Annotated in this window: 26 protein-coding genes (2 of these 26 cut by a window edge); 12 read left to right on the forward strand and 14 right to left on the reverse strand. The window is 32.7% G+C overall.

The window, feature by feature from the left end:
- A protein-coding gene (locus BLW23_RS11845) for a protein-disulfide reductase DsbD family protein (protein ID WP_093671768.1) crosses the window boundary here: on the forward strand, nt 1-1,708 show its 3' portion. The gene continues 269 nt to the left of window position 1, outside the view; the window shows 1,708 of its 1,977 coding nt (coding positions 270-1,977); its start codon lies off the left edge, out of view; it ends in the stop codon at nt 1,706-1,708.
- Nucleotides 1,709-1,776: 68 nt separating this feature from the next.
- On the opposite strand, the gene BLW23_RS23235 is transcribed toward BLW23_RS11845, so the two are convergent.
- From BLW23_RS23235 to BLW23_RS23245, 7 genes are all read right to left on the reverse strand, one after another.
- Nucleotides 1,777-1,941 carry a hypothetical protein gene (locus BLW23_RS23235; protein WP_176829807.1) on the reverse strand — a complete coding sequence of 55 codons (165 nt, stop codon included), beginning with the start codon at nt 1,939-1,941 and terminating at the stop codon, nt 1,777-1,779.
- 86 nt (nt 1,942-2,027) lie between these two features.
- Entirely contained in the window at nt 2,028-2,210 is a 183-nt protein-coding gene (locus tag BLW23_RS23035; protein ID WP_143032161.1) for a hypothetical protein, read from the reverse strand.
- Between the two features lie 229 nt (nt 2,211-2,439).
- Complete coding sequence (locus tag BLW23_RS11855) at nt 2,440-3,729, reverse strand: HlyD family secretion protein (protein WP_093670099.1); 1,290 nt, start codon at nt 3,727-3,729, stop codon at nt 2,440-2,442.
- A 59-nt stretch (nt 3,730-3,788) separates the two neighbouring features.
- A complete protein-coding gene (locus BLW23_RS11860) occupies nt 3,789-5,975 on the reverse strand; it encodes a peptidase domain-containing ABC transporter (protein ID WP_093670101.1) in 2,187 nt (728 codons plus the stop codon).
- Between the two features lie 29 nt (nt 5,976-6,004).
- Entirely contained in the window at nt 6,005-6,181 is a 177-nt protein-coding gene (locus BLW23_RS23240; protein ID WP_176829808.1) for a hypothetical protein, read from the reverse strand.
- A gap of 109 nt (nt 6,182-6,290) precedes the next feature.
- Nucleotides 6,291-7,868, reverse strand: a complete 1,578-nt coding sequence (locus BLW23_RS11865; protein WP_093670103.1) for a vitamin K epoxide reductase family protein — start codon at nt 7,866-7,868, stop codon at nt 6,291-6,293.
- Nucleotides 7,869-8,331: 463 nt separating this feature from the next.
- Nucleotides 8,332-8,487: a hypothetical protein gene (locus tag BLW23_RS23245; protein ID WP_176829809.1), complete on the reverse strand. Its 156-nt coding sequence runs from the start codon at nt 8,485-8,487 to the stop codon at nt 8,332-8,334.
- Between the two features lie 984 nt (nt 8,488-9,471).
- Between BLW23_RS23245 and BLW23_RS11870 the strand changes: the two genes are divergently transcribed.
- From BLW23_RS11870 to BLW23_RS11890, 5 genes are read left to right on the forward strand one after another with little or no spacing between them, the layout of a single operon-like run.
- A complete protein-coding gene (locus BLW23_RS11870; protein WP_093670106.1) occupies nt 9,472-15,840 on the forward strand; it encodes a non-ribosomal peptide synthetase in 6,369 nt (2,122 codons plus the stop codon).
- Nucleotides 15,841-15,877: 37 nt separating this feature from the next.
- Entirely contained in the window at nt 15,878-22,447 is a 6,570-nt protein-coding gene (locus BLW23_RS11875; RefSeq protein ID WP_093670108.1) for a non-ribosomal peptide synthetase, read from the forward strand.
- 6 nt (nt 22,448-22,453) lie between these two features.
- Complete coding sequence (locus BLW23_RS11880) at nt 22,454-33,118, forward strand: non-ribosomal peptide synthetase (RefSeq protein WP_093670110.1); 10,665 nt, start codon at nt 22,454-22,456, stop codon at nt 33,116-33,118.
- Between the two features lie 44 nt (nt 33,119-33,162).
- Nucleotides 33,163-39,405 (forward strand): non-ribosomal peptide synthetase, encoded by a 6,243-nt coding sequence (locus tag BLW23_RS11885; RefSeq protein ID WP_093670112.1) that lies wholly within the window; start codon nt 33,163-33,165, stop codon nt 39,403-39,405.
- A gap of 27 nt (nt 39,406-39,432) precedes the next feature.
- Nucleotides 39,433-40,323 (forward strand): glycosyltransferase family 17 protein, encoded by an 891-nt coding sequence (locus tag BLW23_RS11890; RefSeq protein WP_093670114.1) that lies wholly within the window; start codon nt 39,433-39,435, stop codon nt 40,321-40,323.
- A 226-nt stretch (nt 40,324-40,549) separates the two neighbouring features.
- On the opposite strand, the gene BLW23_RS11895 is transcribed toward BLW23_RS11890, so the two are convergent.
- From BLW23_RS11895 to nirB, 7 genes are all read right to left on the reverse strand, one after another.
- The gene (locus BLW23_RS11895; RefSeq protein WP_093670116.1) at nt 40,550-41,980 is read right to left on the reverse strand and encodes a rubredoxin; all 1,431 of its coding nucleotides are present in this window, start codon (nt 41,978-41,980) and stop codon (nt 40,550-40,552) included.
- A complete protein-coding gene (locus BLW23_RS11900) occupies nt 41,980-45,501 on the reverse strand; it encodes a nitrate reductase (RefSeq protein ID WP_093670118.1) in 3,522 nt (1,173 codons plus the stop codon). The genes BLW23_RS11895 and BLW23_RS11900 overlap by 1 nt, the downstream gene beginning before the upstream one ends.
- Nucleotides 45,502-45,689: 188 nt before the next feature.
- Nucleotides 45,690-46,337 carry a response regulator transcription factor gene (locus BLW23_RS11905; RefSeq protein ID WP_093670120.1) on the reverse strand — a complete coding sequence of 216 codons (648 nt, stop codon included), beginning with the start codon at nt 46,335-46,337 and terminating at the stop codon, nt 45,690-45,692.
- Nucleotides 46,338-46,468: 131 nt separating this feature from the next.
- Nucleotides 46,469-48,295, reverse strand: coding sequence for a sensor histidine kinase (locus tag BLW23_RS11910; protein ID WP_093670122.1), 1,827 nt, complete (start codon nt 48,293-48,295; stop codon nt 46,469-46,471).
- Nucleotides 48,285-48,872 (reverse strand): DUF4202 domain-containing protein, encoded by a 588-nt coding sequence (locus BLW23_RS11915; protein ID WP_093670124.1) that lies wholly within the window; start codon nt 48,870-48,872, stop codon nt 48,285-48,287. Before BLW23_RS11915 ends, BLW23_RS11910 begins: the two co-directional genes overlap by 11 nt.
- A gap of 19 nt (nt 48,873-48,891) precedes the next feature.
- Nucleotides 48,892-49,269, reverse strand: coding sequence for a nitrite reductase small subunit NirD (gene nirD / locus BLW23_RS11920; RefSeq protein ID WP_093671770.1), 378 nt, complete (start codon nt 49,267-49,269; stop codon nt 48,892-48,894).
- A 13-nt stretch (nt 49,270-49,282) separates the two neighbouring features.
- On the reverse strand, nt 49,283-51,808 hold the full coding sequence (gene nirB / locus BLW23_RS11925) for a nitrite reductase large subunit NirB (RefSeq protein WP_093670126.1): 2,526 nt from the start codon (nt 51,806-51,808) through the stop codon (nt 49,283-49,285).
- A 205-nt stretch (nt 51,809-52,013) separates the two neighbouring features.
- Between nirB and BLW23_RS11930 the strand changes: the two genes are divergently transcribed.
- The 6 genes from BLW23_RS11930 to BLW23_RS11955 all read left to right on the forward strand — a co-directional run.
- Nucleotides 52,014-52,730, forward strand: coding sequence for a Crp/Fnr family transcriptional regulator (locus tag BLW23_RS11930; RefSeq protein WP_093670128.1), 717 nt, complete (start codon nt 52,014-52,016; stop codon nt 52,728-52,730).
- 199 nt (nt 52,731-52,929) lie between these two features.
- Complete coding sequence (locus tag BLW23_RS11935) at nt 52,930-54,318, forward strand: CmpA/NrtA family ABC transporter substrate-binding protein (protein WP_093670130.1); 1,389 nt, start codon at nt 52,930-52,932, stop codon at nt 54,316-54,318.
- Nucleotides 54,319-54,470: 152 nt separating this feature from the next.
- A complete protein-coding gene (locus BLW23_RS11940) occupies nt 54,471-55,580 on the forward strand; it encodes an ABC transporter permease (RefSeq protein ID WP_093670132.1) in 1,110 nt (369 codons plus the stop codon).
- Nucleotides 55,581-55,598: 18 nt separating this feature from the next.
- Entirely contained in the window at nt 55,599-56,435 is an 837-nt protein-coding gene (locus tag BLW23_RS11945) for an ABC transporter ATP-binding protein (RefSeq protein ID WP_176829810.1), read from the forward strand.
- 10 nt (nt 56,436-56,445) lie between these two features.
- Nucleotides 56,446-57,264, forward strand: a complete 819-nt coding sequence (locus BLW23_RS11950) for an ABC transporter ATP-binding protein (protein WP_093670136.1) — start codon at nt 56,446-56,448, stop codon at nt 57,262-57,264.
- Between the two features lie 22 nt (nt 57,265-57,286).
- Nucleotides 57,287-57,671, forward strand: partial view of an alginate export family protein gene (locus BLW23_RS11955; RefSeq protein WP_093670138.1) — the 5' end (the start) only. Its footprint extends 893 nt past the window's final position; the window shows 385 of its 1,278 coding nt (coding positions 1-385); the start codon lies at nt 57,287-57,289; its stop codon lies off the right edge, out of view.

Consider the following 57,671-nt stretch of genomic DNA (forward strand, 5'->3'; position numbering starts at 1 on the left):
TGAATTTAGTGAAATCTGGGGAAAAGATGAAATCTTTTTTATGGACGAGGCGACACTTATACAGCGTATTACTGTACAAGATTCTACCTTAACAAAAATCACTCTTAATCTTGATGCTCAAGTTTGTAAAGAGTACTGTTTACCTTTCGATGAAGATTTTACATTTGGATTTTCGCTTAAAGGAGGAGAAGTAGTTCAAACTACGACTGAGCTGGATGACAGAAGTAAATCATTATCTGAATCTTTAAAATTAGATTTGAAAAATGAGGTAATGTTAAGAAGTGAAGCTTCTGAAGAAACTGACGAAAAAAACAGTAGTCTTTTAAATATATTCTTACTTGGATTTGTTGGAGGTTTATTAGCATTCTTAACTCCTTGTGTATTCCCAATGATTCCTTTAACGGTTTCTTTCTTTACAAAGAAAAATGAGAAAAAAGTTCAAAGCTCTGGAAATGCAATATTATATGGTTTATTTATCGTCCTTATTTACGGGCTTTTAAGCTTACCTTTCCATTTCTTAGACAGCTTGGATCCCGAAATACTAAACAATATATCGACAAATATCTGGTTAAATATTTTCTTTTTTGTTGTTTTGGTATTCTTTGCAGGTTCATTTTTCGGATTATATGAATTAACACTACCAGCATCTTGGACCAATAAAGCGGACAGTGCTTCTGGTATTGGAGGTGTTTTAGGTATATTCTTCATGGCATTAACATTAGCCATTGTATCTTTCTCTTGTACTGGACCAATTTTAGGTTCGTTACTAGCGGGATCTTTGTCTTCTGATGGAGGAGCAATGTTGTTAACCGCCGGAATGGTTGGATTCGGACTTGCCTTAGCTTTACCTTTTGCAGTTTTTGCTAACTTCCCTAAATGGATGGCTAAAATGCCTAGATCGGGTAGCTGGTTAAATACAGTTAAAGTAACTTTAGGTTTCTTAGAATTGGCACTTGCATTTAAGTTCTTATCGAATGCCGATTTAGTTGGACACTGGAATATTCTTAAAAGAGAGGTGTTTATTGGGATTTGGGCCTTATTAGCCTTATTGATGGCACTCTATTTATTTGGATTTATAGGAAAGAAATATGGAAAAGTTTCTATGTTCCGAGTTTTAATAGGTCTTATGATTTTAGGTGTAGCTGGATATTTAGCTCCTGGAGTTTTGCAAAAACCTACTTGGGATCAAAGTAAATTATTAAGTGGATTTGCTCCACCGAAATTCCATAGTATTTATAAACAAGGTGATAATCAATGTCCTTTAAACCTAGATTGTTTTAAAGACATAGATGAAGGTATCGCTTATGCAAAACAAGTTAACAAACCCGTGATTTTAGATTTTACAGGATGGGCATGTGTTAACTGTCGAAAAATGGAGGAGAATATTTGGAGTCAACCAGATGTTTATAAAATTTTAAGTAACGAGTTTGTAATCATCTCATTATACGTTGATGATCACCAAAGAATGCTTCCTAAAGACGAACAATTCGACTATATTAAACCAAATGGTAAATTAAAGAGAATTAGAACTTACGGTGACAAGTGGGCTACATTGCAAACAGCCAACTTTAAGATTGCCTCGCAACCTTTTTATGTTGCTTTAAGTCCGGATTTAGAAGTATTAAATACTCCTGAACAATACACAGACAAAGAGAGCTATGAAAAATGGTTAAATACGAGTGTAGATCGTTTTAAAGAAATAAAATAAGATACAAATCATTTTATATATTAATAAAAAGCCTCCGAATGGAGGCTTTTTTGTTTTTAGTAGTGTAATTAATCTATCGGACCACCATAAGCGCACTCGCTTTCAGAACAGTGATTCCCCCAATCAAGGCACACCTGACTCCAACGAGGCTTACATTGCTTTCTACCTCCGTTAATTGTTACTTGTTCAGTTTTTTTTAGTAGTTTTCCTAAACTAGAAATTTGGTTTTTCATAATGAAAAGTTTTAATATTAGGTTAATTTTCACCCAGATCATTTAAAGACATTCCAGGTCTATGTCTATTTTTTTGTATTTCATTCTTAGCAAGAAGGAAAATGAGGTCGATCTTCAATACATTGATAGCAATCCCAAACGCAGCCACTTGTATTTTCACATCTGTTACTATTTAAACTTTGACACCTCGAACCATTCGCGGCTCCGCATATATTTATTAGATCCTTCTTTGAAAGAACCTTTCCTAAATTTGAAATTTGGTTTTTCATTATTTTTATTTTTATTAATTATCGGTTACATGAAATGTCATATTGAAGACTCTTCAAAAACCAATCAATTAGCTCTTGAAAAGGAACAGCATTATCCTAAGTAACAATAGTTAAACGATACAATTGTTTAATTGTTACCTTCAAAAAGCCAAAAAAATATTAAATATTTCATAAATAAATTTGGCTCTTACAAACTCTGCTCAAGAGAGTTTTAACTAAAAAAACTGTGTTATTTAATAATCTTTTTAAGTTGATAAAAAAACCTTTCAATAAGTCTTAAATCTTCAGTAACGATATCCGCGCTACCTTGCATTTCCTGCTTAAAATCAATCTTCTTATCGTAAGTAGTTACTAATTCTTTAGGCAATAAGACATCAATTAAATATTTACCCTCTGCGTCGGGAACCGGCGAAATAGATTTCACTTTCCCGTTTAATTCTCCAAACTCATCCGAAGGATAGTTAAAAAGTTTTATTTGAACTTTCTGCCCTTTCTTAATTTTACCTGAATTCGCAACCGGTGCCTTTATCTTACCAATAAATGCATCACTTTTACCCGGGATAATGGTAAAAATTAAATCTCCTGACTTTACTGTTTGGTTTTTATTCCAAAATGACAAAAAGGAAACCTCTCCATTAATAGAAGACTTCAAAGCATAGGTCTTTTCCCAGTCTTTAATAGCTTTTTTTAGATACAAAAATGACTGTATAGCCTTCTTTTTTAAACGCACGTCATTTTGCGTCTTTTTTATAGAAGTTCCTTCTAAATTCTTAGCTGAATTACTAATTAGTTCTCGGATCTGAGAAATAGAACTCTCTAAACTCTTATACGCTCGTTTTGCTTGAAGATACTCTATTTCTTTTTGCTCTTTGTCCTTTTCAGAAATAACTCCTTCAAGAAACATTTTTCTACTTCTTTTAATATCTGTATCCTTAAATCTTAGCTCTCTCATATTCAATTCTTTTTGGGATAACAGATTTTGAAGTCTCACTTTCGCTTCAATAACAGACATTCTATTGGCGAAGGTTTCTGACTTAAATGGCGTTAGTTTTTCATTAAGTACATAGTCCGAATAATCATTTTCAAATTGAGCAAAACTAGTTGTGATATCCCCTAAAATTAGCGGTGGCAACTTCTCTATAGGAAATTGGAATACATCTTGATTTGTTGAAACGGTATCTACCACACCTTTTAACAATAAAACATCTTGATATAGAGAACTATTATCTATTACAGCTAATACATCACCACTTTTTACTTTTTCTCCTTCCGTGGTTAAAAAAACCTCAAACTGACCTCCAGTTTTTGCATATATTTTTTCTGGTGGAGACGCGGTAGTAACCATTACCTGAGTAGATATTACATCTGGATATTTCACAAACCACGAAATAAACAATAACATCAATATTAGCAAAAGTAACAAGGTATTTCCCCAACGGATCATCCAGTTAGGCATGTAGGAAAGGATTTCTTGTACTTCTTCGCTCCTTATTTCAATATCAGAATTATTTTCTGGCATAAAACTTTATTCAATTACTTCGTATTATATTTATGATTTCCTTTCTCTCGTTAATAATCTTACTTACCTAAGTTCAATTGATTTTTAACTAAATGGTAATAACTTCCTTTCAATTTAGTAAGCTCTTCGTGATTTCCTTTTTCAATAATTTTACCTTTATCAAGCACTACTATTTGATGAGCATTTTTTACAGTACTTAATCGATGTGCTATCACAACTCCCGTTTTATCAGAAAAAAACTTATTCAAATTTTCCATAATTACCTTTTCATTATTGGCATCTAAAGCGCTTGTCGCTTCATCAAAAAACAAAAATTTCGGGTTTTTATACACGGCTCTCGCAATAAATAATCGTTGTTTTTGCCCTGTACTTAAACCGCTTCCTTCACTTCCAATTTTTGTATTGTACCCCAAAGGTAAACCATTAATATAATCTCTTATATTCGCTACATCAATAGCATGGTTTAATTTTTCTTTGTCTACATAATCTTCGCCAACAGCAATATTTTTGGCAATGGTATCATTAAAAACATAACCTTCTTGCATTACTACACCGCAGTTTCTTCTCCATTCCTGTTGAGAAAGGTTTTTTAAATTAAAATTACCCACAGTAATATCACCTCCATCAGTTTTATAAAAACCTAATAACAATTTCATTAATGTTGTTTTACCACTACCACTTACTCCCACAATTGCCGTGGTTTTATTTGCAGGAATATCAAGTGACAAATTCTTAATAACTGGTTCCAACCCACCTGTATATCGAAAAGTAACATCTTTAAGTTGAATAGAAACGTTTTCAGGAATTACCCTTATCTTTTCTTCAGTATGATTTTCCTCTTCTTCCATATTATGAATTTCACCCAATCTGTCCAATGATATTTGTGCATCTTGAACATCTCTCATAAAGTTAATCAGCTGAACAATTGGACCATTCAGCTGACCAACAATATAACTTATTGCCATCATCATCCCTAAGGTGATTTGTCCATCAATTACCAACTTCGCCGATAAAATTGTAATGAACATGTTCTTTAACTCATTTATGAAATTTGACCCGACACTTTGAGTTTGCTCTAGCGCTAAACTCTTCGTGGCGACTTTAAACAATCGTGCTTGTACATATTCCCAATTCCAACGCATGCGCTTTTCGGCATTATGAAGCTTAATCTCTTGCATTCCATTAATCAACTCAATTACCTTACTTTGTTCTTCACTAACTTGTGAAAACCTTTTGTAATCTAATTCTTTTCTCTTTTTAAAGAAGAAAAGAACCCACCCGAAGTAAAGTACACTCCCTAGCACAAAAACACCAAAGATTTGCATACTATAATACCCAAGGACAATACTAAAAATAATTAGGTTAAAAAATGAAAACAATACCGTTAGAGACGATGTTGTAAGTATTCTTTCAATACGTTTATGATCATTTATTCTTTGCAATAAATCTCCTGTCATCCTTACATCAAAATAAGAAATAGGTAATTTCATTAACTTGATAAAAAAATCAGAAATCAATGAAATGTTTATTCTTGTACTCAAATGCAGTAATATCCAGCTTCGAATAATTTCTAACGAAGCTTTTCCTAAAAACAAAAATAACTGAGCAAACAATATCAGGTATACAAAGTTTAAATCCTGATTTTTTATTCCAACATCAACCACACTTTGTGTTAAAAAAGGTAATATTAATTGTAATAAACTTCCCGCTAATAGACCAATGATAAGCTGAACAATGAATTTTTTATACTTAATTAAGTATTTAAATATAAATGAAAAGCCAAATTTTTGATCTTGATCAAATTCTTCACTGTAAAAAATGGGTGTTGGCTCTACTAACAGAGCAATACCTTCTTCAGTGTTTTCGTCAGCATTATTCCCTATCCAGTTCTGAATGAATTCATCTTTTGAATAAGTAAGTAATCCATGGGCAGGGTCAGAAATATAAACTATGTCTTTCTTAATTTTATAAAGAACCACATAATGGTTTTTGTTCCAATGCAAAATACAAGGTAGTGGAGCTTCTTTTAATTTACTAAAAGCTAGTTTAATACCTAAAGACTTGATTCCTATAGATTCTACAGCCTCACTTAAACCTAATAAACTACTTCCTTCTCGTGTAGTTTCACTTAGGCTACGAAGTTGTTGCGTATTTATGGTTTTACCATAATACTTCGCAATGATCTTAATACAGGTTGGACCGCAATCCTTTGCTTCAGTTTGTTTATAGTTCGGAAATTTTTTCAAAAAAAAATAATCTTATATTACGTTATATATTAGTATGCTCGACAACAAATAGACACTCCGTATACTGGATGCGGATGATGTCCACGGCGACAAGTGTCTTTACTATTAAAATAGCCTGCTCTGCATACAAATCCTCCTCCTCCTTGAATACTTTTTTGAGTTTCTGAAGTCAATACTTCTCCTAAGTTTAATATACTTTTTTTCATAATTAATAAAATTTGGTTAGGTTATAGAGTGAAAATTATAGACACTCACTCCATGTGTCTATTCTTCGCGAAAGAATATTTTAATTGGCCTATTAGCCACAGTATTTTGTTAATTCACAACTTCTGATTGTTCTTCAAGTTCTTCTATAAAGAATACCAAATCTGACCGATCATATTCCTTAGGAAATGCTTTACCATTAATAAGAATTTCAGGTGTAAAATTTATCCCATTTTCTTGACACCAATCTTTTTCTCTTTCTAATTCTTCGACAAATACAGCTTTATCTTCACCCCAGTTCTTAAGCCATACCTTTGCGTTCCCTTCTTCGTAAATCTCCTTCATTGCCACTAAACAGGTTTCTTTTCCTCTTTCATGATAAATATGTATCAGTTTACTAGTAATTTTAACCAATTCACTTTCAACATCGCTAGTATTTACATTAAATCTCACCCTTATCTTAACTGCATTTGGATACTTTTGTAAAATTTCTTCAATATGTTTATGAACTGGTTTACAATGTCCACAAAATGGGTTTGTTATAACGACCAACTCTAAATTAGAGTCTAAATTTCCAAAAACAATTTCTTGACTATCATCTATTGCTGTATTCAAACCAGTCGATTTATTTAACAAGCTTTGGAAAAGCCCAAAATTTCTTTTGAATTTAGTCGACTTTACTTTTTCCTTTCTCAGATCAATCACTTCATTTAATATTGGTCTTAACTGAGTCCATGCTACCAACAATGACAGTGAAATCACTACGAAAAATAAGCTGCTATTTATTTCGAAAACTAACTGAGGTGTTATAAAAAAGGTCACTATAGCCTGTAACCATAAAACCCCTACAATGCTCAAACATAACAAACACCATTTTTTTAAAACTGCGTATTGATAATAGATCGAGTATAACGTAACAGGTATGGCTGCATAGGTAATAAGTAATGCTAGGTTAGGATTCCCTATTTGAATCAAAGTAAAAAGTATCATTGTTCCGAAATAAACAATGCTAAAATCACTTAATTTAAACCCTTTTAATATTTCAGCTCCTTTTGATGTTAGAACTGCATCACAATCTTTTTTATCATCAGTTTCCGAGCAAAAGGCATCTCCAATTGAACTTTGCAACCCAAACTCTTGCCTTAGAATTGCTACACTAACTATAAATCCAACTACAGATAATAGTAAATGAAATACACTGAAGACATTGTTGTAATGTTTAAATATTAAAACGCTGAAAAGACCAAACAAAAGAATATATGCTACATACTTTAATGTTCGATTGTCTGATTTTGAAATAACCTGAACCTCATCCGTTTTCTCCACGGCAACAATGATTCCTGTGAACACCTCCAAAAACTCCTTTATCCTCTGAAGCTTCTTTTTGCCTTCAATATTTACTATTGTTATTATTTCTTTAGACCTTTCTACAACTACAAGTTCCTCTCCGTTTTCAGGTGTTTTTATTTGAGCTAAGAAAATATCGGGTAGTTGTCCTAAAATATCTTCTGTTGCCGGAACCTCAGCTGCTACATTTTCTATATTGAAATGGTCCAGAACTCCAGTTATTGCATGTAAACTTGGATAAGAAGGATGACTTTCTATTTGAAAACTTAACTCATCCTTGTCAAACGATATTTTATTTTTTTTCAGTAGTAGTGAAACTAAAAAATTAAGCGATTTTTTCAATTCGGTATAGTTTATTAAGTGTTAGCTTTTTCTTCAGAATTTCTAAATATAATATCTTCAAATCAAAAAATCGTTATTGTTTTCATAATTTTTGAAACATAATGAATTATTTAATTATGAAATAACCAAGTTTAAAAATCTCTATTTACAAAGTTAGGCCCAAATACTGCTCCAGCACCGTTCTACCTTAAACGGAATTTACTCCTTGAAAACACGTTATTATCTAATAGAACTTTTAATAATTCACTATTCAATTAATCCTATAAATACATTGTTCAAACTTGAAATATTTGAACTTTTCAGTTAGCAATTAGCCATGTTAAACGTTAGTGAAACAATATACACTTACCATAAAACACCTATTACGAGGTGTTTATTTATGTCCGATAGTTTAAACAAAATTTAGAATAATTGCAGGTAATCTAATATAATGAAGAAAAAGAGTAGGTACCCACTCTCCATATTATGATTCATAGCAAGGGTAACAAGCTATAATTCTACCATTTAATACAACTGGGCATTCCTTTCTTCTACAATGAATAAAAGGTTGACCTCCATTAATAGATTTTTGGTCTTTTTTAGAAATTGTAGTTCCAAGTTTTGAAATTGATTTTAACATAATAAAGAATTTAATATTTAATAATAAGGGGAAAAGTTTAGAATCGTTACCCAATAATATAAGTATTTAACATAATAACAGTATAAAATCCTATACCAAAACTAAGTCAATTCGAGAAGATATTTCTCTCATAGAAAGATGAAAGAAAGAAAAGAGCAAGACGAATTTTATGAGCTAAGACGTTCATGGCACAATCTTAGAATTAAAATTTACTATTAATACGATATCTTCTTGTATTTACTGGTATTGTTTTTTAAACAAACTTAATAATAGAACTAACGCAATTGAAACATTCTACTTACTCCTTCTTTCATAAATAGTTTTGCGCTTATTTCTCCAAAATTAATTTAACATATATCCAAAAATTAAAACACTACTAACCAGCTCTTTAACGCGTTAATTGAAATTAATTTAAAATTAGGCATCAAATATATTATCATTTTTTTCTATATTTATCAGCAAAATTACTCAATAAAATTAGAAGAAGGCCATAGTGTGATTGGTAAGGGCGAAGCCGTACTAAAACTTAATATATTACATTTAATCTCAACACTTTACTAAAAAAACTGACATCTAGCATCATAGAATGATTTTCAGTTAGGTTAAAGATTTTTATCTTTTAAAAAAATATTTATCTTTTTTTAACGTAAACTAAATCATTCTAAATTTCATCATAAATTAATACTCTAAAAATTAACTTGGACTCGATTCTGTTTCTTAAAAAGATTGACGTTTAACACCACTAACAATACAATTTTTAAGAAACACAATCAGACAAATTCAGAAAAGAAAATGATCTTGTGATCTACTCTAGCTTTAGTTTATTTTAAATTAGTTAATGCTTAATAAGAGACTCGTACTCTTGTAATATAATAAACTTCCCTCTACCCAAATAACAACTGATCGAAACATATAATTTAGTATTGGTTGTACACACAACTCTTCCTCATATATAAAATACAATTCCGAAAACACCCACATAAAATGAATTCAAAAGAGAAGTTGCATTTAGCACAACTGGAAGTTTATTACGGTCAGTTACTAGATCCTAAAAGCTCCATTTATACCATGGGAGGCTATGTAGTTCTTACCGGTATTCTTGATACAGTGCTTTTTAAAAGTGTTGTAGCAGGCTTGTCTTCAGTATATGACATCTATAACTTCAGGTATGATTTCACAGGAAACGAACCTTTACTATATCTTGGAGAAACCAAAGACGTTTATTTAAATGAGCTTGATTTTTCAAATGAACTCTCCCCAGAAAAAAATGCCAAAGAATGGATACAGAAGGAAATAGACACAGCTTTCGATATAACTCAGGAAAAACTGTACAACTACTCATTAATAAAAATAGCTGAAAATATTCATTGGTGGTGTTGTTATAATCACCATTTATTATACGACGGTTTTGGTTCTTCTTTATTTGTAAGTCATGTAATAGAAGAGTATGACAGAAGATTAAACTCTCCTACTACCATCCCAAATACCTATCCTTTGTATTTTGACATAGCTAAAAAAAGTAATGACTATTTAAACTCCGAACAATACGATTCAGATGCAACATATTGGAGAGAAAAGTTTAGTGACATTCCTAATCCAATAATTAACATTCATAAAAAAAACAGTAGCACTGGAGGATACCGCTTATCAATCCCCATTTCAGAGAGTGACAAAGCATTATATAGTCGTTTGAATGAAAAAACAAAAGCAAATCTTCCTCAATTTACTTTAGCCGCTTTACTCATATATTTCGGAAAAACGACACCGCAATCTATCTTTAGTTTTGGTGTTCCAATTCATAATAGAGTAAGTCGAGAAGAACGTAAAACTCTAGGGATGTTTTCAAGCGTACTTCCTTTTAAAGGAACATACAATCCAGACAAAATTTTATCAGAATTCATCCTTGATCTAAAGAAAGCTCAACGAAATGATTTTAGACATCGACAATATCCAATATCCCACTTAAATAAACACCTGAAATTATTATCCAAAAAACGGCAACAAATTTTTGATATTGTCATAAACTATGAGGGATTTCCTTTTCCAAAATCATTACCATCAGGGTTAAATGTTGTTATAAAAAACTTGTCTACAGTTAGAAGCCTAGAAGACCCATTACTTATACGATGGTGTGATTACAAAGAAAATTCTTCTTTAATATTAACTATTGATTTCCTTAAAGAGTATTTCAAAGAAACGGAGATAGAATTATTATCAGAAAGGTTATTATTCATTTTAAGACAATTTGAAAACAACCTAACAGAACCTATAAATGACATTTCCATTTTACCTGAAAAAGAGAAAAAACATTTACTAGAAATTGGTAAAGGAATTGATACAACCTATCCATCACATGAGAATATCTTAACCCTCTTTACAAAACAGGCTGAGATTAACCCAAAAGCTATTGCTGTAGTTTACAAAGAAACCTCTTTAAGTTACAAAGAATTGGATGAGCGCTCAAATCAACTAGCTAGTTACTTACATAAACAAGGCATTAAATCTGATATAAAGGTAGGTATTTGTTTAAATCGAAGTTTAGAAATGCTTATTGGTATTTTAGGTGTTTTAAAGGCTGGAGGTGCTTATGTTCCTATTGATAAAACACTCCCAAAGGAACGCATTGATTATATGATCGACGATTCAAATATGAGTTTTGTTTTGACAGATAAAAATACTATTCATTTAATTCCTGTTAAAAACAATTTAGAAGCTTTAATGTTAGATAATCATTGGGATATCATCGAAAAAGAACCTCTTGAGAAACCTACCATATCCATCTCCCAAAATAATTTAGCCTATGTTATATATACCTCAGGTAGCACAGGTACTCCAAAGGGAGTGATGATAACACATGCCTCTCTTATAGATTATGTATATGCATTCTCGAATTATTTTAAGATAACTGATTCAGATGTTATCTTAAACCAAGCTTCCATTTCATTTGATACTTCTATCGAAGAAATTTTCCCAATTTTAAGTGCAGGAGGAAAACTTATTATCGCAGAAAATAACAAAGATTTTAATGCTATTGTTTCTTTAAGTAAGAAACATAACATTACCCTACTCAGTACACACCCTTTTTTAATTGATTTTTTAAACACAGAATCCAATTTTGATTCTCTGTCCTTGCGTGCAATTATTAGTGGTGGTGATGTACTAAAGCCATCTTATATCAACAACATTTTCAAAAAGATTCCTATTTACAATTCTTATGGTCCAACCGAAGCCACTGTATGTATTAGTTACTATAAAATAAAAACTCTTTCAGACACTATTCCAATAGGCAAACCTATTGATAATACATCTTTATATGTAGTAGATGATTCTGGTAATTTATGTCCTAAAGGTGTAATCGGAGAGCTATGGGCTAGTGGAAAAGGAATAGCGAAAGGGTATCTGAATAATCAAATCCTTTCAGAAGATAAGTTTATAGCCAATCCATTTAAAAAAGGGAAGCGTATCTATAAAACAGGAGATCTTGTAAAATGGCTACCTGATGGAAATTTAGAATTTATCGGAAGAAAAGATTCTCAAGTAAATATTCGAGGCCATCGCATTGAATTAGGTGAAATTGAGAGTGTTTTATTATCTCTAGGTTCAATAGACCAATGTTGCGTTTTAGTTAAAAATGATGTAAATGACAACAAGCATTTAGTGGGATACATAACCACAAGAAATTCACTAAATAAAAGAGAATTACAAGAAAAACTAAAAACAAGCTTACCTAACTATATGATTCCTAATTTATGGGTAAAGCTAGAAGAAATGCCTCTAACTGTAAATGGTAAATTAGATCGAAAACTACTACCAAATCCTGATTTTTCAGAATTATCAACAAAAACATATATAGCACCAAGAAATGAAATAGAAGAAACCTTAGCAAGCACTTGGCAGGAGTTATTAAGAATAGAAAAAATAGGGATCTACGACAACTTTTTCGAATTAGGAGGACATAGCTTATTAGTTGTTAAACTAATTAACCAACTACAAGAAAATGGTTTTCATATTAATGTGAAAGATATTTTTTCAAATGCCACCATTGCCGGAATTAGTAAAAACTTATCCGTAATTAAAACAACATACCAAGTTCCGACCAATGGTATTACTGAAAACTGTTCTCATATCACACCAATAATGGTTCCTCTTTTAAATTTTGAACAAGAGGACATAAACAAAATAGTAAGTAGTATTCCTGGTGGAGTTTCAAATATTCAAGATATATACCCTTTATCACCATTACAAGAAGGAATTTATTTTCAGTATTTAATAAGTTCTAAAACCGCTGGTGACCCTTATGTAACTCCAATACTACTATCATTTACCAATAAAGAAAAAAGAGCGTCTTTTATAAAAGCTTTACAGTTTGTCATCAATCGTCACGATGTTTTAAGAACCTGTTTTTTAAGTGAGAAATTGCCAAAACCAGTCCAAGTAGTACTCAAAGAAGCGGAAGTACTTGTTGAAGAATTAACTATTGACAACTCAAAAGATGTATTCGCTCAATTACAAATTCTCATTAATTCTGGAAATCAACGACTCGATGTTTCCCAAGCTCCATTAATTAAACTACAACTAGCAGACGACATAGAAAACAATCAATATTATATGGTATTACTAGAACATCATTTAGTAATAGATCATGTAGGGTTGGAAAAAGTGATTTCGGAAATAAAATCATACTTATACAATGAAGAAGCGAAATTACCTAAACCTTATTTGTACAGAAACTTTATTGGACATACACTTCACCAAAAAGCAACGAATAACGGAAAACAATTTTTCAAAAATTTACTTTGTAATATTGACAAATCCACCTATCCCTATCAATTATCTAACATAAGAGGTAATGGACTTAATATTGAAGAATCAAGTATTCTTCTTTCAAAAAGTTTAAGCAGTAAAATTCGTTCCGTTAGCAATCATTTAAAAATTAGTTCAGCCGCTTTATTTCATGCTGCCTATGGCCTTGTTATAGGAAGGCTTAGTAATTCAGACTATGCACTTTTTGGTTCACTATTTTCAGGACGAATGCAAGAAGCATCCGATGGGCTAGGTCTCTATATAAACACCCTGCCCTTCTTTATTGAGTTAAATGGAAGTATCTCAACATACATTCAAAACGTTCATCAACGGTTACATCAATATTTATCATTTGAGCAAACACCTTTATCCGATATCCAAAATTGGAGTGGTATTGCTAATGATGTTCCTATTTTTAGTGCACTACTAAACTTTCGTTATACGTCAAATTCGTCCAATACAAAAAATGGTGGAAAAATACTTGATTCAGGAGTTACTATAGTTGATGCGTACGAACGTACCAATTATCCGTTTACATTAAGCATAGATGATTTTGGAATAGACTTCGGCTTAACCGCAAGAGTAGTTTCAAACATAAATGTTAACCGTGTAATTGGATATATTGAAAATACGTTGGACCAATTAGTTACCTGTTTAAATTCCGAAAAACCAACGTATTTAGTTGACCTAGACATTATACCAAAAGAAGAGACAAATCAAATACTAACAGTATTTAACAACATCCAATTTGACCAACCTCTGAATAAAACATTAATCGATTTAATTTCTGATCAAGTTTACAAAACTCCAAATTCCATTGCCATCGCGCATAATAACATAACATTAACCTATAAGGAATTAGACGAACGTTCAAATCAATTAGCTAGATTCTTACACAACAGAAGCACCTCCTCTGACAATCTTATTGGTATCTGTTTAGAAAGAGGGTTAGACATGATTGTAGGGCTCTTAGGAATTCTAAAATCTGGGGCGGCTTATGTCCCAATAGACCCCGACTATCCCAAAGATCGAATTGACTACATCTTAAATGATGCGAATATTGAATTCATATTAACTTCTGACCATACCAAGAAAATATTAGAAAACAAAAAAGGAATAACCATTGTATCCTTAGAGAGTAATTGGAATGATATTAATACTTACACCACTAATAAGTTAAACAAAATTATACTCCCGAATCAGCTAGCTTATGTAATTTACACCTCTGGAAGTACAGGAAATCCTAAAGGGGTTTTAATTGAACACAGAACTGTTGTAAACTTAATTACTTCTCAGCGCTCTTCTCTTAATATTAACTCAAATGAAGTTATTTTACAATTAGCCAACTTTGTTTTTGATGCCTCTGTTGAACAGATTTTTATTTCCTTGTCAAGCGGAGCCAAGTTAGTCTTATTGAATAAAGATATTATTATTGATTCTTTCAAACTGATGGCGTTAATAAAAAAAGAGCAAATCACTTATTTACATGCAACCCCAAGTTTCTTAAACACTTTTGAAATAAATGATAAAATAGAGCATTTAAAAATAGTTATTTCTGGGGGAGAAGTTTGCCCCTTCGAATTGATGCAAAAATGGAGTAAAAACTACTCATTTTATAACAAATACGGTCCAACAGAAACTACGGTCACGGCGACAATTACATTACCATACAACACCTCCAATAACAACAAAGACATAACCATTGGTACTCCTATAAAAAACACTCAAATTTATATTACTAACAGCAACATGAAATTGGTTCCTATTGAAGTAATAGGAGAAATATGTATCGGTGGGCAAGGTGTTGCTAGAGGATATTTAAACCATCCAGAATTAACCGAAGAAAAATTTATACCGAATCCTTTTAGAGAAGGAGACAGACTCTACAAAACAGGAGATTTAGGAAGATGGCTGCCAGATGGAACTATTGAATTTTTCGGAAGAAAAGATGAGCAAGTAAAAATACGTGGATACCGAATTGAATTGAGAGAAATAGAAAAATCATTATCATCATTAACATCCGTGAATCAATGCTGTGTTTTAGCCAGACAAAACAACGATAGCACAAAGAGTCTAATAGGCTATGTAGTTCCTAATAAAACGTTCAACAAAGAAAAAATTCAACTACAATTAAAAACAATTTTACCCGACTATATGGTTCCTAATTTATGGGTAGAACTGACTGAAATGCCATTAACTTCAAATGGAAAAATAAACAAAAACTTATTACCAGCTCCAAACGGAGCTATCCTTTCAAAAAACAAATATGTATCAGCTCGCAATGACATAGAAAAACGATTGGTAGTTATTTGGCAGAAATTACTTGAAGTTGATACAATAGGAATTCATGACCACTTCTTCGAACTAGGAGGCCATAGTTTATTAGCTACTCGTTTAGTCTCAATGATTCGCAAAGAATTTGAAATTGAAGTCGCTATTCAAAATGTCTTCAAATTTACAACCATAAACGAAATAGCCTGCTACTTAGAACATAAGCAGTACAACTTACAATACAAGAAAAAAGAATACAGTATAAATATCGAAATATAAATCTAACCTAACCAAATATAAATCTAACCTAACCAACATGGATATTACAATTTTCTTTCGCAAACTTTATAAAGAAGGAATAAAACTAGTTTTAAAAGACGGATCATTAAATATTAAAGCCGATGCCGAAATTAATCCTGAGATAATTACTGAAATACGAAATAATAAAGAGTTAATCATTAACTACCTAAAAGCTTATGAAGAAGATACCTCTTCAGAAAGTTTACTAGAAAAAATCACCCCATACAATAAAGAAGAACTTGAACAAATCCCGTTATCATTTGGACAAGAACGATTGTGGTTTTTACAGCAAATGAATGGGAGTAGTGAAGAGTATCATATAAACACCGTGATCCGTTTAGAAGGAGACTTAGATGTAAAAATACTAGAAGAAACTTTAAAAACTATTGTTAGCCGCCATGAAGTTCTCCGCACCGTAATTTACGAAGAAGAAGGTATTGGTTATCAAAAAGTAATACCTGTAAATGACTGGTCCTTGCAAAAAGTTGTTACTTCGGAACAAACGAACCTAGAGAAAGAAGTTCATGACTTTATGAACATTACTTTCGACTTGTCAAAAGATTATATGTTGCGTTGTGGCTTATATGACTTAGGAAAAAACAAGTACGTATTAGCCTGTGTTTTTCACCATATTGCAAGCGACGGATGGTCTTCAGGTATTTTAACAAATGAGTTTATTACAATTTATAGTGCATTAAAATCAGGACAAAAAACTCATTTTCCAGAATTGAGTTTACAGTATTCTGATTATGCTTTATGGCAACGAACTTATTTCGAGAAAGAAATTTTAGAAGATCAATTAACCTATTGGGAAGAAAAACTAAAAGATTCAAGTTCTTTAGTATTGCCATTTGACTACCCTAGACCTTCCATTCAAAGTACCGCAGGAGCCACTTTATTTGTTGATTTAGATGAAAAGCTAACAAGCTCACTTAATGCATTGGCTAAAGAAGAAGGAGTTACATTATTTATGTTACTATTAGCCGCTTTTAAAGTATTGTTATCTCGTTATAGTGGTCAACAAGACATTTCTATTGGTACTCCTATTGCTAATCGTACTCAATCAGATTTGGAAGAAATGATAGGCTTCTTTGTAAACACCTTAGTATTACGAAGTGATTTAAGTGGCAATCCAAGTTTCAAGGAGTTTTTAAGTCAAGTAAAACAAACAACACTAAAGAGCTACGATCATCAATTAGCTCCTTTTGAAAAAGTAGTGGACCGAGTTGTAAAAACCCGTGACACGAGCTCTAGCGCACTATTCCAAGTAATGTTTACGTTACAAAACACGCCTTCAAGTTCAACTGATATAACAATCGAAGATGTAACAATATCTGGATATGAATTTAACGATGACAAGTCAGAGTTTGACCTCACTCTAGACGTGTCCGAAGAAGAAGGTGAAATAACATTAAGCTTAACATATTGTACGGCATTATTTAAGGAAGAAACAGTGAACCGTATGATGGTTCATTATCAAGAATTATTGACGAGCATTGTTAATAATAACAATCTTCCGATTAATGACCTACAAATGTTAACTGAAAAAGAAGAGGTTCAAATATTAAAAGCTTTCAATGCTACAAAAGTTTCTTTTCCTACAAACCAAACAGTTGTTGATTTGTTTGAAGCCCAAGTTGAAAAAACACCAGATTCAATTGCAGCATTATTCGAATCAACATCTTTATCTTATAAAGAATTAAATGAACGATCTAATCAATTAGCACATTATCTAAAAACACAAGGTGTTCAATCAGACACCTTAGTTGGTATTTGTTTGGAACGAAGCAACGATATGATTGTAAGTATTTTAGGTATTCTAAAATCAGGAGGTGCCTATGTTCCTATAGACCCTAATTATCCTACATCCCGTATAGATTACATACTTGAAGATACTGGTATTGAACTACTAATAAGCAGTGGAAACACAAGTGAAACTTCTTCGGATCAACACGAAACTAAGATTATTTCATTAACATATGATTGGAAAGATATTTCAAAATTACCTACTCAAAATCCTCAAACAATCTCATCAACCAGTCATTTAGCTTATGTCATTTATACCTCTGGTAGTACAGGAAAACCTAAAGGAGTTGCGGTAACCCATGGAAATCTATTCTCTACTTTACAGGGTGAATTGAAACTACTAGGTTCAGAACAGAATTTAAGATCATGTTTACTGACCAATTATGTTTTCGATGTCTCTCTACTTGAGTTGTTCCTTCCGCTAATAACAGGTGAACGAATTGTAATACCAAACTCAAAAACAGGGAAAGACATTCCTTCATTACTCCACTTATTAGTATCAGAAAAGGTTACAGTTTTACAAGGAACTCCTAGTTTTTTCAGCATATTCCTTACCGGATTAACCTCTACAATATCAAACTCTCTAAGCTTAGAATTACTCTGTATCGGAGGAGAGTCTTTAACGACTTCACTCGTTTCCGAAATACAAAGCCTCTTACCTAATGTTCAAATAAATAACCATTATGGTCCTACAGAGATCACTATTGACGCTATTGTAGCAACCGACATCAAAGAGTTTACTAATAACAATATCGGTTCACCAATGCCTAATGTGGAGTCCTATATTGTAGACTCTTATGACGGTCTAGTTCCGTTAGGAGTATTTGGAGAACTATACATCGGAGGTAATGGAGTTACTAAAGGTTATATCAACAGAGAAACATTAACTGCAGAAAAATTCATCAACAGCCCGTTTAAGCAAGGAGAAACACTGTATAAAACTGGTGATTTGGCTCGCTGGTTACCAAATGGAACGATTGAATATAAAGGAAGAAAAGACAATCAGGTAAAAGTTCGTGGTTATCGAATTGAGTTAGGAGAAGTAGAAAAATCAATTTCAGCTTTGGAATCTGTAAATCAATGTTGTGTATTGGTTAAAGAAGACCCAAGCGGCAATAGTTTAGTGGCTTACGTAGTGACTGAAGGAGAATTTGACAAAGAATTACTACAAGCTCAATTAAAGGAAATATTGCCAGAATATATGATTCCTATGCTATGGATTGAACTGGAAGAAATGCCATTGACAACAAATGGAAAAATAGATAAAAAGTCACTGCCAGAAATCGATGAATCATTGCTGCTTAGAAGAAAATATGTCGCCCCTAGAAACGAAACCGAAGAAGAATTAGTTACAATTTGGCAAGAGTTATTAGGCCTAGATAAAGTAGGAATTTACGATAACTTCTTTGAACTTGGAGGCCATAGCTTATTAGTTGTTCAACTTATTTCTCGTATTCAAAAATTAGACTTACATATTGAAATAAAAGATGTATTTACTGATGCTACCATTGCAGGAATTAGTCAAAGAGTAACTTCACTTGAAGAAATGTATAAAGTTCCAGAAAATGGAATTACCAAAACCACTGAACGTATTATTCCTTCAATGGTTCCTCTGCTAGATTTCGAACAAGAGGATTTAGACTTATTGGTCTCTCAAGTTGAAGGAGGAGTTTCAAACATTGAAGATATGTATCCTTTGTCTCCATTACAAGAAGGAATTTATTTCCATTATTTAATGAGCGATAAAAAAAGTGGTGATCCTTATGTTTTACCTCATTTATTATCCTTTTCAGATGCAGAAGAACGAAAAACCTTTATTACAGCCTTACAATTCGTAACTAATCGTCATGACGTATTGCGCACTTGTGTTATTGGCACAGGACTTCCTAGAGCCGTACAGGTAGTACTTAGGGAAGTTCCTTTAACGGTAGAGCACCTGACCATAGATAACCCTGAAAACACATTATCTGAACTAGAATCATTAATGGCTCCAGGATGCCAATGGTTAGATGTATCTAAAGCTCCTCTATTAGAGTTAAAATCTGCCGATGATCCTGTAAACAACAACTACTATCTAATTGTCAATCAACACCATTTAGTCATGGACCATGTTGGATTGGAAAAAATCATTTTTGAGGTAGATCAATATTTATCAGGAAATAAAGACATACTTCCTAAGCCAGTTCTATATCGCGAATTTATTGGCCATACCCTACACCTTCAAGAAACAAATGACAGCGAATCATATTTTAAAGAATTGTTAGCTGATATTGAAGATCCTACGTATCCATTTAATTTATCAGATATCAGAGGTAATGGAAGCGATATTAAAGATTCTGAAATTATTTTATCCTTAGAGTTAAGTAGAAAAATCCGCAGTATTAGTATTGAATTAGGAATGAGTCCCGCTGTTATATTTCATGCTGCCTATGGATTGGTAGTAGGGAAATGTAGTAATCACAATTACGCATTGTTTGGCTCATTATTCTCTGGGCGTCTGCAAGGTTCTTTAGGAGCTGAAAACTCATTAGGCTTATTCATTAACACATTACCATTCTTTGTTGAATTAAAAGGGACTGTATTGGACTACATTGAAAAGGTAAAGCAACTATTAAATGGACTACTTCCCTATGAACAAACCCCTTTGTCTGCCATTCAAAACTGGAGTGATATTTCAAACGAAGTTCCATTCTTTAGTGCTTTATTAAACTTCCGTCATTCTCACGATTCTTCAGAAGAAGATGATAACGATAGTATTGATGATAATAGTACTGCGGGATTCGGAGAAACCTTTATCGCAGGTCATGAACGCACAAATTATCCATTTACCTTAAATGTTGACGATTTCGGAGAACTATTTGGGTTATCTGCTCAAATGGATCCAAGTATAGAACCAGACAGAATACTCTCGTACATGCAGTCAATTCTTAATGAAATTATTGAAGAAATGAGCAATGAAAAAGCTGTAACCGAACTAACTATGTTAACGAAAGGGGAAGAAGTACAATTGTTGGAAATTTTCAATGATAATAAGATCTCTTACCCTCAAGATAAAACTATTATAGATTTATTCAACGACCATGTTAAACGAGCCCCTGAAGCAATAGCGCTAGTTTATGGTGAGGAGATAATAACTTTTGGAGAATTAGATGAACTATCAAATCGATTTGCAAACTACCTACTCGGCACTTATGAAATAAAAACTGAAACCTCTATTGGTGTATCCTTAGAGCGAAGCGATTGGTCGATAGTATCTTTTTTAGCTATATTAAAAACAGGAGGTGTATATGTTCCAATTGATGTTTATTATCCAGAAGAGCGAAAAGACTACATACAGAAAGACAGTGGTGCTATTTTTGTAATTGACGACTCAGTTTTAGAAGAATTTATCGAAAACGGAGAAGATTACGGTGCTCATAAACCAAATATTGAAATAAAACCTAATAACCTAGCTTACATCATTTATACATCAGGAAGCACTGGAAAACCAAAAGGAGTAATGATTGAGCATACTAGTGTAATTAACACTCTATTAACCAATATTAATTCGTTTTCTATTACTCCTGAATCAAATTGTTTGCAATTTGCCAACCCTTCATTTGACGCTTCAATATGGGAAATTGGAATATCTCTTTTAAGTGGAGCCAGTTTATATATTATAGAAGAGGATAGAAAATCGGACACTCCTCTATTCAAAGAATTCATTCAAGATAACAACATTACATTTGCCGTATTACCTCCAGCCTTTTTGCAATTATTAGAAGTTGAAGATTTAAAACCTCTTGACACATTAGTTACTGGAGGAGAAGCAATTCCGTTAACCGTAGCCAAAACATTTTCAAAGGAATATAAATATTTCAATGCATATGGACCAACTGAAGCAAGTATTTGCACAACCACATTCAACGGAAATATAAAAAGTTTAGTTCCTATTGGTAAACCCATTAATAATATGCAAGTTTATATTTTAAGCGAAGCCAATGAATTGTTACCCCTTGGTGTAATTGGAGAATTATGTGTTGGTGGTATTGGAGTGGCGAGAGGTTATTTAAACAGAGACGAACTAACTAAAGAAAAGTTTATTGATAGTCCATTTAAAAATGGAGATCGAATTTATAAAACGGGCGATTTAGCCAAATGGCTCCCAGATGGAAATATTGAGTTTTCGGGAAGAAAAGATGATCAAGTTAAAATACGTGGATATCGAATTGAAATAGGCGAAATCGAAAATGTATTATCAGAAATTTCAGAAATTCAAAGTAGCTGCGTATTAGCCAAAGAAGATTCAATTGGCAACAAACGTTTAGTTGGATACATTCTCCCTACCGAAGAGTATACTAAAGAAACTGTTCAAGAAAAATTAGCTGCTCGCCTACCCGATTACATGATTCCTAGTATATGGGTTACCTTAGACGAAATGCCTTTAACTAATAGCGGTAAAATTGCAAAGAAATTGTTACCTGCTCCCGATGGTTCGTTATTATCGACTGTTGAATATATAGCTCCTAGAAATGAAATGGAAGAACAACTTGCTACTATTTGGCAAGAACTACTTGGAATTGAAAAAGTAGGAATTTATGATAATTTCTTCGAATTAGGCGGGCACAGCCTTTTAGCTACTCGTTTAGTTTCAATGATTCGTCGAGAATTAGAAGTTGAAATAGCTATTCAAAACATATTTAAGTTTACAACCATAGACGAAATAGCCTGTTATTTAGAACATAAGGAACATAGCCTTGAAGACAAGGAGAAAGAGTACAGCATAAACATTGAAATTTAGTAGGCCATGGAAACTATGAACATTACAACTTTTTTTCGCAAACTGCACAAAGAAGGAATAACGTTAATTTTAAAAGATGGCTCACTAAATGTCAAAGCAAATTCTGAAATTAACTCAGAAATTATAGCAGAAATAAAGGCTAATAAAAACCTAATCGTTAAGCATTTAAAATCTTTTGAAAATAATGATATTTCAGAGCAATTACTCGAAAAAATCATTCCATATAACAAAGAAGAGCTAGATCATATTCCACTTTCGTTCGGTCAAGAACGATTGTGGTTTATAGATAAATTACAAGGAAGTAGCGAGGAATATCACATCCCTAGCATCATTCGTTTAAATACCGAGTTAGAAATCCCCATATTAGAACGTTCTCTAAAAACAATTGTCGCTCGACATGAAATCTTACGTACTGTTATTTATGAAAAAGACGGGATTGGATATCAAAACGTACTATCGGAAGACAATTGGTCACTAAGTAAAGTACTTATTTCCAAAGAAGCCGACCTCGAATCGGAAATAGATGCTTTCGTAAGTATTCCTTTTGACCTTGCCAAAGACTATATGTTTCGTGCTTGTTTATATGACTTAGGGAAAAATGAATATGTATTAGCCTTTGTTACCCACCATATTGCAAGTGATGGATGGTCGTCTGAAATTTTATCGAACGAATTCGTTACGACCTATGCTTTTTTAGATCTAGAGGATAACCTTCCTCTTCCAAAACTAGAGTTACAATATTCTGATTATGCTATTTGGCAACGCAATTACTTTGAAAAAGAACTTTTAGAAGGTCAACTAGCATATTGGAAAGAAAAACTAAAAGGAACCAATACTCTTTCATTACCAATAGATTACAAACGAACTACTAAACAAAACAACAAAGGGAATGAAGTTCTTTTAGAATTGGATGAAAATTTAAACCAATCTCTTAATGCACTATTCAAACAACAAGGTGTAACACCTTTCATGTTTTTGTTAACAGCTTTTAAAGTATTATTACATCGCTATAGTGGTCAGAATGATATTTGTATAGGAACACCTATTGCAAACCGTACTCAATCTGAATTGGAAGATTTAATAGGCTTTTTTGCTAATACACTCGCACTTCGAAGTGATTTAAGCGGTAATCCAAGTTTTAAAGAGCTCCTAAGTCAGGTAAAACAAACTACTTTAAAAAGTTACGACAACCAATTAGTACCTTTTGAAAAGGTTGTTGATAGTGTAGTTACTGATAGAGACATGACTATAACACCTTTATTTCAGGTAATGTTTGACTATCAAAACGATACTAATGAAATAACCGAAAGGGATATAGATTCAGAAGAAGAAAGTATAGAAGAAGATCTTCTATCAATATCAGGATATGAAACCTCAGAAATATCAGTACAGTTTGACTTAACGTTAAGTGTTATTGAAAGAGAGTCGAATTTCTTTCTAAACATGGCATATCGTTCCTCTCTTTTCAAAGAAGAAACGATACAACGTATCATGACCCATTTCAAACATTTACTAAATAGCATAGTCAATAATATCGACCAATCAATTGGTGAATTATCAATGTTAACGGAAGTAGAAAAAGTACAATTAGTAAAAACTTTTAATAAAACTGATACTTCTAATCCAGAAAACAAAACCCTAATTGATTTATTTTCGGAACAAGTAACAAAAACACCAGAAGCAGCCGCCGTAGTTTATGAAAAGGAAATCCTGACCTATAAAAAACTAGACGAGTATTCTAATCAATTAGCTCATTATTTAAAAGAACAAGGTGTAAAATCGGGTACCTTAGTGGGGGTATGTATTGATCGAAGCCCTGAGATGATTTCAAGTATTTTAGGTATTTTGAAATCTGGAGGAGTTTATGTTCCCATTGACCCAGACTATCCTCTGGCCCGAATCAATTATATGTTGGATGATGCCAACATTAAGGTTGTATTAAGTAGATCGGTGATAAGTAAAAAAACGCTAATAGAACGTGATGACATTACTAAAATCCTCTTAGACAGTCATTGGGGAATTATTACCAATTATAGCTCTGAAAAACTAAATCAAACCTTAACTGGTGAAGATTTAGCTTACATTATTTATACTTCAGGGAGTACAGGAAAGCCAAAAGGGGTTATGATTGAACATAAAAATCTAATCAATTTATGTCTTTGGCATCAAACTGAATATTCAGTAAACCATACAAGTAGAGGAACTTTATTCTCTGGAATTAGTTTTGACGCTAGCATATGGGAAATATATCCATATTTAATTTCTGGAGCAAGTTTATACCCAATATCACGACAAGACAGGTACGAATTGAATTTCTTGAAAACATTCTTCAACGAACATGAAATTACACACACCTATATACCTACACTGTTATGCAATAGTTTTATTGAGGAAAATTTTAATTTAACGAACATAACCATTTTAACTGGAGGTGATGCCTTAATCCTCAACAAAACCACCAACCTTAAAATTTACAATAACTATGGACCTACTGAAACTACCGTAGTAGCTTCAAATTATAAATTAACCGATACCTCTACAGGGAAAATTTCGATTGGAAAGCCAATTAATAATACACAGATATACATAACCGACCCAGGAATGAATCTGGTTCCTATAGGAGTGGTAGGTGAATTATGCGTGAGTGGTCAAGGAGTTGCAAGAGGTTATTTAAAGAGAGAAGAACTTACCAACCAAAAGTTTATCATAAATCGATTTAAAGAAGGGAGTAGAATATATAAAACCGGAGATTTAGCAAGATGGCTTCCTGATGGTAATATTGAGTTTATTGGGAGAATTGATAATCAAGTACAAATAAGAGGGTATCGAATAGAGTTAGGCGAGATTGAAAAGGCTCTATCAAATATAAAATCAATACATCAATCTTGTGTGTTAGCAAAAGAGGACACATATGGTAGTAAGCGTTTGTTAGCTTATGTAGTCCCAGAAGGAAAGCTAAACAAAGATGCTGTAGAAACCCAATTGAAGGAAAGTCTCCCTCACTATATGATTCCCACATTGTGGATTGAATTAGATAAATTTCCCTTAACAGCTAACGGGAAATTAGACAAAAAAGCTCTACCTGAAATAGAAACATCTAAATTATCTGCGAAAAAATACGTTGCTCCTCGAAACCAAACAGAAAAAGAATTAGTTCAAATCTGGCAAGATTTATTAGGGATAGATAAAGTTGGTATTTATGATAACTTCTTTGAATTAGGGGGACACAGTTTGCTCGTTATTCAACTGATTTCACGTTCTCAAAAGCTAGGATACCATATGGAGGTACGAGATATCTTTTTAAACCCTACAATTGCTAGTGTTAAGGAGAAATTATTATCAGCAGATTTAATGTATCAGGTTCCTGAAAATGGCATTACAACAACCACAAAACGTATTATACCTTCAATGGTTCCCTTGTTAGACTTTTCACAGGAAGATATCGATAAAATTGTTAGCAATATTGAAGGGAGTGTCCATAATATTCAAGACATCTATCCTCTATCTCCTTTGCAAGAAGGAATATACTTTCATTACTTGTTAAACAACGAAGAACAAGATGCAAAAGGAGACCCTTATATTTTACCTCATTTATTATCCTTTCCTAACAAAGACAAACGTTCATCGTTCATAAATGCTTTACAATTTGTAGTTAACCGCCACGATGTTTTGAGAACTTGCATACTTAGTGAAGGCCTACCTCACGCCGTTCAAGTAGTATTAAGAAATGTTCTTTTGCCTGAAGAGATTATAACGGTTAATAATTCCAAAGATGTTTTATCTGAACTAGAATTATTAATAAGTCCAGGAAATCAATGGATGGACTTATCAAAAGCACCTTTGTTACAATTACGGTTAGTAGATGACTTCCAAAACAACAATTATTACCTTATCATTAATCAACATCATTTAATACTAGATCATGTTGGCATGGAAAAAATCACCCATGAGATTGAGGAATATTTATCATGCAACAAGGAATCTCTCGCTGAACCTGTTCTTTATCGCAATTTTATCGGCCACACCTTACACCTACAAAAAACAAATGACAGCAAATTTTATTTCCAAAAACTATTAAAAAATATCGATGAACCAACATACCCTTTTGGTTTGTCAGACATTCAAGGAGACGGGAGCACATTAAAAGAATTTGAAGATCTTCTGCCCAGCAATTTAAGTAAGGAAATTCGAAACACTTGTATTGAATTAGGAGTAAGCCCTGCTGTTTTATTCCATGCGGCATTTGGGTTAGTTGTAGGTAAATGCAGTAATAGTGACTATGCATTATTTGGTTCATTATTTTCTGGAAGATTACAAGGTTCGTTAGGCGCCTCTGACTCATTAGGATTATTCATTAATACTCTTCCATTTTTCATTGAGTTAAAAAGAAATACTACCGAATATATAAATGAGGTCAGACAGAAGTTGGGAGAGTTATTGGCTTATGAACAAACTTCATTATCATCCGTTCAAGGCTGGAGTGATATCTCAAATGACATTCCATTTTTTAGTGCAATACTTAATTTTCGCCATTCTTCTGTTCAGCAAGAAGAAGAAGAAGAAGAAGAAGAAGAAGAAGAAATTGATAGCATAGATTCGGGTGTTACGTTTGTAGGAGGACATGAGCGTTCAAATTATCCTTTCTCTATTGATGTTGATGATTTCGGAATTGATTTTGGGTTAAAAGTTCAGGTAGATGGAGACATTGAAGCAGATAGGGTAATTGCTTTTATGGAAAAAGTATTAATTGAATTATTACACGGGTTAAAATCTGACCAGAAAACATCCGTACACAGCTTTTCTATTTTACCTCAAAAAGAAGAAGATCAGTTACTGAATACTAACCACAACACCTACGAGGATCTTTCATTAGATCAAACAATCGTAGACCTATTTGAAGACCAAGCTATAAAAACGCCTAAAGCAATAGCCATTGTTTCTGATGATCATTCAATTACGTACGAAGAATTAGACAAAAGATCAAATCAATTAGCTCATTATATACGTAACAATTATTCCAGTAACAGCAACTATATAGGAGTATTATTAAAACGAGATATTGATTTAATCATTAGCTTCTTAGGAATTCTTAAATCGGAAAATGTTTATATCCCTATTGATATTAGTTTTCCTTCTCATCGAGTTGAACATATTATAAAAGACTCTGGTTTAGCCCTTATTATTACCAAAAGCAGTAACAATGAATTAATACAATTTCAATCCGATTTCCAGAAAATTTTACTCGACTCGGATGATAAACTCATTTCAAATGAACCTGTTCACCGACTTCCAATAACAAAAAACACTAATAATGAAGCCTATGTAATTTATACCTCGGGCACAACTGGCAATCCCAAAGGAGTTGTCGTAAATCATTTGGGAATTACGAATGCTGCCTTGAGTTGGAAAAGTTTATTTGAAGTTGATAACCAGACTAATTTATTGCAATTAGCAAGTGCTGCTTTCGATGTTTTTATAGGAGATTTATGTAAAACGTTATTGTTTGGAGGTAAAATGGTTATTTGCCCAGATGACTTACGATTTGATTTATCAGCATTATATGAACTCATAGAACGCCATAAAATCACACTTTTTGAAACTACACCTGCACTAGGAGTTCCTTTAATGGATTTTATTTATGATAATAATCTTGATTATTCATCTATCAAGCAGGTCATTCTAGGATCCGATGTTTTTCATCCCCATGACTTTAAACGTTTGTACGAAAATTTTGGGAATAATATTAGAATAACGAATAGTTATGGACTTACAGAAGCAACAATCGATAGTTCTTATTACGAAGCCAAGAGTATATCTGAATTATCATCATTATCAAATATACCTATAGGAAAACCTTTGTATAACACCCAGTTTTATATTTTGGATAACACTAAAAATCTAGTTCCACAGGGTATTATAGGAGAGCTTTATATCGGTGGTTTAGGATTAGCGAAGAAGTACTTAAACAATCCGCAGCTTACCAACAAGAAGTTTATTAACAATCATTTTCAAGAAAAAAGTCGTTTATATAAAACGGGGGATTTAGCGAGAAGGCTACCAGATGGAAATATTGAATTCATTGGTAGAGCAGATAATCAAGTTAAAATTAGAGGTTATCGAATCGAGCTAGGTGAAATAGAAAATGCTCTTTTCAAACATGAATCTATTTTAAATTGCTGTGTTTTAGCCAAAAACGACACTAACGGCAATAAGTGTTTGATAGCTTATGTTGTACTCAGGGATAAATTAAACAAAGAGCTCCTTCAAGAAGAGTTAAAAATGAACCTACCTGACTATATGATTCCAAATTTATGGGTTCAGTTAGAAGAAATTCCTTTAACAGCTAATGGTAAATTAGATCGAAAATCTTTACCTACTCCAAATTTTTCAGAATTATCTTCTAAAGAATATGTTACTCCAAGAAATGAAAAGGAAAAGCAATTAGTAGCTATTTGGGAAGATTTATTAAATATAGAGAAAGTAGGTGTTCATGACAATTTTTTCGAATTAGGAGGTCATAGTTTATTAGTTATAAAATTAATTAGTCAAATACAAAAAAACGGATTCCATATAAAGGTAAAGGACATTTTTGCAAATCCAACTATTGAAGCGATCTGTAAAAAGCTAGCACCTTTATCATCAGTATATCAAGTTCCAGTCAATGGTATTTCAGATAGTATAGAACACATTACACCTTCAATGCTTCCTCTATTAGATTTCGAACAGGAAGACATTGATAAAATTGTTTCTAAAACTTACGGAGGAGTTCCGAACATTCAAGACATTTATCCCTTATCACCCTTACAAGAAGGGATGTATTATCATTATTTGATAAGTGGTAAAAATCAAGGAGACCCTTATGTTCTACCTCATTTATTGTCTTTTTCAGAAAAGAAAGATCGTTTATCTTTTATAGAAGCATTACAATTTGTGGTAAACAGACACGACGTTTTACGTACCTGTTTTTTAAGTGAAGGATTGCCTAAACCCGTTCAGGTAGTACTTAAAGAAGCTAAACTTTCTATAGAGCATTTACATTTTGAAGATTCCAAAAACATTTTATCTGAATTAGAATTACTGACAATCCCAGGAGAACAGAAGGTTGATGTTTCAAAAGCTCCTTTGTTAAATTTAAAAACAATCGACGATCCATTAAACGATGAATACTATATTATATTACTGGAGCATCATTTGATTATGGATCATATCGGTATGGAGACCCTAGTTTCTGAAATCACCTCCTACTTAGAAGGACAAGCATCCAACCTACCCACTCCGTTTTTGTATCGAAATTTTATAGGACATACGCTACATCAACAATCTACTAACGATAGTGAATCTTATTTCAAAGAATTATTAGGTGATATTGATACCCCTTCGTATCCATTTGAGTTTGCAAATACGTTACACAACGTAAACACTATTAAAGAAGCCAATACTTTATTACCAGAGACAACAAGTAAAGAAATCCGTAGAATTAGCACGGAATTAGGAACAAGCCCTGCAATTATATTCTACGCTATTTATGGAATTTTAGTAGGGAAATGTAGCAATAAAAATTACGCAATTTTTGGTTCGTTATTCTCTGGTCGTTTACAAGGTTCTATAGGAGCCTCTGACGCATTAGGCTTATTCATAAACACCTTACCTTTTTTCTGTAAGTTAAATGGTACTGTATTAGAGTACGTGCTTCAAGTTAAAGAAAAATTAGAGGAATTGCTGCCTTTTGAACAAACACCCTTATCTAATATTCAGAATTGGAGTGGAATTTCCAACGAAATCCCTTTGTTTAGCGCTTTGTTAAATTACCGACATTCATTTGAAGAAACCGAAGGGGAGGAAGAAGAATCTATTGATTTTGGAATTGATATTGTTAGTAGTAAAGAAAGAACAAACTATCCGTTTACCTTTAGTATAGATGATTATGGTATCGATTATGGGATAACAGCTCAAATTTCAGGAAATTTGATGCCAGAGAAAGCACTCAAGTATTTCGTCGAAATCTTAAATAAAGTTGTAGCCAGTTTGAAATCAGATGGGGCATTGCCTTTACACGAATTGTCAATATTGACTGAAGAGGAGCAAGATGAAATATTAAATACATTCAATAATACCACTTATGACTATCCTGAAAGTAATTCGGTAATTACATTATTTAAAGAACAAGTTTCCAAAACACCAAATGCTACTGCTTTATGTTTTAATGGAGAATCTTTAACTTATAAAGAGTTAGACAATCGTTCAAACCAATTAGCAAATTATCTAATATCTAAGGGAGTAGAAAAGGGTACTCGAATAGGACTTCTTTTTGATAGAAACTTTAACATGATTATTAGCATGTTGGGAGTTTTAAAATCCGGATGTTCTTATATCCCTCTTGATCCCTTGTTACCAAAGAATCGACTAGCGTATATTTTAGAGGATGCCGACGTAAAATACATAATCCTTTCGGAAGAAATTTTACTTGAAAACGCATCAATATCTAGTAATATAGAAACCTTAAATATTAAAAAATCGCTTGCTCAAAAAGCTTCAGAAATTCAGTACATTAAAACTAACGATAGTGAAGCTTATGTAATGTATACTTCAGGAACAACAGGAACACCGAAAGGTATTAGTATTAGCGACGAAAATATTACCTCACTTGTTAACAATCCATCAGATAAAATAGCGATAACCAGTTCAGATCGTGTATTGCAATGGTCCAATTATGCTTTCGACGGTTGTACTTATGAAATCTTCGGAAGTTTATTAAATGGAGCCACTCTTTACTTAATCCCTTCACAAATGGCTTCCAATCCTATTGGCTTATTGGAAACAATTAATAAAGAAAAACTAACGGTTGCCTTTATAACAACTGCTCTGTTTAATGCATTGTCGGAATGCGATTTATCCTTATTATCAAGCTTACGATTATTACTCTTTGGAGGCGAAAAAGTAGCTGTGATGCCTGTAAAAAGAATGTTAACAGCTTTAGGTCAAAATAAAATCCTACATGTATACGGCCCAACAGAAACAACCACTTATGCTTCTTGTGAAGTAGTTTCAGAAATTTCACCCGAAGCCCTAACCATTCCAATAGGAAAACCACTAAGCAATACTAATTACTATGTCTTAGATGAACATGAAAAATTAGTCCCTGTCGGTGTGGTTGGAGAGTTATGTATTTCTGGAAAAGGAGTCTCTACAGGTTACCTTAACAGAGATGAGTTAACGAATCAGTGTTTTGTAAACAATCCATATAAAAAAGGTGAGCGAATTTATAAAACTGGCGACTTGGTAAAATGGCTGCCAAATGGAAGTATTGAATTTGTTGGTAGAAAGGATGATCAGGTAAAAATTAGTGGTTATCGAATTGAATTAACAGAAATCGAAAATGTTTTAGGCAGAATAAACGGAATTCAAAATAATTGTGTGCTAGTGGAAGACAATGGAAACAGAGGTAAAAGGTTAATTGCCTATGTGGTTCCAGAAGAAATTTTTGATAAAGAAGCTATTCAATCTGAGTTAACAGAAAGTTTACCTGATTATATGATTCCGAAGATTTGGGTTGAGTTAGATCAACTTCCTTTAACATCAAATGGAAAGCTTGATAAGAAGAACTTACCAAAACCAGAGTTCGGTCTTGATGAAAACTACGTAGCTCCAACTACTAAACTGGAAGAAGACCTATGTGTAATTTGGCAAGATGTTTTATGTATTGATAAAGTTGGTATAAAAGATGATTTCTTCAGAATAGGAGGAAACTCAATCAAAGCCATTAAAGTGTCAAATGAAATGAGTAAAATTTTGGGTTTAAAAATTCAAATCACGGATATTATTCGATATAAATCTATTGGAATTTTAGCCGCTATTTACTCCAAACTTCAGGCTTACGAAAATCACGTTTCTCTGGTAATGCCTTTCCATCAAAACTATGACAATAATTTACCTGATATCATTTTTATACATTCAGCTTTAGGAGGATCAGATGCTTATTATTGTTTGGCTGAATTACTTGAAGGCCAATATAACTGTATCGGAATTGACAACCACAATATTTATGGAAGTCCTAAGATTAACAAATTAAACCAACTCGCTCATTTTTATATAAAAGAGTACACAGAAAAGTACTCTTTTAAAGATCCTATTACGCTACTTGGATGGTCTTTAGGAGGTTCAATTGCTTTGGAAATGGCATTTATTTTAGAAAGTAAAGGATACTCGAATATAAATGTGATTTTATTAGACACATATGTCCATAAACCAAAGAAATTCTCAAGACGAGCTCGTTTCAATAGAGAAGAAAACTACGATTTTATCTCTAGTATGTTTCCAGAAGAGTATGAAGACTATGTTGAAAGATTAGTCGATGCTGCAGAACAAGAACATACTTTAGGTCAAACCGCGATAAGTGGTCAGTTATTTAAAACGAAAGTAACTCTTTTTCAAGCATTGTACAAAGACAATCTAAACCATGGGTCAAACGATAATAATGAGTTAGTTCTTATTAAAGATTTAAAATATAACAATCTAGAACGTGTTATTGATGTTAATAGAATATCCATAATTCCCACGCATTCCCATCACAGACATATACTCCCGTTCCAAGCACAATTTATAGGGGATTATTTATCTAAAAATAAGGAAAAAATATCAAACCCTAGTGAGTTCAGTAAACTGCATCAATAGAATTATACACTTAATAATTTAACCAAACCAACTACCAACTTACTATGGAAACCATTGCTGACAAACTGGTTACAGCGAAAGAAATTAAACATCATTTATTATCGGAGTTATTTGAAGAACAGGTGTATAAAAACCCTACAAAAGTAGCCATCCATTTAAACGATCATAAAATTTCGTATGCTGACCTGAACAAAAAAGCAAACCAAATTGCACATTTTATTCAATACAATTACTTAAAAGAATACAGACGGAAAATACCAAAAAACACTGTATTCGGTGTTTTAGGTAAAAAAGACATCAATACAATCGCTAGTATATTAGGGATCTTAAAAACAGGAGCTGCTTACATCGCGATCAGCCCTGATGATCCAGAAGAAAGAATTCAATATTTACTTAAAGATAGTGAAGCAATATTTCTATTGCTAACTGAGTCGAATAAAACTAAAAAGTATCCTTGCATTACTTTACAAATTGAAGATGAAAAGCTGCATGAATTCGCTACATATTCTCCTGACATTACAATTGAACAAGGAACATTAGCTCAATTAATTTACACCTCTGGCTCAACAGGTGCTCCTAAAGGAGTAATGCTAACACATAAAAACCTAAGTAATCGACTGATCAATCCTAGTTATGTTAACGTTACAACTAACGATTGTTTTTTACAATTGGCCAACTACGCATTTGATGCTTCAACATTCGAAATATTTGGGGCGCTACTAAATGGTGCCAGCTTAGTTTTGGTTAACAGAAAACTCCTTTTTGATTTTGAAGCCTTAACGAATTACATCGAAAAACACGGTGTTACTATAGCCTTTTTTACTACATCTTTCTTTAATGCAATTGTAGATCAACATATAGATTTACTGAAATCGATTAAAAAAATTATTTTCGGAGGAGAAGCAGCTTCATTTTCCCATGTAAAAAAAGCGCTAGCAGTGCTAGGCCCGAATCGTTTAATAAACGGATATGGCCCTACAGAATGTACCATTTTCACTACTTGTTATTCTATTAACGAAATTTCTCCTGAGCAAAAGAGCATTCCTATTGGAATACCCGTAGGTGATAACTGTGTTTACATTTTAGACAAACAGTTAAAACCTGTAAAACAAGGAGACACTGGAGAACTTTGGGTTAAAAGCTTAAGCGTAGCCAAAGGTTACTACAAGAAGCCTGAGTTAACGGAAAAGGCTTTTAAAAAAGGAATACTTGGTAATAATGACACCTTTTACAAAACAGGAGATTTAGGAAGAATAAATAATCATGGCGCTTTTGAGTTTATAGGACGTAATGATAATCAAGTAAAATTGAGAGGATATCGAATTGAGCTGGGTGAAATAGAATACCATGTCATGCAACATCCTAAAATTAATTTTGCAGTTGCAAAAATTAAAAAAGACCATCGAGGCTTGGGGTCTATTGCTGTCTGGGTACTTGCTATTGAGAAGGTTGACGCAGAAGAAATTAAAAAATATTTATCAATGAAAGTGTCAGATTATATGCTACCGAGACATATTATTTTTATTGATAAAATCCCCTTAACCTCAAATGGAAAACTAGACAAAAACAAACTTCCTGACCCAAAAGAACTTCAAGGTTCTTCATTTTCAAAACCAAAATCAAATGGAACCAAAGAAGAAAAACTATTGTATGCACTCAAGGAGGTATTAGGAAATCAAAATATACATTTTGATGACAACTTTTTTTCTTTAGGACTTGATTCTATTTCTGCATTACATTTTGTAACAGAAGCAAAAAAAATGAATCTCTATTTTTCAGCTTCGGATATTTATAATTATCCAACACTAGGTGAACTCTCTTTAATTACACAAGAAACATTATTAAAAAAAGTAAACACATCTATAGAAGAGATAGGTTTAACTCCAATACAGCAATGGTATTTTAATTTAGATTTTTCCGATCCTAGTTACTTTTTACAATCTCAAACCATCACTATAAAAAACGTAGCTATTGAAAAAATAAAAAGCGCTTTTCAAAAATTGGTAAATCTTCATCCTGTTTTTAAAACAAAATTTCGGAAAAACAACAACCGATTTATTCAAAGTTATACTAATACTAATAGCGATTCTTTTTTTAGCGTTCATAACGCTAAAAAAGTAAAGAATGAACGAAGAGCTGTTCGTGAAATAGAAAAAGATTTAGAAGAACAAATAGATCTGACAAAGAATGAATTGTATAAAGTCGCTATAATCGAAGGTAAAAGTAATACTTATGTACTTATTATTCTTCACCATTTAATTGTCGATGGCGTTTCTTGGCGAATTCTCTTGGAAGACTTAATCCATCTTTACCAAGGAAAAACAGTTTTAACAACAGATACCAAAGCACAATGGTATCAACACTTAATAGTTTATTCACAGAAGAAAAAAACCTTAGAAGCACTTCCTTTCTGGAAATCAATTACTGAACAAATACAGACGTTTAGTCTACCTAAAGATCAATTCATAATATACCCAAATTTCACCTATAACTCTGTAGGTGATCAACTTTCCGAGGAAAAAACACGTCTACTATCAGAAGACAGTTTTAAAGTATACAATACCAACGTAGAAACATTACTAATAACAGCATACATAAAAAGTTTAGCTCATTGGATTGGTCAAAACAAGATCGTTTTTATGTTGGAAAGTCATGGAAGAGAAAAATGTATTGAAGATATCGATGTTTCCAGAACTATTGGCTGGTTTACTTCTGCCTATCCAGTCGTTGTTAATTTACCCAATAACAACGATACAGGAAATAGCATTATATCCGTCAAAGAACAACTAAAAAACGTTCCTGATAATGGACTTTCATACGGTGCTTTAAAATATTTGCATAACGACTCTAAAGTCAAAAACACTATCAAAGACGCCTCTCCAGAAGCTTGGTTTAATTACTTGGGACGATTTGATGAAAATCAACATGAATTACCAGAAGGTTGGAGTTTGTTTGATGAAGGAAGCGGCCATGACGTAGTTGGTTCGAAAAATAAGCATTGGAGTCCATTTGAACTGAACTGTTCAATTGTAAAAAACAAATTTCTTTTTAAAGTAACTTATGATGAAAATCTATTCAGAAAGGAAACGGTAAATAAATTCGTACATGACTTTAAAACCAATCTAATCCATATCATTGAGCATTGTAAATCGAAAACAAAGGTTTGTTATACGCCGTCAGACTTTGAATTAGGGCATTTGAATCAAACTACCTTTGAAACACTCTATGAAAAACTGCGCAAAAGAGCTTCGATAAAAACAATAATGCCTACAACAGGTTTACAGCGCGGAATATTATTTCATTACTTACAGAATAAGGAGTCTGATCAATATTATGTGCAGGTAAAAATTACAATTTCTGGAGCTTTAGACAGTGCTTATTTGAAAAATAAACTTCAAGAATTAGTAAAAGAAAATGAAATATTCAGGTCCGTTTTCGTCTGGAAAAATTTGAAAGAACCATTACAATGTACCTATGAGTATGATGAAGAATTAGATGCGATAAACTGGAATGAGATTTCTTTAACAGAAAAAGAACCAAACGAAATAGACCAAGAAATTAATGATATTCTAGATATTGATAGAAAAAAAGAGTTCTATTTAAATGAAACTCCCCCAATTCGTTTTTTGCTGATCAAGCAAAACGACGGCTTACACACATTAGTTTGGACACTTCATCACATCTTAATAGATGGTTGGAGTATCTACCATATCATCAACGATCTTGTAGCCTCTTTTGAAAACAAAACAACCACTAAAGGTTTTCACCAGGAAAAATCGCTTCAATTTCATCATTTAAATCGCTGGTTAAACAACCAAACTCAGGACAATGCTTTCACATTTTGGACAAAGCAATTATCTCCAGTTCAAAACACAACACCTTTTCCATTTACGAAAACGAAACATCAACCCAGTCCTGATAAACCAATTCAAAATCAAAAAGAACATTGCCTCGTATTTTCTCGAAATACAACCAGTCAAATTAAGGGTTTAGCAAAACAATATCATGTTACACTTAACTCTTTATTTCAATTTTCTTGGGCGAAAATGCTTCAACTACTTACCAATAGAGATGTAATTACTTTTGGGGTAACTGTTAGTGGAAGGAATCATAACTTCCAGGGCATTGAACGAATTGTAGGCCCTTTAATTAATACACTGCCTGTTGTAACACAATGGGCTAATCAACATACAATAAAAGAGCAAGTTCGAATAATTCATAAAACATTTCAACAAATAAATGAATACAGTTATATCGATTTAAATGAGTTATTGAAAATGACTCAGCTAACAACTCCGCACTTATTCAATCACATTCTTGTTTTTGAAAACCATAAAAAAGTAGGAACTTATCAAAATAGCTCAAGTGATATCCATATTGAAAACGTCGAAGAAATTGAAAAAACCAATTATCCGATCACTGTTTTAGGCTCAGAAGAGAAAGACTGCTTACAAGTAAAAGTGATCTATGACACAGATTGCTTTGAAGAGAAAATGATTCATAAAATGTTAAAGACATTAAAAGGGGTGCTAGAATATACTCTTGATAATCCAATGGCGCAAACGAATCAAATTGAAACCATGTCTGCAAATTTAGATTTAGAAACGTCAGAATTAAAGAACCTAAACAATAATGTAGCCCAAAAACCTATCCAAAACTACGAAGGTAAAACCAATCGAACTGCTAAACACAAGCAAAGAAGTTCAATATATCTAGCACTTTGGGAAAAAGTATTGGATCAAGAAGGCATTACCTTAAGTGACGATTTTTTCCATCTGGGCGGACACTCTCTTAATGCATTAGAAATATCGAATGAACTAAAACAACAAGGAGAACTGGTGTCTGTTAATGACATTTACCAATACAGAACTATTGAAAATTTGCTATCATTCACAAGCAATCAAGTAAATACAAAAGGTAAAACTACTTCTTCAGCGATTCAAAACGATAAAAAACTTTTTCCTCTTTCTCCTTTGCAACAAAGGTTTGTAAAAAGGAAGCTCATTAATCGTAATCGTTTTAATGTTCCTTTTCTCGCTAAAATTAAATTCAAGACCAGTATTGAAGCCATCAACAATGTAGTAAAAAAACTCGTTGAAAAACACAAATCTTTACAGCTACGATTTGTAAAAGAAAGAAATGGCTTTAAACAATACTATGACAATTATCCAAAAGATAACCTTTGTGATTATTTTGATCTTTCTTTAATTCAACCTGAAAATCAAGATTTATATATCACTAAAAAATGTGAAGAAGCACAAACACAATTTAATTTGTTAGAAGGCAAGTTATTTAAGGTTATAGTCTTTAATCATTACATCCATCCAGATTCAAAAGTTGTGTTTTTTCTGTTTCACCATCTTGTATTTGACGGCGTGTCTTTACAGATTTTTACTAATGATTTTTTCAGATTCCTAACATTGAAATCTAACGATAAACAAACTATAGAAAATCAATCAATCAATTCTTGCTCCTATAAAGATTGGGTATTAACCATTCAAAATTATATTGTCAACAAATCCTTTTCAACGGAACATACCTATTGGAAAAACGTATTAAGATCAGGTGGAGATATTCCTACGGATTTAAATCTTGAAAAAAGAGTTACGCACAGAGAAATGAATGCTCTTGAGTTTATTCTTATTGAAGATGATCAACTTATGAATGAGTTTACCAAATCAATTAAAAAAATAAAATTGATGCCTTCAAATTTTCTAATTTCAGTCTTTTACAATACATGCAATGAGTATTTCAAAACAACTGATTTGTTGATTGACATCATGAGTCAGCAACGAGAATCTTTCTTTCAGCAAGTAAATATTCAAAACACTACAGGCTTTTTTGCTGGTGCCTATCCTGTTAGACTTTCTTTAGATAAAAACCTAAGTAATGAAAGTCTAATACAACAAATAAATAAAACCGTTTTAGAAGTTCCAAAAAATGGATTGGATTACTTTATCCTTAAATATTCGACCTTAGGGAATAACACGAAAGAACTTTTATTACCAGAACACCGTGCGACTTGTCTGTTTCACTATTTAAAAACGGAACACATTTTCCCTGAAACGGCAAACTATGAACAATTAAATATTCCTTTTGGTTTTACCAACTCAAAAGATAATGAGTCAAATTACTTATTAAACTTAACCATAAAAGAAAGTGCTCAGCAGTTAAGTATTAGATGTTATTACTCAACTCTACATTTTAAAGAAACTACAATAACGGATTTAATGAATGGTTTTAAGAAAAAAATGCACCATTTATTGAACTGGAACTATAACCATTAACCAACTAACTTATTAACGATTTAAATTATGAAAGTATTTGAATTTTGTCCATTTTTTAATGAAAACAAAGTAGCCGAAATTAAAATAAAAGAAGATGCCCATTGGGTGGATACTTTATGTATTTTGGAAGCTAACAAAACATTTACTGGTAAAGACAAACCTTATAATTTCAATACATCACTACTTACCGATAGAGTACATTATGAAAAATTTGATGTCACTGGAAAGTTTCGCGAGATTGAAGAAAACAAAGATTATTACAATCCAGAAACTTGTAGAGCTGAAAACTTTGATCATTGGTACTGGAATCTTTTAAGTAATAATTATGCCTTTTTTAATGAATCAGTACAAAGAAACATGTGTACTATTTTAAAAGAAACCATTAGTGACGATGATATTATTATTTTATCAGATTTAGATGAAATCATAGACAGTCGATTTGCTGATAGAATTATTGAAGAAACAAAAAAACATCAAGCACTTACTGTTAAATTACATTATACTTCTTTTTATCTTAACCTATTCCTTGAATCAAATCATGGAGCTCCTAATTGTAGTTACCGCCTTTTTGTAATGACAGGTAGATATTTTAAATCAATGCCTTTTACTTCAGATTTTTTAAGAAAGAAAGGAATCGCAGAAGCAATGTATGATGTATTACCGTGTTTAGATTTCTTTGCTGGTTTCCATCATTCTTGGGTAGATCATTTGAATAATGGATTACCAAAACTAAAAGCATTCGATGCGAATGTAAAAGACAAAAACATTATCACAGAAGAGTACTTACACCAGTGTATTAAAGACAGAAGATTACACTATCTAGATGCCAATTTATATATGGACGACAACAAAGAATTTCTTGCCTCTTTAAAAGAAGTAAACACCAACAGTCTTTGGCTAACAGAACAGGAAGTATAAATAACAGCTTGAACTACCCCTATATAAAACTACAAGATATATAGTTGGAACCGTTTATTAACCTTTAGGGGTAAATATCAATTGGCATCAACTATAACTTATATTACACAAAGCGTTTTTCAATATTGAAGAACGCTTTGTACTTTTTATGATTTGAAATCACTGTAAAAGTAAAAAAAGCGTTTTATTGTGGTAATATCAATTTACAAATAGTAGAAGTATTAATTCAACTTATTTTCTTAAGTGTTATTTTCTCAAAACTATCCTTATTTGCCTCACATAATGAACACTTATAATCTTCAGTTAAACTCTCAAAAGGGGTATTTGGCGGAACACCCTGAGTTTTATCTCCATATTGCTCTTCATACAACAACTGACAATGCTTGCATTGATAAACCTCAACTTCTTCTTTACTTTCCTCTTTTTTAATATATTCTATTTCTTTTTCGGCACCTAATTGTTCGAAATACAACCTACTCAATTCAATTAGTAAATCTGGCAACTCTTCTTTATCAACCTCTCTAACACTTGTAATATACTCTCTTGTATTAGGATCAAAATTTTTAGCATGTAATAAGTTATACGTACTTCTTATATTAAATTCTTTTAACTCATCAGGTATACTATTCCTTTCAATAACAATAGAAGTAAAATAATACGAGGTTTTAACGTAATCGGTTATTCCGAATGTTAAACCATAAGTACTAATATCATTTTTATCAAAATTACGAACCAAATACTTTTTCAGTTCTAATGCTTCGGAATTACCAACTGGAATGTGCCAATTCAATTCTAACATTGAGTGTCGTACATTAATACCATATCTTCCCAAAAACTTTTCCCAGCGCAGCTTAGTACTACCCGGAATATCCTTAATTATAAAGGATTTCCAAGGAGTAATTGAAATTTTACCAATCTTACACTCAAAGCACAAATCGCACATAGCTTTTAAGAATGTTAAATCATATTTATTATTTCTCCAATATAATCCTAACCAATATTTATCATTACCAATTCTATTCATTCCTTCATAATAAGGAAAAGGATGAAACGGGATTTTTAATGATTCATCTATGGTCCTATTATTCATATCGACACTGTGATTCACCAAATCAAAAACCAATTGAATAGTATCAAGTTCTTCTTTTAAAAGTTCTTCAATAATTCGAGTTATTTTTTCAATATCCCAACTATAAATTAAAGCTGGGTAGATTTCCATTGTATTCCAATATGGTAATCTGACATACAAATACCAATAATCTTCATACTCAGAAGCTATGAAATTTAAATGGCCAGTAAATAATGGAACCAATCGCTGTTTTGGATCAGTTATGTTAATTTTTAATTCAGATGCTTTTCTAAATTGCTCTAAAACATACAAATACTTATCACTTGTTAACCAGGTTGTACTAGGAAAGATATCGGAACTTACATAAGAAGACATTATATTTTCTTCCATATCATTGGTCGAATTTACAACCTGAAAACCTGCTACTTCTTTTGACATTTTTTTATTTTCCTCAGGAAATAAAACATCTTGCCTTGAACCAAAAGAAATGGTTTCAAATCCGAGATCTTCTGAAACTTCACAAATTTTCTTCAATTCTGCTGGAGACAAAACCCCTCCCTTTATAATTAACCTTGATAACTGAGTCATTATATCAATTGTTTTTGTCTAGTTACTATTTCTCTTACCTCTGTTTTACAACTTCCACATCCAAGACCAGCTCCCGTTTCTTTACATAAATCTGAAAAACTACTGCATCCATTTTTTATTGTTTCTATTAAATTTTCTTCACCAACCTGACTGCATGAACAAATTAACTTTCCTTTTACCAGCTGAGTATTAGAGGTATTTCTTAATAATAACTCACGCTTATCAGACAACTCAATTTTCCCTTCAATCAAACTCTTAAATTCGGCAAACTCATTCTTATCTCCTACCATAATCGCTCCTACCAATAAATCATCCTTGATAATGCATTTTTTATAATATCGTTTGCTTATATCTGTAAAAACTATTTCTTCGTATCCCTCCTTCTTTTCTGGAATCAGAATATCTCCAATACTACACAAATCTAAATCGCTAAACTTCAAAATATTCATAGCAACCGACCCTTTGTAAACACTACTAATATCTCCTAAAATAAAATTTGCCAAAATAGATGCTTGTTCCTCAGCTGCAGATGTGATTCCAAGTAGCTTATTTTTAAACTCTGCGATTTCTCCAATAGCAAAAATGTTTGGATCAGAAGACTGTAGGTGTTGGTTCACCTTAATACCTCTACCACAATGAAGTCCAGATGACTTTCCAATTTCGATATTTGGGCGTGTTCCAATAGCGTATACAATAGCATTTGATGAAAATGTTTTTCCACTTTTTAACGTAATCTGAAGCTCTTTATCATTTTCACTATCGAAAACAGTGCTTACCTCATTTGAAAAATACACTTGAATCCCTAATTCTTCCACATGCAAGGCAAGTAATTTTCCAGAGATTTCATCTAACTGTCGCTCCATCAATCGAGATGATCTTTGAACAAGTGTAATATTGATCTCTTTATTTTTCAAAGCAGCTGCTAACTCCAAACCCAATAAGCCACCTCCTACGATGGTTACATGCTGATTATACAAAGGAATTTTAGATGCTTCAAGATGATTTTTAAATCGATCAGCATCTGTTTTGCTTCGAATTGTGAACCTTCCCGCTAAATCCAATTGTACATCTTTAGGCACAAATGCACGACTACCAGTTGCCAATATTAACTTGTCATAATTATATTTTCTTCCGTAATTATCAGTAACCATTTTATGCACTCTGTCAATATTCTCAATCACTGTTTTATCCAATAGCTCTATTTTAAGTTTTTTAAACTCCAAATCTTTTATTTTTTGAAGTTGTTCCCATGTTAACTCTTCAGTTACATACTCTGGCAGTAAAACTCTATTATAAAAAGGATTTACTTCTTTTGAAAAAACTAAAATTTCATCTGTGTCATTATGGTCTCTATAATTTTGCACAAATCTAAACGCCGCCGCTCCAGCACCCACAACAATAATTTTCTCTTTTGGTTTTAAATATTTTGAAACTGAAACTCTCGTATATTTAAAATCGGGTTCCTTTGAAATGGGATCGATTACAGTTTTAGTTAAGTTATTGGCACGATTGAGATCGCTTTCGAGTTGCTTTCCCCAATGCATTGGTAAAAAAACTACGTCGTATTTTACATTATTCGTCACTTTCGCCCTTACTCTAACCACACCGTTTTCACTTTTCACTTCAACAACATCACCTTCTTTAATATTTCGTGTATAGGCATTGGTTTCATTAATTTCTAATACTGGATTGGCATAATGTGTTTTTAACCTCGATACCTTCCCCGTCTTGGTCATTGTATGCCATTGATCTCTAATCCTTCCTGTGGTTAGGATTAAAGGGTATTCCGAATTTGGAGGTGCAGATATATTTTCAATAACCTTCGGAATATTAAAAATTGCCTTTTTTGAAGGGGTGTAAAAAATCTTATCTTCAAACAAACGAGGAGTTCCTTTATGTCTAAAAGTAGGCACTGGCCATTGAAATGTTCCTTCATGTTTCAAACGTTGATAATCTAAATATGAAACATCAATATTCGTTCCTTTAGTCATTAAACTATATTCCTTATATATTTCACTAGTTGAATTATAATCGAAACCATCGTATCCCATTTTATTAGCAAAATCACATAAAATTTCTACATCGGGTCTTGCCTCTCCAGGGGCCTCGATTGCTTTTGGTAAATATGAAATCCTTCTTTCTGAGTTTGTCATAGTACCTTCCTTCTCTAACCAAGAAGCAGCGGGAAGAATTAAATCTGCATGCTCCAATGTATCAGCATTTTTGGAGATATCTTGAACAATAACAAATTTGGCTTTTTTCAATGCTCTTTCAATTTTATTTGCATTCGGCATACTTACCATTGGATTGGTACATACGATCCATATTGCCTTCATTTGACCAGCTTCTAAAGCATCAAACATCTCTGTTGCTGTAAATCCAGGCTTATCAGATATTTCTTCCGAATTCCAAAATGTTTGCACTTCCTTTCTGTCCTTTTCACTAAATAAATTCTTATGAACAGCTAGCAAATTTGCCATTCCTCCAACCTCTCTTCCCCCCATGGCGTTCGGTTGTCCTGTTAACGAAAATGGACCAGATCCAGGTTTTCCTATATGACCTGTTATCAGAGATAAATTAAGTAAGGAGTAATTTTTATATGTACCTACAGAACTTTGATTTAATCCCATTGCCCACATACTAATAAAACCATTAGCATTCCCAATGAAATCAGCTGCTTTCTTAATTTCATCAACGGTTATACCGCAAAGTTCTGCCGCTTTTTTGAGAGATGTTTTTTGAACATGTTTTTTATATTCTTCAAAACTTTCTGTATGATTTTTTACAAAGTTTTTATCGATTTTTTTCTTATCAATTAACCTTTTTCCGATTGCATTGTTTAAAATAATATCCGTTCCAGGAAAAATTTGCAAGTGTAAGTCAGCAAAATTAGCAGTATCTGTTTTTCTAGGGTCTACTGAAATTATTTTAACGTTAGGATTTTCACTTTTATGCTTTTCAATCCTTCTAAATAAAATCGGGTGACACCAGGCAGGATTCGCTCCTGTGATAAAAAAGCAATCGGCTAACTCAATATCATCATAAGAAATAGGCACTGAATCTTCGCCAAAAGTGTTTTTATATCCAACAACAGCTGAACTCATACAAAGTCGAGAATTTGTATCAATATTATTAGTTCCTAAAAATCCTTTTGTAAGTTTATTAGCGATATAATATTCTTCGGTAAGGCATTGACCCGACACATAAAAACCAACACTATCGGGTCCGAATTTCCTAATCATTGTTTTAAAAACACTTGCCGCTCTATTGAGCGCAACATCCCAAGAAACCCTTTCGAGTGGATGGTTTTTACTCCACTTCATTTCTGGATACAAAAGACGATCAGAGGTATCCTTTGCGACATAATGCAAATTCATTCCTTTTGAGCAAAGCGTCCCTTTGTTTACTGGATGATCCTTATCTCCTTCAACCTTTAAATTATTACTCGCATCTTTTTTTACGACAATCCCACAACCGACACCGCAATATGAACAGGTAGTTTTTATTTCATTTTGCTGCAAAATACTTTATTTTTATTTATTACTCCCTCATTTATAAGTAGTAAAAATAAGTATAACTAAGTATTTTTTACGTATCTAGAAGAAAGAAAAGCACTAACACTCAAACTTTTACCAAATTCTCAAAAGCAGTCCTTTTTTTGAAACAAACCCCAAAAAAAGACAGTTTTTTTTTAAGTTATCCGAATACTCTAAAGATTTAATTCCGTAGCCTTGTTTGACAACTCAGTTAAATTCTTCACTTTCAGCTTTTTCATTAAATTAAAACGATGAACTTCTGTGGTTCTCTTGCTTACTTCAAGTTCGGCAGCAATTTCTTTATTACTTTTCCCCGACAATATTAATTTAAGTATTTGTTTTTCTCTTTTTGTAAGATGATAAATATTGTCGTCCTTATCTTTTATAATCTTTTTGGTATTCCTTTCTTTTCCTAAATTATTGATGATAATTGAAGAAATATCACCCGTAAAGTACTTTCCTCCTGAAGCAATTGTATGCAAAGCCTTTACAAGCTCAGCTTTGCTGGATCCTTTTAACAAATACCCATCGGCACCAGCTTCAATGGCATCCAAAACATACTCTTCAGAATCATGCATTGAAAGCATCATTGTTTTAACATTAATCGCTGCCTTTTTAATTTCTCTAACAACCTCAATACCATTCATTTTTGGCATCTTTATATCAACAATGAGGATATCAGGAATGCTATGCTTTAAAATATCCAATGCTTCTATTCCGTTAGAAGCCTCATTAATTACATTCAGTCCTTCTTCTTCTTTTAAAATAGATTTAATTCCATCTCTAACTAATAAGTGATCATCAACAAGAACAATATCCATAGGTATAAAATAATTATAATCGACTTTGCAAAAGTACTTATTTATTTGAAGTAAAAATACGTAATACCATTTACCAATCGAAATTACCGCAATAAAACACTTTTTTTTCTTTTACAGTGAACTGGTATAATCTAAATGGGGATATTCAAAGTAATTCTTGTTCCATTCTCTTTTGAAGAATTAATAAATATTCTTCCATTGACATACTTCATCCGCTCTTTCATAAATATCATCCCCATTCCTTCAGATATATTTTTATCTTTCATTTCATCTTCATTAAACCCAGTACCGTTATCATCAATAATAATACTCAACAATTTTTCACTATGAGAAATAGCAACAATAATATGACTAGAACCAGCATATTTTATCGCATTATTTACCGCTTCCTGTACTACCCTATAAATATTGATTTCTACCAAAGAATCTAGCCTTACATCAAAATTAGTCTTGTTGTAAAAAACAACTTGCTTATCGGTATATTTATTTAACTCTTTGGTTAACTTTACTAAAGCAGGAACAACGCCATAATCGCCTAATTCTGGAGGTGTCAGATTAAAGGTAGCCGTTCTCACTCCTTTAATAATATTTGTTACCAATTCCTTTAAATATTCAATTTTAACTATTGTTTTCTCAGTATGCTCTGGGTTTACACTTTCTAAATTATATTTTAATCCCGTAAGCATTTGACCAATACCGTCATGCATATCTTTCGCTATACGGTCTTGCTCTTTTTCCTGATTCTCTATAATCTTACTGGTAATTACCTTTTGCTGATTCATTTTCTCCTCATAGCGTTCATTTGTCAGATTTTCCAGGTCAATTTGCGCTCTTTTTCGTTTTGTAATGTCTGAAGCAACAATTAAAAACTCGGACTTTTCATAATTTCCTTTAAAAGGAATTATATGCATTTCAAGCCAAGCATTTTCATTATCCTTTTTGGTAACTTTAACTTCTCCTTGCCATCCTGACCTGTTGTTATTTGAAGATAAAATTGTGTCGATTGTTTCTCTTTCAGATTTACGTGTGGATATTATTTCTGAAAAATACATCCCTTTAGAAAATCTAGACATTTTAAAAAATTGAGAAAATTTATCACCAACATAAATCACTGTGCCGTCAGTTTTTACTCGAGCGAACAATAATGTTTTATCTATTAAATCATTAAGTTTACGTAATTCGTATACTGAATTTTCATTTTGCTCTCTTAATAAATCTGCATCTGCTGCTAATTTTAATGCTTCTGACTCAGAATGTAACAATTTTGCAATTACCTTTTTTACAAATTTGGCAGATGGCCAAAAAATAAAAACCAATTCTCCAAAAAGCAACACTAATGTAACTACCATGATCATCAGCTCTAAACCTCGAAGATCATCAACTTTCATATCGGCTTCTAGATCATATTGATTTACAACTTTGTCCATCAAAATTAGAAATTGACTTTCGTTTTTTCTTACAATGGAAACATATTCGTGAAGTTCAAGAGTACTTAAATTATCATTTTTTTCTAACGCTGAAATTATATTTTGAGAAGCTTTTACTATGTTTTCGTAATAAGGATTTACGGCTTCAAACATTTCAGAAACCTCAATACTATTAGTTCCTGAAATGTTTAAATCAGTGCTCCTATTTTTCAGTTCTTCATGCGATTTCGTCCAGAGATTCAAACTATTTTTAAGATTCTCTCTTAATAAGGTTCTATTACTAAGGTCATTCTCATAAGAAATTAATAATACCTCTTTCGTAAGCTTTTGACTAAGCATTCTTTGACGTCCAGCAATATTAATTATGGCCGAGTCGTTTTGCTGATCATTCAAAAAGTCTCTTATAATAAACTGACTCACTACGATAGATACAGCAATAGTCGTTATAGCAATTATATATAAACGCTTTAATTTTTCAAAAACATCTTTGTCAATATGAATTTTATGATTGGAAGTTTTATCAAGCTCCATTCAATGCTGTTTTAACCAATCTACTCGCTCGTTCTGATAATATTGTTTGAAGCGCCAAATTATGACCAGTTGTAGACATTTTTTTCCAAGTTTTCTGTAAAATATCTACGACCTTTTCGTCAGTATGTTTACTCATAAATTCTTCTAAATAATATTCCAAAAAAACTAAACAAACAATATCTTCTAACATTTGCGATTCTTGATCTTTTTTCAAAGATTTCTTCTGAATTAAAAAAGACACTCTCTCAATAAAATCGGTTTCATAACCAGCATCATGAAGAATTTCACTAGCAATTTCCGAATGCATTTTTTTTAAATCATTTCTCCATTTAAAATACCCAATACGATCCATCGGATAGCTACTTCTTTCAATTTTCCAACGACAAATATGCTGTGCCCTAATAGCCAACTGCAACTCCTCAGAAGCCTCAGAGTCCACCTCCAAAAGCTTACGTGTCATTCTCTGAGAATACAATAATTCTTTTGCTATTGACTCTCCTTCGAATGTTGTTTTATTCGGATCTTCAGCATTGTAAGTATCGATAATTTCTATGGCTTTGTTGAATTTTGTTTGCACGGCTTACAGTAAATTAATGTTATTCAGAAAACCCAATATACACAAAGTTATCTTTTATTTGCACTGGATATATCGCAATTTCGGGTAAATCTCCATTTAAATTCTCTCCAGTTTCCAAAGAAAATGTTTTCTTATGCATTGGACAGGCCACTTTAGGAATACCTTCCTGATCACCTATCATACCACGAGAAAGAACCATTTCTAATTTATGAGGACATAAATTTTGACAAGCATACCATTTATTTTTTCGGGTAAAGTTGTAAACAGCAATCTGTTTCTCCTTATATTTAATACAAACACCTCCTTCTTCCGGAAACTCATCCGTTCTACCTGCCTTATACCAAATGTTCGTTTGTTCTGTTAATACCGTTTTATATTTTTCTAAAATTGTTTCCATCTTTAAACTTGATTTAACCTTCATTAACCGCCCATTGTTGTGGCATTTTCTGTTCTCGTAATGGAACAAAAACCAAATTATCATCTCTATCTTCTGAATTCAAAAAATGTTTAAATCGACTCTTTTCTTCTTCACTTTCAATCACCTGTTTCCACTCACATTCATAGGCATCAACTAAAAATTGCATTTCCTTCTCTAGATCCTCTCCAATATTTAAACTATCTTCTACGACCACTTTTTTTAACTGCTCAACTCCACCTTCTAATTTAGCTAACCAAGCAGCCGTTCGCATTAATGGTGCAGCCGTTTGGATATAATACATTAAAAATCTGTCTAAGTATTTTATAACGGTTTCATTATCTATTTGTTCTGCTAAAAGCAATGCATGTTTTGGTGTTGCTCCTCCGTTTCCACACACATATAAATTCCAACCACCTTCTACTGCAATCACTCCAAAATCTTTCCCTCTTGCTTCAGCACATTCTCGAATACACCCAGAAACTCCTCCTTTTAATTTATGGGGTGATCTCAAGCCTCGATACCTATTCTCTAACTCTATAGCAAAACTTACGCTTTCCTCAAGACCATATCGGCACCAGGTAGATCCGACACAACTTTTTACCGTTCTTAGCGATTTTCCATAGGCATGTCCGCTTTCAAAACCTGCATCGATTAACTCCTTCCATATTGAAGGCAAATCATTTAGCTCTGCTCCAAATAAATCAATTCGTTGACCTCCTGTAATTTTAGTATATAAATTATACTTTTTTCCCACTTCTCCTATCACAATAAGCTTTTCAGGTGTAATCTCACCTCCAGGGATTCTCGGCACAACGGAATATGTACCATTACGCTGAATATTTGCCAAAAACTTATCATTAGAGTCTTGAATTACATGTTCTTTATTTGCGGTATCATTATAAATACTAGCCAAAAGTGATGCTACCAAAGGCTTACATACTTCACATCCATGACCTGAGCCACAAGTGTCCAATACTTGGTTAAATGATGTTAGTTTTTTCACTTTAATGATTCCATACAACTCTTGTCTTGTATAATCAAAATGCTCACAAATAGTATTCTTTACCTCTTTCCCTAAAGATTGCAGCGTTTCATTCACCAAATCTGTAACCATTGGCTTACATCCCCCACAACTAGTACTTGCCTTTGTATGTGTAATTACATCGTTAAGTGATTGGCAAGTTTCGTTTTTCAAGGAATTACAGATAGTCGCTTTGGAAACATTTTCGCAAGAACATATTTGAGCCTCATCGGGTAAATCTAAAACACTTCCAAAAGAGGAATCATCGTCATTCAAAGGCAAAATAAGTTTAGATGCATCTTCTGGTATTTTCATCTCGTTTAAATAAAACTGATGCAAGACATTATAATCAGAAGCATCTCCAATGAGGATTCCTCCTAATAATTTTTTACCATCAAGGCTTACATTTATTCTCTTATACAAATATTCTGTTTTATTCTCAAAAATAATTGAATGCCCTTTTGAAGCTGGCATAAAAGGTTCACCGAAACTTGCAACATCTACTCCTATTAATTTCAGTTTTGTTGACATATCAATTGAACTCAACATTAAAGAACTTTCTACTCCTATAATTTGATTAACTGCTACTTCTGCCATATCATATCCAGGAGCTACCAACCCATAAATCATTTGATTATAAAGAGCAACCTCACCAATCGCATAGATAAAAGGGTCGGTTGTTTGCATTTTGTTGTTTACCACAATACCTCCACGAGTTCCCATTTCTAAATCACAGGTTTTTGCTAGTTCATCTCTAGGTCTTATTCCCGCGGATATGATTAACATGTCAACATCCAATTTCTCTTCTTCTCCAAACTGCATTCCAGTAATAGCGCGCTCTCCTAAAATTTGACTTGTTGCTTTATTCAAATGAATTTTAAGTCCGATAGATTCTAATTTTAATTTTAAAACCTGACTTCCTCTTAGATCTAATTGTCTTGGCATTAATTTAGGAGCAAACTCAACAACATGCGTTTCCATTCCCATATCAATAGCTGCTTTACCAGCCTCCAGTCCTAACAATCCTCCTCCTAAAATAGCAGCTCTCGGTTTTATTTTACTTTCAACCAAGGTGTTCGCATAGGCCATCATACCTTCTAAATCCTCAATGGTTCTGTACACAAAAACCCCTTTCTTTTCAACCCCTGAAATATTAGGAACAAACGGTACAGAACCAGTTGCTAAAACTAAATAATCATAAGAATACTTTTTATCTGATGCGGTTGTTATTGTTTTAGTAGAACGATGAATATCGGTAACCCTTTCATTAACTATCAGTTCAATATTATTATCGGTATACCAACTTTCTGGCGCCATTTCTAATGCTTTAGCATTCTGACTTTCAAAAAAATTACTAAGATGTACACGATCATATGCTGGTCTTTTCTCTTCACCAAAAACGATCACCCTAAAGTTTTCATTTTTATCCTTCTCGATAAATTTCTCACAAAACTTATACCCAACCATTCCATTTCCTACGATAACTACTTGTTTCATTATAATTAAGTATTATTTTTCGTAAAAATAAGTATTAATACTTATTTTCAAACAAAATTTTAAGTTTTTTTACGTAATTTTACACTTGAAGTACTTAAAATAGAATACGGAAGTACTCTTAACATAGAAGTTTGTACAATAAAATTGAGTCTACACCATATTATGGAGACAGAGAAATAATTACCAACATTAAAACACTGAGTCAATGCTAATTTCACCACATGACTATTTGGATAAATTACTGAAAATAAAACTTATAAAGGATAATATTACCAAAAGCTATCTACAAAATATCATTGATGAAATAAACATCATCTTTTGTAAAAAAGGACAACAATTTTTAATGGAGGGCGCTCCTGTAAACGGTTTATTCTTTATATGTACAGGTAAAGCCAAAGTTCTAAAAACTGGTATTTATGGAAAAGAACAAATTTTAAGGTTTGTGGGGGAAGGCGACATGATTGGACACCGAGGCTTCGGAACAAGTCAAAAGTATGGAATCTCTGCCGTTGCTATAGATGACTGTTTATTATGTAATTTAACAAACTCAATAATGGAACGTATGCTAAAAGACTTTCCGTCTTTCACTTACGACTTAATGTTATTCTATGCTGAAGAGCTGAATCGCTCGGAGAATAAAGTTAAGGCATTTGCTCAAATGACTGTTAGAGAAAAAGTCATAGACTCTTTACTATACCTTAATAGAAAATTTGGAGTTAACAAAAAGGGCTATATAAACATAAAACTTAGCAGGAAAGAAATTGGGGATTATTCAGGTACTAACAATGAACAAGTAATAAAAATAATATCACAGCTTAAAAATGAAGGTCTTATTGAAGCTGCCGGTAAACAATTAAAAATACCAAACATTGATTCCTTAAAAAAAGAAATCATTGAACACAACTTCTTCCTAGACACCTAAAAAACAACACATTAAACAACAAAACTGTTATTCGACAGTTTTTTTTTGGAAAAAAAACATTCCTTGTTCCCTCTGAGAACATATTCCGCATTCATAAATACGTATAAATTTGTGAAAAATTAAGTATTAATACTTAAAAACTTTAACTCAATAAAAACAAACAAGAAGTTAAGGAAACAGGAACATAAATTTTATACTTATGAAAACGCTGAATCTAAATTTAATAATATTAATTGGAGTTGTACTTATAACTTCTTGCTCAAATAGTAAAAAGAAAACAACAACAAATACTGCGATAAATCAACCAAAAAGTACCTCTGAACTATTAGCTGTTGAAAAACCACAATTAACGTTTGGTTTTATCAAATTAACAGACATGGCTCCTTTGGCCATTGCAAAAGAAAAAGGTTTTTTTGAAGATGAAGGATTGTTCGTTTCTGTAGAAGCACAATCAAATTGGAAAAATGTTCTTGACCGCGTTATCGATGGTCAATTAGATGGATCTCATATGTTAGCTGGTCAACCTATAGCTGCAGGAGCTGGGTTTGGACGTCAGGCAAAACTCGTTACCCCTTTCTCAATGGATCTTAACGGTAATGGAATTACCGTTTCCAACGACGTTTGGTCAAAAATGAAACCAAATATTCCGAAAGGAGACAATAGCAAACCAATACACCCAATAAAAGCCGACGCTCTAAAACCCGTAATCGAAGATTACAAAAACTCAGGAAAAGCATTTAAAATGGGAATGGTATTCCCAGTATCTACTCATAATTATGAGATTAGATATTGGTTGGCCGCCGCTGGCATACATCCTGGTATGTATACCAAAGATAATGTTCAAGGTCAAATTGACGCCGAAGTGCTACTGTCTGTAACGCCTCCACCTCAAATGCCTGCTACTTTAGAAGCGGGAACCATTTATGGGTATTGCGTGGGTGAGCCTTGGAATCAACAAGCCGTTTTTAAGGGTATTGGAGTTCCTGTTACCACAAACTATGATATTTGGAAAAACAATCCTGAAAAAGTTTTTGTGATGACCCAAAAGTTTGTTGAGGAAAATCCGAATACAGCTATTGCGGTTACAAAGGCTCTTATAAAAGCTGGTAAATGGTTAGACAATCCTGATAATAGAAAAGAAGCTGTTAAAATCTTATCTATGTCTCAATATGTAGGAGCCGATGAAATTGTACTAGCAAATTCAATGACAGGAACCTTTGAGTTTGAAAAAGGAGATAAAAGAGACATGCCTGATTTCAATGTATTTTACAAATACAACGCAACGTATCCTTTTTACTCTGACGGTATATGGTTTTTAACTCAAATGAGAAGATGGGGTCAAATACCTGATTCAAAACCGCTAGACTGGTATTCTGAGACTATTAAAAACATCTACAGACCCGATATCTGGAGAAAAGCAGCGAACCTTTTAGTTAAAGAAGGAGCTATTCCTGCGGCTGACATCCCTAATACAGATGGCTATAAAAGTCCGACTACCGACTTTATAGATGGTAAAACTTTCGATGCCAAAAATCCAATTGGATATATAAACAGTTTCAAAATAGGGAATAAAGAAAGCGCATTGTAATACCATTTACAATTTGAAGTTATCGCAATAAAATGTTCTTTTTTCTTTTACAGTAATTTCAAACACCAACTGGTATAAATAAGCATTATTACGAATACATAGGCATTAAAATTTGTATCCCAACTCTTCACAAATCATAAAAAAACAAAAAGATGAAATCAATTATAACAACCGCCGGAAAAATGCCCAGCAACAGTGGTTCAAACTTCTTTAGTTTCTTAAAAAAGCAAGCTTCCATAAAATTTCAAAAAGTAAATTTCCGTGCACTTGTATTCAAAGCTATTATCCCCATTACTTCTATTATACTATTTTTTGGTGCATGGCACTTGGGCTCTAAAATTTTATTTAATATCGAAGCAGACTTTAAAATTCAAAAAGCTTTGAATGACCAAGGTCAGGAAGCCGCCGATGCAGTAAAAGTATGTATAGCTTCGGGAGATTTAAGTTGTCAACCGAATACTTTGCCTTCACCAGCAAAAGTATGGGATTCGTTTATCTCTTTATTAAGAGACCATAGCATAATTAGTGCTGACAAAGCTGCTTTCAAAGAAAAAACAGCCATGCTAAACGAAAAGCGAATTACGGAAGGAAAGAACCCAATCGTATATACCGGTCGTCCTTCTTTTCTGGATCAAGTTATCAGAAGTTTAAAAACGGTTTTCGCAGGATTTCTTTTGGCCTTTTTTATAGCAGTTCCTTTGGGTATTTTCATAGGGTTAAGTCCTAGCTTAAAAAGCGCATTTAATTGGTTTATTCAAATATTCAAACCCGTATCACCTGTGGTTTGGTACTTACTTGTATTTATGATCGTCAAAACCTTATTAATAGATTCAAATGAAGACAGTTCGTTTACCATATCATTTATTAGTGTTGGTCTATGTTCAATGTGGGCTACACTTGTCAATACCGCCATGGGAGTCTCAACCGTAGACAAAGACTATATCAATGTTGCGAAAGTTTTAAAATTAGGAAACTTTCAAAAGATCATTAAAATTATACTTCCTTCTTCCTTGCCGCTAATTTTTACTGGTTTAAAAATTACATTATCTGTGGCCTGGATGGTTTTAATTGCTATTGAATTACTCGCGCAAAGTCCAGGACTAGGCTTATTCGTTTGGGAAGAATTTCAAAATGGAGCCAATGACTCTAATGCTAAAATTATTGTAGCCATGTTCGTCATTGGAATTATTGGATTTCTATTAGATCGATTTATGTTATTGATACAAAACTCTGTTTCCTTCAATAAAACAAGTGCTATTTAATCAGACAAATTTAGAATTATGGCGTATTTAGAATTAAAGAATGTTTGCAAAACATATGGAGAAGGAACAAATGCTACAGAAGTACTATCAAATATCAATTTATCCATTAAAGAAGGAGAATTTGTAGCGATCGTAGGTTTTACGGGAAGTGGAAAAACCACCTTAGTAAATCTTATTAATGGTTTATTACAACCAACAAGTGGGAAAATTCTATTTAAAGAAAAAATGGTTACTGAAACGAGTCATGAACGAGGAGTTATATTTCAAAATTACTCTTTGTTGCCATGGCTAACGGTAGAACAAAATGTATTAATGGCGGTTAAAGAAGCCTTTCCGAAACGAAAAAAATCAGTTTGGAAGCGTAAATCAATGCATTATATAGAAATGGTGGGGCTTTCACATGCTTTAAACAAACTACCTCAAGAACTCTCTGGAGGAATGCGTCAACGTGTAGCTGTAGCAAGAGCCTTAGCAATGAAGCCTGATATGATTATCATGGACGAACCCTTAGGTGCTTTAGATGCATTAACGAGAGGAAATTTGCAAGATCAAATTTTAAATATTTGGGAAAAGGATAAGCGTACCGCACTTTTAATTACAAACGATGTCGATGAAGGGATATACATGGCTGATAGAATTATCCCTTTACGTCCTGGTCCTAAAGCAACATTAGGCCCTGAGTTTCATATTGACATTGAGAGGCCTAGAAATAAAACGAAATTAAATGACAACCCTCATTTTATGAAAACGCGTAATAGCATTATTGAATATCTCATGGATATTGGTAACGAAAGGAAATCGGAAATTAAAGAAGCCTTTGAACTTCCAGATTTAGCTCCTGCTACTTTCCTATAAAACAGATAAGATGATAGATTTATTAAAACGAAAAAAAACAAGCATTCCAAGTCCTTCTATAACCGAAGTCATGCTTGACTTAAGAAACTTAAAAAAAGTATACCCAACACCAAAAGGAGATTATGTTGTTTTAGAAAACTTGAATCTTCAAATATTAAAAGAAGAATTTGTTACAATTATTGGTCATTCTGGATGTGGCAAAACCACAATGCTCTCAATGATTGCTGGACTAAACCCTATAACGGATGGTGAAATAGCCATTTTAGGAAAATCTATTCAAGGACCAGGTCCAGATAGAGGTGTTATATTTCAAGCTCCTAGCCTAATGCCTTGGATGACATCATTACAAAATGTATTGTTGGGCGTGAACAAGGTTTTTCCTCATGCCACAAAACAACAACGTAATGATATTGCAAAATACTATTTACAAAAAGTTGGTTTAGAAGATGCTTTTCATAAAAAGGCTTCAGAACTTTCTCAAGGGATGCAACAACGCGTAGGAATCGCGAGAGCTTTTGCTATAAAACCAAAGGTTTTACTTTTAGACGAACCTTTTGGAATGCTCGATTCCTTGACTAGAGGAGAACTACAAGACATTCTTATTGAAATTTGGAACAAAGAAAAAATTACCGCTATCATGATTACCCATGATGTTGACGAAGCTATTTTTTTAGCGGATCGTGTGGTGATGATGACTAGCGGACCAAAAGCTAAGATTGGTGACGTTCTTAACATCAACTTTGAAAGGCCCCGATCAAGAAAAGTAATATTAGAGCATAATGACTACTATCGCTATCGCAAACATTTAATCGACTTTTTAGAACATTAGAAATCAACTTAAAAAAAACATTATGTTTAAAAACAGTTATTGCATATACTTAATATTGATGGTATTTACCATACAGCTTTCTCAAGCACAATTCACTTTGAGTGGTGAATTTAGACCAAGAGCAGAAGCTAGACATGGTTTTGGAACTTTAATTAACACAAATCAAGATTTAGGATTTGGCACCTCAACAAGAGCTCGGCTAAATGCAGGATTTAAGACGGATTCTTATGATTTTTACTTGAGTCTTCAAGACGTTATGGTATGGGGAGAAAACAGACAAATTTTACCTGATGATCAAAACGATTCCTTTGCTATTTTCCAAGCTTGGGCAGCTATTAATCTAGGCAAAGGATTTTCTACCAAAATTGGTAGGCAAGTATTGTCATACGATGACCAAAGAATACTTG

It is taken from the genome of Tenacibaculum sp. MAR_2009_124 (assembly GCF_900105455.1).
Classification (GTDB): domain Bacteria; phylum Bacteroidota; class Bacteroidia; order Flavobacteriales; family Flavobacteriaceae; genus Polaribacter.

Coding starts and splice junctions, on each gene's coding strand:
- BLW23_RS23235 (WP_176829807.1), bottom strand. CDS start 1,941: ATGAAAAACCAAATTTCTAGTTTAGGAAAACTACTAAAAAAAACTGAA.
- BLW23_RS23035 (WP_143032161.1), bottom strand. CDS start 2,210: ATGAAAAACCAAATTTCAAATTTAGGAAAGGTTCTTTCAAAGAAGGAT.
- BLW23_RS11855 (WP_093670099.1), bottom strand. CDS start 3,729: ATGCCAGAAAATAATTCTGATATTGAAATAAGGAGCGAAGAAGTACAA.
- BLW23_RS23240 (WP_176829808.1), bottom strand. CDS start 6,181: ATGAAAAAAAGTATATTAAACTTAGGAGAAGTATTGACTTCAGAAACT.
- BLW23_RS23245 (WP_176829809.1), bottom strand. CDS start 8,487: ATGTTAAAATCAATTTCAAAACTTGGAACTACAATTTCTAAAAAAGAC.
- BLW23_RS11870 (WP_093670106.1), top strand. CDS start 9,472: ATGAATTCAAAAGAGAAGTTGCATTTAGCACAACTGGAAGTTTATTAC.
- BLW23_RS11875 (WP_093670108.1), top strand. CDS start 15,878: ATGGATATTACAATTTTCTTTCGCAAACTTTATAAAGAAGGAATAAAA.
- BLW23_RS11880 (WP_093670110.1), top strand. CDS start 22,454: ATGGAAACTATGAACATTACAACTTTTTTTCGCAAACTGCACAAAGAA.
- BLW23_RS11885 (WP_093670112.1), top strand. CDS start 33,163: ATGGAAACCATTGCTGACAAACTGGTTACAGCGAAAGAAATTAAACAT.
- BLW23_RS11890 (WP_093670114.1), top strand. CDS start 39,433: ATGAAAGTATTTGAATTTTGTCCATTTTTTAATGAAAACAAAGTAGCC.
- BLW23_RS11895 (WP_093670116.1), bottom strand. CDS start 41,980: ATGACTCAGTTATCAAGGTTAATTATAAAGGGAGGGGTTTTGTCTCCA.
- BLW23_RS11905 (WP_093670120.1), bottom strand. CDS start 46,337: ATGGATATTGTTCTTGTTGATGATCACTTATTAGTTAGAGATGGAATT.
- BLW23_RS11910 (WP_093670122.1), bottom strand. CDS start 48,295: ATGGAGCTTGATAAAACTTCCAATCATAAAATTCATATTGACAAAGAT.
- nirD (WP_093671770.1), bottom strand. CDS start 49,269: ATGGAAACAATTTTAGAAAAATATAAAACGGTATTAACAGAACAAACG.
- nirB (WP_093670126.1), bottom strand. CDS start 51,808: ATGAAACAAGTAGTTATCGTAGGAAATGGAATGGTTGGGTATAAGTTT.
- BLW23_RS11930 (WP_093670128.1), top strand. CDS start 52,014: ATGCTAATTTCACCACATGACTATTTGGATAAATTACTGAAAATAAAA.
- BLW23_RS11935 (WP_093670130.1), top strand. CDS start 52,930: ATGAAAACGCTGAATCTAAATTTAATAATATTAATTGGAGTTGTACTT.
- BLW23_RS11940 (WP_093670132.1), top strand. CDS start 54,471: ATGAAATCAATTATAACAACCGCCGGAAAAATGCCCAGCAACAGTGGT.
- BLW23_RS11945 (WP_176829810.1), top strand. CDS start 55,599: ATGGCGTATTTAGAATTAAAGAATGTTTGCAAAACATATGGAGAAGGA.
- BLW23_RS11950 (WP_093670136.1), top strand. CDS start 56,446: ATGATAGATTTATTAAAACGAAAAAAAACAAGCATTCCAAGTCCTTCT.